The sequence below is a fragment of the Thiobacillus denitrificans DSM 12475 genome (assembly GCF_000376425.1).
GTDB lineage: Bacteria > Pseudomonadota > Gammaproteobacteria > Burkholderiales > Thiobacillaceae > Thiobacillus > Thiobacillus denitrificans.
The window spans coordinates 1-57671 of the sequence record NZ_AQWL01000013.1; the positions used below are offsets into that span (position 1 = coordinate 1).

Here is a 57671-nt window from a genome sequence, read left to right on the forward strand (position 1 = left end):
GATGGCCGGACACAAGCGCTTTACGTTGGCGACGGACATACAGGTCTATTTCTGTGACCCTCGGAGTCCTTGGCAGCGTGGAACCAATGAAAATACGAATGGGCTACTGCGACAGTATTTCCCCAAGGGAACCGATATTTCGACCTACTCGCAAGCCAAGCTCAATGCCATCGCGAGGAAATTGAATGAGCGCCCTAGGAAAACACTAAACTACGCAACACCCGCCGAACGATTTCACCAATCCGTTGCGTCGATCGGTTGAATCCGCCTTCGGTGACCTGTTCGATATCCACGCGAAGCTCCCCAGGTCTTTCAAGGTGCTCATGTCAGACGCGTCAGGAAACAACGAGCGGATGGCGTTCCTTTACGACAGCAAGAAGCTGAGCCTGCTGGAGGAAGTGGGCGAAATCGCTTTTTCGCCTTCCCGCTTCAAATCGATCAAGTTCCCCGGAGTCGACGCCCAATTCAACGCCTTCGACCGTACGCCGTATCTTGCGGCGTTTTCGGTTGGCAAGACGTCCATGATGTTCGTGAATGTTCACCTGTACTACGGGGACGAAAAGCCCGCATCGATTGCTCGCCGGTCACTGGAGACATTTGCCGTGGCCAAATGGGCAGATTTGCGAAAGAAGAGCCCTTACTCGTTCACCCGCGAACTGGTCGTCATGGGGGATTTCAATATGCCCAAATGCGAGCCAGGGGATCCGATCTACACAGCGTTGACCAAATTTGGCCTCGATCTTCCCGAGCACTCGACGCAAATCGGTTCAAGCATCAGCAGCGACGCGAGCTATGATCAGGTGGCTTTCCTGCCCGAGACGACGAAGAATCACTTTACGGGCAAAAAGGGCGTTTTCGACTTTGATGCCGTGCTCTTTCCGGAGCTATGGAAAGACGGCTCGAACGCGAAGAACTTCAAAGCCTACCTGCGTTACTACATCTCGGATCACCGGCCAATGTGGGTGGAATTGTCCTTCTAGACCACGCGCTTCAGAACCTACACAATTTGTAGGTTCTCAGAATTCGCGAGAAATTGCCTTCAAAGAAATCAAAGGCTTTCTCATCCAATCTGAGAAAGCTGGGCCATGACACTCTCAAATTACCCGAGAAATTCCTACGACCTTCCCGACAATCTGGAATCACCCATTAGCTAATGGCCCGCGCAGGGCAGAATGCGGCCACCGTTTGCGGAATGACATTGCATTGAGGATATTGCATTGCCGATTCGATTTGGCTATAAGCACAATAACCGAGCAAAAACATCAACTATTAAAAAGTAAAAGGAAGCGTATGTCGTGTCAACTGGGCCACTGTTGGCCAGCCCATTTGTGCCGTTGTTAACGGCGAGATTCACCGCGTATGAGACAAGCGTGCAATGACGCTGCGCACACGTCTCATGCTGCTTGTGCTGATCACTATGCTGCCCGCGCTGGCAGTAGTCGTGGACACCGCCGTTGAGCAGCATCGCCATCTGAAAGCGGACATCGAGCATTCGGTGCTTAGGTTTGCGCGTTTCGCAGTTAACCACCATGCAGCGCGGATCGCCGAAACAGAGCAGCTGTTTAACCTCATAGCGGATCTGCCGCAGGTGCGCACACTGGATACGCCCAATTGTGATGCGCTGCTGCAAAGCCTGCTGTATGGCAACCTCAACTATACGAATTTTGGCGTGATCCGTCCGGACGGATATGTAGCCTGCAGCGGCGTGAGCACAAGCGCACCGGTCTATCTCGGCGACCGCGCCTATTTCAAGACGGCCGCCGCGACCAAACGACTTAGCATTGGCGACTACCAGATAGGCCGACTCACTAACAAGCCCGTCCAGGTCATTGCGAAACCCGTTCTCGACGCCACGAGACAGGTCCAGAGCGTCGTGTACGCTGCGTTAAACCTTGAATGGCTTGTGCGGTTCATGCCCTTGACCGAGCTGCCTCCCGAATCGGCCATAATGGTCGTTGATCGACAAGGCGTCATTCTGGCACGCGCGCCGGACCCGGAAGGCAAGTGGACCGGCATCAACCTGACAAGCGATGTGCCGATCGCTAAGGCGTTCCTTGATAGCGGGCAATCGGAGGCGATCAGCGAAGGACACGGCGTCGACGGCATTCAGCGGATTTACGCCCTGGCGCGCATTGGCTCGGGCGAGGAACGCAATGGCCACATCCTGGTCGGCATCCCGTCCCAGGAGATCTATGCTGCGCTCAACGCGGATCTGCTGCCACGCGCAGCTTTTCTGGTGGCAACCTTCCTCGGCATCATGGTGCTCGCCTGGTTCGGCAGCGAGATATTGGTGATGCGACGCACGCGGCTGTTGTCGATAGCGGCCCGCCAAATGGCCGACGGCGACTTCTCCGCGCGCGCAGCAATCAAGGGACGCGACGAAATCGCCATGCTTGCAGGCGAGTTCAACCGAATGGGCGCTGCGCTACAACGGAATCATCAACAGATCCATCGACTCAACCGGATACATGAGGTGCTCAGCGGTATTAATGGCGCCATCCTCCGAATCCGCGTACAGGACGAATTACTCAAGGAGGCCTGTCGCATAGCTGTCGAACGGGGCAGGCTGCGATTTGCGTGGATTGGCATAGTAGAACCTGGTACGGGGCGGGTCATGAAGATGGCCAGTCATGGAGAGGGAAACGATTTCGTCGATCGCCACTGCCTGACTCCGCATGCACGGGCAGATGAGGATCTGTGCCCCTGTGCGGCGGCCATGCCCCAAGCTCATCCAGTCATCTGCAACGACCTCAGGATAGTCAATCAGCGCGACAAGTCCTGGCAATCGTTGGCGCGGTCGTACGGCTTTGAGGCACTGGCGGGCTTTCCGCTGAAACGGGAGGGGGAAGTCATAGGCGTACTTGGGCTCTACGCCGCCGAGGCTCATTTCTTCGAGGCGCCGGAGGTGGATCTCTTTCAGGAGCTAGCTGCAGATATTTCACTTGGTCTCGAGTATATCGACAAGGACCAGCGCATCGATCATTTGCTGTACCACGACGCACTGACCGGCTTGCCGAACAGAAAGCTTTGTGAAGACCGCCTGCAGCAGGAGATTCTGCGGGCGCGCCACCATGATCGCCACGTAAGCGTGGTCGTGCTCAACATCGCGGACTTTCATCGACTGGTCGGCGTGCATGGCCATCACGTCGCCGACGACGTCCTGAACATGCTCGCTACATATTTGTCGGCCCACGTCCGGGAAGGCGACACGGTTTCGCGACTGGGCGGCGACGAGTTCGCAATCGCCTACGTCGATATTGCGTCGACACAGGATGCCATCCATCTCGTCCAATCTCTCGTGGCGGGGCTGCCTACCGTTTTTCGGAACACCACGCGCGAAATCCACCTGAGCATACGGGGCGGCACCGCAATCTATCCTGACGATGGCGAGGATGCAGCGAGCCTGCTCGTGAATGCAACGCTTGCCTGCAGTGGCCAGACTGGCCGCAGCCACGCCGTGAACTTTTATTCTTCCACGATACAACGCGCCGCCAGTGAACGGGAGAAACTCGAACAGGCGTTCCGGCACGCCATCAAGGACGTTCTGGGGCTGGCCCTGTATTACCAACCGGTGGTGGATATCCATACCCACCGCATCGTGAGCCTCGAAGCGCTCGCACGTTGGAACAGCACGGAATTCGGGCCCGTGTCGCCGGCACGGTTCATCCCCGTCGCTGAGGAGACCGGCCTGATCGTCGAGTTGGGTGACTGGGTGTTGAACAGCGCATGCAGGCAAATCCAGGTCTGGCAGGATGCCGGATTGATGGAAATCCGCGTGGCGATCAACATCTCGTTTCATCAATTGCGGCAGGAAGACTTCGTTGAGCGCCTTGCAATGGCAGCCAGCGCCATCAATCGCAACCGCTCTAACCTGCTCGCTATTGAATTGACAGAATCTGAACTGATGGACGATGTCGAAACAACCATACGGCAGATCGATCTGCTGAAAAGTCACAACTTCACGATCTATATTGACGACTTCGGTACGGGCTACTCGTCATTAAGCTATCTGCAGCGTTTACCCGTGGATATACTCAAAATCGACCAGAGCTTCGTCAGTACGCTTGGACAATCTGAAAGCAGCGACGCCATCGTACGTACCATCATTGCACTAGCGCACGGCCTTAAGCTGAAGACCATTGCTGAAGGCGTGGAAACCGCCGAGCAACTCGCCCTTCTGAAAGAACTGGGCTGCGATTACGTCCAGGGATTTCTGTTCAGCAAGCCAAAGCCGGCCGAGGAGATCACCCGTTTGCTGAACAATGGGGGCAGCATCAGCCCTATGGACTAGAGGCTTAGGTGAGCAAAAATGCGATGGACTACTTCAGGCGGGTCGGCCAAAGGCGACGCTGGCATACTATGCCACCACGGTCGGCTATGCATCGCACGCCGTCCATTAGACTCAGCAGGTTTACGATAGCCTCGGGAGGTATCCAACAACACGGTGCGCGACAACTTCGCCGCCGAATACAGCGTGCTGGACACGATCGATCTGGAAAGCGCTGTCGCCCGATGCCATGGTTGGCCCCTTTGAAAAGGATTACAAATGGTCGTCGCAGGTTTACCAGTTGGTGCAGCCCTCCAGTGGCCACGGCAAGCTGATCTGGCATTCGCTCGGTCCAGGACGATTGAGCTTATTCATCAGAACATGCCTGTGGATGCAGTGCGCGATGATCTCGACACCTTGGTGCTGAATGCTGACCTCCTGGAGGCCGTGTTATCCAACCCGTAGCCAAAGAGAGCCAAGACCCCCATCATGGTCGAGCGCGTCGTCAATGAAATCGACGAAATCGTGCGCCTGGTGCGTTTTCCGGGCTGGCAGGGCACTTTGGCAGGCGAGCGAGAAGTGAAAAAGGCGCTGTTCAAATACAAGCTGCATACGGACGAGGAACTGTTCGAGAAGGCGTACAGCTATATCCGGCAGTACTACTAGTTGAAGCTTTGACTTTTCTTGATCGAGGCTGCCAGAGCTTCTGGTAAGAAGGCCAACCTCCTAGGTTGGCCTTCTTCAAATCCTCATGAATTCTAAAGATTTGAGAAAAATCTAGAATTCAACGAGATCCTACACAATCAGACATCCAGGTTGCGCACGCCCAGCGCATTCGTCTCGATGAAGTTACGCCGCGGTTCGACCTCGTCGCCCATCAGCGTGGTGAAAATCTGGTCGGACGAGATCGCATCCTCGATCTGCACTTTCATCAGCCGGCGCACCTTGGGATCCATGGTGGTTTCCCACAACTGGGCAGGATTCATTTCGCCTAGCCCCTTGTAGCGCTGGATGCTCATGCCGCGTTTGACTTCGGCGAGGAACCAGTCCATCGCCTCGCGGAAGCTCTGCACCGGGATTTCCTTCTCGCCGCGCTTGGCGCGGGCGCCGAGGCCGATGAGGTCGCGCAGCAAGTCGCCGACCTTGACCAGCTGATTGTAGTCGCCGGATTCGAGCAGATCCGCTTCGAGGAAACTGACGTGCGCGTTGCCGTGGGCATGGCGGATGATGCGCAGGCGATGGCTGTCGGACTCGCTGATGTATTCGGCGGCCACTTCGAATTTCTGCGCATCCAGTGCCGCGCCGAGGCTGGCTTCGCTCTGCATCGCGGCACCGCTGTCGGCCAGGCTCAAGCGCGGGATGCGCATCAGGGCCTGCAGCACGTCGTCCGGCAGCAAGCGGCTCAGGCGTTCGCTTACTGCTTCGGCCAGGAAATACTCGCGCGCCAGCGTTTCCAGCGCCTCGCCGGTGATCGGCATGGCGCCGTCCATCGGCGTCAGTTCGGCCTCCTTCATCGCTTCGGCCATGAGGTGTTCCTTGAGCGCGTGTTCGTCCTTGATGTAGCGTTCGGAGCGGCCATGCTTGACCTTGTAAAGCGGTGGCTGGGCGATGTAGATGTGGCCGCGCTCGACCAGCTCCGGCATCTGGCGGTAGAAGAAAGTGAGCAGCAGGGTACGGATGTGCGCGCCGTCGACGTCGGCATCGGTCATGATGATGATGCGGTGGTAGCGCAGTTTGTCCGGGTTGTAGTCGTCCTTGCCGATGCTGGTGCCGAGCGCGGTGATCAGGGTGGCGATTTCCTGACTGCTGATGACCTTGTCGAAGCGCGCGCGCTCGACGTTGAGTATCTTGCCTTTCAACGGCAGGATCGCCTGGAACTTGCGGTCGCGGCCCTGCTTGGCCGAGCCGCCGGCGGAATCGCCCTCGACCAGGTAGATTTCGCACAATGCGGGATCTTTTTCCTGGCAGTCGGCCAGTTTCCCGGGCAGGCCGAGGCCATCCATGACGCCTTTTCGACGTGTTATTTCACGTGCCTTGCGCGCCGCATCGCGAGCCCGCGCCGCTTCGACGATCTTGTTGCACAAGAGCTTGGCATCGCTGGGGTTTTCCAGCAGATATTCGGCCAGTTTCTGCCCGACCACTTCCTGCACCACCGGCTGTACTTCACTGGAAACCAGTTTGTCCTTGGTCTGCGAGGAAAATTTCGGCTCGGGTACCTTGACCGACAGCACGCAGGTCAGGCCCTCGCGCATATCGTCGCCGGTGGTTTCGACCTTGGCTTTTTTCGCCAGCTCGTTTTCTTCGATGTATTTGTTCAACACCCGTGTCATCGCCATGCGCAGGCCGGTGAGGTGAGTGCCGCCATCGCGTTGCGGAATGTTGTTGGTGAAGCACTGCACGGTCTCGGAATAGCTGTCGTTCCACTGCATCGCGACTTCGACGACCATTCCGTCCTTTTCGCCGACGGCATGGAAAATTTTCGGGTGCAGCACCGATTTGACACGGTTCACATACTCGACGAAGCCCTTGACGCCACCCGAGTGCGCGAAGTTTTCGCTCTTGCCATCGCGATGGTCGATCAGCTCGATCTTCACGCCGTTGTTGAGGAAGGAGAGTTCGCGGATGCGTTTGGCGAGGATGTCGAAATGAAACTCGACCTTGCCGAAGATCTCCTCGTCCGCGAGGAAATGGACTTCGGTACCGCGCCCTTCGGCTTCGCCGACCACCTGCATGGGGGAAACTTCCACGCCATTCTGGATTTCGATGGGGCGGTCGAGCACCTTGCCGCGGTGGAAGGTCATCATGTATTTCTTGCCGTCACGGCGCACGATCAGCTTCAGCCATTTCGACAGGCCGTTGACGCACGATACGCCAACGCCATGCAGACCGCCCGACACCTTGTAGCTGTTCTGGTTGAACTTGCCGCCGGCGTGCAGTACGGTCATGACGATTTCGGCCGCGCTGCGCTTCGGTTCGTGCTTGTCGTCGAGTTTCACGCCGACCGGAATGCCGCGCCCGTTGTCGGTAATCGAAATCGAGTTGTCGGGATGGATGATGACCTTGATGTCGTCGCACCAGCCCGCCAGCGCCTCGTCAATAGCGTTGTCCAGCACTTCAAACACCATATGGTGCAGGCCGGTGCCGTCGGATGTATCGCCGATGTACATGCCGGGACGCTTGCGTACCGCTTCCAGGCCTTCCAGCTGCTGGATGCTGTCTTCGTCGTAGCCTCCGTTCACGTCATCGGGCATCGCGTTGTCTGGCTTGTCGCTCATGGTGTTTATACCTCGTGGGGCATTGCTGCCGGTTGTTGCAAGGTGTGCGGAATCGATCTTCCGGCCTAGATGCGCATTGGCATCACGACGTACTTGAAACCGGCTTCGGCTTCGCTGGTCAGCAGCATGCTGCTGTTGGCGTCGCCCAGCGACAGCGTGATTTCCTCGGTATTGAGTGCGCCCAGGCCATCGAGCAGGTAGGTCACGTTGAAACCGACGTCGAGCGGATCGCCGTTGTAGCTGACTTCGATTTCGTCGGCGGCTTCTTCCTGTTCGTTGTTATTGCAGACGATGCCCAGCGTGTTCTCGCTCATCACCAGGCGCACGCCGCGGAATTTTTCATTCGACAGAATCGCTGCGCGCTGCAAAGCCTGCATCACGCTCTGACGGTTGGCCTTGAGGTGGCGCGGCTGGTTGGCTGGGATGACGCGCTGGTAGTCGGGGAATTTGCCATCCACCACCTTGGTCACCAGTTCGGTGCCGGGCAGGGTAATGGTGACCTGGTTGGCGCCGATGCGCAGCTCGACCGGATCGTCCACCTCACCCAATAGCTTGGACAGTTCGACCACGGTCTTGCGCGGGATGATGACTTCGCGTGCTTCGGCCGCGGATTCGAGCCGGGTTTCGGCATAGCTCAGCCGATGGCCGTCAGTGGCGACCACGCGCAGTTGCTCGCCGTCCAGAACCAGCAACATGCCGTTGAGATAGTAGCGGATATCCTGGCTGGCCATGGCGAATTGCACCAGTTGCAACAGGCGCTTCAGTGTTTTTTGCGGCAGACGGATCGCCTCGCCGAGTCCCGCGCCGGTTTCGACCCGCGGGAAATCCGCGGCAGGCAGGGTCTGCAAGGTAAAACGCGATTTGCCTGCGCTGACCACCACCTGGCTGTCCTTGGAGTCGAGCTTGACCTTGGCGGCGTCGGGCAGGGCACGCACGATGTCGAACAGCTTGCGCGCAGCGATGGTAATGGCGAAGTCTTCGCCAGCTTGCGCACTCTCCAGCTGGGTGCTGACCTGCAATTCCAAATCGGTGGCCAGCACGGTCAGCTTGCCGGCTTTTTTCTCCAGCAGCAGATTGGACAGGATGGGCAGGGTATGGCGCCGCTCGACTACCCCGACCACGGCGGAGAGAGAAGCAAGAAGGGCGCTGCGTTCGCTTTGTACTAATAGCATTTATATATTCCTGAGAATCATAATAAAGGCGGACCAAAACTGGGGATAAGATTTTTTTTTCAATTAAAACAATATGTTGTTGTTATTTTATGGGTGTGGGTAAAACCTTGGCAAGGTGGGAGGGGTGGGGATGGATTTTCCATTCCCAGCGCAGGATCCGCCTTATCCACATTTCATCCTCAGCCAGTCAGGCTTTGTAATAACACCAGATAGTCGCGTCCGATGTCGGCTTCGGTCTCGCGCAACTCGGCTACCTTGCGGCAGGCATGGATCACCGTGGTGTGGTCGCGCCCGCCGAACGATTCGCCGATCTCCGGCAGGCTCTGGTTGGTCAGCTCCTTGGCCAGCGCCATGGCGATCTGGCGGGGGCGTGCCAGGTTGCGGGTGCGTTTCTTGGAGAACATGTCGGCCACCTTGATCTTGTAGAAGTCGGCGACGGTTTTCTGGATGTTCTCGATCGAGACGATACGCGAGGTCGAAGCGATGAGGTCGCGCAGGGCTTCTTTCACCAGTTCCAGCGTGATCGGCTTTTCGTGGAAGCGCGAGAATGCGATCACCCGCTTCAAGGCGCCTTCGAGTTCGCGTACGTTGGAGCGTACCTGCTTGGCGATGAAAAAGGCGACGTTCTCGTCGAGCTTGATGTTTTCCGCCTGCGCCTTGGCCAGCAGGATGGCGACCCGCATTTCCAGTTCCGGCGGTTCGACGGCGACGGTCAATCCCCAGGCGAAGCGCGATTTCAGGCGATCGTCCAGCCCGCTGATCTCCTTGGGGAAGGTATCGCAGGTAATGACGATCTGTTTCTTGTTCTCGATCAGCGAGTTGAATACGTAGAAAAACTCTTCCTGGGTGCGGTCCTTCTTGGCCAGGAACTGGATGTCGTCGATCAGCAGCAGGTCCAGCGACATGTAACGTCGTTTCAGGTCATCGAACTGCTTGTTCAGATAGGCCTTGACCACGTCGTCCACGTAATCGTTGGCATGGATGTAGCTGATGCGCGCGTCCGGCGTGGCCTGGCGCACGGTATTGCCGATGGCCTGCAGCAGGTGCGTTTTGCCCAGTCCCACGCCGCCGTAGACAAACAGGGGGTTGTAGGCCACCCCCGGATTGTCGGCAATTTGCAGCGCGGCAGCACGTGCCAGCTGGTTGGCGCGGCCGGAAACGAAGTTATCGAAAGTGAATCCCGGATTGATGCGCAGGCCAAGCTGGACCGGTGCCGCGGCACCGGTCGGAAGGGCGGCGGATTGTGTGACCGTCGCCGGTGCGGAAGGTGTGCGCGGGATGCTGCTTTTTTTGCCGAGCGCGTAGGTAATGGCAACCGGGTGGGCGTAAAACTCCTGCGCCCAGACGTCGATGTGTTCGGCGAATTTCTCGCGCACCCAGTCCAACACGAAATGGTTGGGCGCCAGGATGCGCACCTCGCCGCCGGCGTCGTCAAATACCAGGGGCTTGATCCAAGTGCTGAATTGCTGCTGGGTCAGGTTGGCGCGAAAGCGCTCTTGGCAAAGGGCCCAGAAGGAATCCATAGTCGAGGGGGAGGAGGCGGAAAGCGGCATTGAGATTCAAATGTGGATCTTACTCCCCTTCGACAAGGTTATCCACAGGCGCAACCCGCCCGACGCGGCGCGGCGGGTTGCCACAAACTTGACATTGCCCCGGTGGTGGGCGTCTAATACGCGGTTTTTCAACAATTTTTTTATGTTTGGCCATCCTGCCTCGGCGGGGCCGGGCCAGCGCCAGCCAGAAAGGATATGTCATGAAACGCACTTATCAGCCTTCCACCGTCCGCCGCAAGCGTACCCACGGTTTCCGCGCCCGCATGAAAACCAAGGCTGGCCGTGCCGTGATCAATGCACGCCGCGCCAAGGGCCGCGCCCGTCTGGCCGTCTGATCCGCATCGACGCGCACCCAGACAAAGCGGGTGGCGTGCGCCTCCGCGATGCGCGCCTGGTTGACAAAGCCGATTTCGACCGGGTGTTTGCCGACAATCAGCGCGCCCGAACGGATTACGTGATGGTGATGGCGCGCCCCAACCAGGTGGGCCACCCGCGGCTGGGGATGGTGATTGCCAAACGCCTGCTTGCGCGTGCGGTGGATCGCAACCGCGTCAAGCGGTGCGTGCGCGAAAGCTTCCGGCAGGTCTTGCCGGAACTGCCTGCATGTGATTTCGTCGTGCGCCTGATTGCCAAGCCGGTTCCTGGAAATGAGGCTCGCGATCTGCCGCGCACCTTCCAGCGCGCCGGCCACCGGGCCATGGCAAAATGGCCGACCGCTCCGGCAGGCGAAGCAGCGCCGGAATTCTCTTCCAACTAAACGCGTCCCGTCTCATGGATAACCAGCGGCTGATTCTTTTCATCGTTTTTTCCTTCTCGCTGCTTTTGTTATGGGAGGCCTGGCAGGACAAACACGCGCCGGCTCCGGTCGCGCCATCCACGGTGAGTGCGCCCACTCCCAGTCAGGCGCTGAACGCGCCGGCTGCCGCAGCACCGGCGCAGGCCGGTTTTGCCAGGGGGCAGCGCGCGCAGGTGGAAACCGACGTGTTGCGCGCCACCATCGATGCCAACGGCGGCGACCTGCGCCAACTGCAGCTGCTGCCGTATCGCGAGACGGAAGACAAGAATCAGATCTTCACCCTGTTCGAGGACAACAGGACGCGGCCTTATCTGGCGCAAAGCGGCCTGGTGGGGAAAGATCTGCCGACGCACCGTAGCGTGTTTCAGCTCAATCCCGGTATTTATCGCCTCGTCGGCGGCGCGGCCCAACTGGAAGTGCCGCTGGTATGGAATGATCCGGCTACCGGCGTGCGCGTTGAAAAAACCTATGTTTTCAAGCGCGGAAGCTATCAGATCGCCGTCAGAACCCGGGTCATCAACAACGGGTCGCAGCCTGTCGAACTGACGCCGTATTACCAGTTCACCCGTCATGCCGAGGCGCCGCGCGGCTCGTCTTTTTTCCTGCACACCTACACCGGCCCGGCCTTCTATACGGACGCAAAGAAATTCCAGAAAGTCGCGTTCAATGACATTCAGGAAGGCAAGGCCGAATTCGAGAAAACCGCCAATAACGGCTGGGTGGGCATGGTGCAGCACCATTTCGTGTCGGCCTGGTTGCCCGAAGATAGCGTCAAGCGCGAGTACTACACCCGCGCGCTGGGCGACGGCCTGTATTCTGCCGGGGTGATTCTGGCCGAAGGGACGCTCGCGCCCGGCCAGCAAAAGACATTCACCGTGCCGCTGTATGCCGGACCGCAAATCCAGAGCGTACTGGAGAAAGCCGCCCCCGGCCTGGAGCATGCGCGCGATTACGGCTGGCTGACGCCGCTGGCTTACCCCATCTTCTGGGCGCTGGAAAAAATCGAGCGCCTGGTGGGCAACTGGGGCTGGGCCATCATCATTCTGACCATTCTTCTCAAGCTGGCGCTGTACCCGTTGTCGGCGGCAGGCTACAAGTCGATGGCCAAGATGAAGAAGCTGACGCCGCGCCTGCAGCAACTGAAGGAAACCTTTGGCGACGACCGTGCCAAGCTGCATCAGGCAATGGCGGAGATGTACAAGACCGAGAAGATCAACCCGCTCGGCGGCTGCCTGCCGATCCTGGTCCAGATCCCGGTGTTCATCGCGCTGTACTGGGTGCTGCTCGCCGCGGTCGAGATGCGCGGCGCGCCCTGGCTTGGCTGGATCACCGACCTGACCGTACCCGATCCCTGGTTCATCCTGCCGATCGTCATGGGCGTCACCTCGATCCTGCAGGTCAAGCTCAACCCACAGCCGATGGACCCGATGCAGGCCAAGATCATGATGATCATGCCGGTGGCGTTTACCGTGATGTTCGTGTTCTTCCCGGCGGGCCTGGTGCTGTACTGGGTCGTCAATAACATCCTGTCGATCGCGCAGCAGTGGGCGATCAACAAGCAGGTCGAGGGCGGTGGCAAAACGGTCCCCGGCAAAGCCTGACCTGATCGCCGCCATTGCCACCGCGCCCGGCCGCGGCGGAGTCGGGGTGGTGCGGGTGTCGGGGGCGGAGGTCGCCCCGCTTGCCACTGCGGTTCTCGGACGCGTGCCGGAAGCGCGGCACGCCACCTTCGCCCGTTTCGTCGACGGCGGCGGCGGGGTGATCGACGAGGGCATCGCGCTTTATTTTGCCGCCCCGCATTCGTTTACCGGCGAGCACGTGCTGGAGTTGCAGGGGCACGGCGGACCGGCGGTGCTCGATCTGATCCTGCAGCGCTGCATAGAACTCGGCGCGCGGCTGGCCGGGCCGGGCGAGTTCACCCGGCGCGCCTATCTCAACGGCAAGCTCGATCTGGCGCAAGCCGAAGCAGTGGCCGACCTGATCGATGCCGCCTCGGGTGAGGCGGCACGTTCGGCCGTACGTTCGCTTTCGGGCGCGTTTTCGGCGCGGATAGCCGAACTGGTCGAGGCGCTCACCCGCCTGCGCATGCTGGTGGAAGCCACGCTCGATTTTCCCGAAGAAGAAATCGATCTTCTGCAGCAGGCGGATGTTTTTGGCCGCCTCGACCGGATCGACGCCAGCCTCGCCGCGGTGCGCGCGCAGGCGAAACAGGGCGCGCTGCTGCGCGAAGGCGTGACGGTGGTGCTGATCGGCCAGCCGAATGTCGGCAAGTCGAGCCTGCTCAACCAACTGGCCGGATTCGAGGCGGCGATCGTCACCGAGATCGCCGGTACCACGCGCGATACCGTGCGCGAAGCGATCCAGATTCGCGGGGTGCCGCTGCACATCGTCGATACGGCGGGCCTGCGCGATACTGACGATCCGCTGGAACAGCTCGGCATTGCCCGTACCTGGGCCGCCGTGGGAAAAGCCGACGTGGCACTGCTGCTGGTGGATGCGGCGCATGGCCTGGGCGAACGCGAGGCGGCGATTCTGGCGCGCCTGCCCGAGGTGAGGCGGCTGACCATCCACAACAAGATCGACGTTACCGCCGAGGCGCCGCGCGCGGTAGGCGACGAGGTCTGGCTTTCCGCCAAAACCGGGGCCGGCGTCGAATTGCTGCGCGGCAAGCTGCTCGAGGCGGCGGGCTGGCAGTCGGCGGGCGAAGGCGCGTTCATGGCGCGCGCGCGGCATCTGGATGCGCTTGCCCGCGGCGCCGCGCACCTGGCGGCCGCGCGCCAGACGGCAACGCAGCTGGAGCTGTTGGCCGAAGAACTGCGGCTGGCGCAGGCCGCCCTGTCGGACATCACCGGCGAATTCACCGCCGACGATTTGCTGGGCGAAATCTTCAGCAAATTCTGCATCGGCAAGTAAGCGACACCCCGGGTCTTTTGCCGGGCTGCGCCAGCGCTTATGCTTGAAACGTGTTCCTTCCCTCAGGATTGCCCGTCATGCTGACCTGGCGAAGTATCGCCGACGAACTCAAAACCCACCGCGCGCGCCTGCTGCAGGGCAACCTCGCCGCCTTGCTGGCGGTGGCGGCGGCGGTGCCGGTGCCGCTGCTGCTGCCGTTGATGGTGGACGAAGTGCTGCTGCATCACCCGGGCAAGATGGTCGCCGTCATCGGCGCGTGGTTTCCGCCCGCCTGGCACGGGCCGCTGCTGTTCATCGGCATGGCGCTGCTGCTGACGGTGGGACTGCGGCTGATCTCGATCCTGCTCAACGTGTGGCAGGGGCGCACGTTTTCGCTGCTGGCCAAGGAAGTTGTCTACCGCATCCGGGTGCGGATGCTCTCCCGGCTGTCGCGCATTGCGCTGTCGGAATTCGAGACGGTGGGTGCCGGCCGGGTCACCTCGCATTTCGTGACCGATCTCAACGCCATCGACAGCTTTCTCGGTTCGTCGGTTTCGGGTCTGGTGGTGTCGGTGCTGACGCTGATAGGGGTGGCGGCCGTGCTGTTCTGGATGCACTGGCAGCTGGCGCTGTTCATTTTGCTGCTGAATCCGGTGGTGATCCTGTTTTCCACCCGCCTCGGCAAGCGGGTGAAGGATCTGAAAAAGCGCGAGAACCGCGCCTTCGAGATGTTTCAGGAGGCACTGTCCGAGACGCTCGATGCCTTGACGCAGATCCGCGCGATGAATCGCGAAAAGCATTATCTGGCGCGGGTGACCGCAAAGGCGGCCGACATCCGCCAGCACGCGGCGGCGTTTGCCTGGAAATCGGATGCGATGAGCCGGATTTCCTTCTTCGTTTTCCTTGCCGGCTTCGACGCCTTTCGTGCCGGCGCGATGTTGATGGTGGTGTTTTCCGATCTCTCCATCGGCGAGATGCTGGCGGTGTTCGGCTACCTGTGGTTCATGATGACCCCGGTGCAGGAGCTGGTGAACATGCAGTACGCGTGGTTTGCCGCCAATGCCGCGCTGGGGCGGATCAATGCCCTGCTCGGCCTGCACGGCGAACCGCAGCATCCCGCACTGCGCGATCCGTTCGCCGGCCAGCCCACCGTCGGCATTGCGCTCGACCATGTCAGCTTCGCCTATACGGACGGCGAGACGGTGCTGGACGACGTCAGCCTCACGGTGGCGGCGGGCGAGAAGGTGGCGCTGGTGGGGGCCTCCGGCGGCGGCAAGTCGACCCTGGTGCAGGCCTTGCTGGGACTGTATCCGGTGAAGGCGGGGCAGATTTTCTATGGTGGCGCGCCGGTGAGTGAGATCGGCTGGGAAACCGTGCGCGAGCATATCGGCGTGGTACTGCAGCACCCGGTGCTGTTCAACGACAGCGTGCGCGCCAATCTGACCCTGGGGCGCGAGGCCAGCGATGCCACGCTGTGGCAGGCGCTGGAGATCGCCCAGCTGAGGGATGCCATCGCTGCGCTGCCGCATGCGCTGGATACGGTGGTGGGGCGGCAGGGCGTGCGTTTGTCCGGCGGGCAGCGGCAGCGGCTGGCGATTGCGCGCATGATCGTTGCCCAACCGCGGATCGTCATCCTCGACGAAGCCACCTCTGCGCTCGACACCGATACCGAGCGGCGGCTGCACCAGGCGCTCGCCGGGTTTCTGAGCGGGCGCACCACCCTCATCATCGCCCATCGACTATCCGCCGTGCGGCAGGCCGACCGCATCCTGGTATTCGAAAACGGCCGGGTGGTGGAGGAGGGTGGCCACGATGAGTTGATCGGGCGCGGCGGGCTATATCACAAGCTTTACCATCACGCATAAAAAACGCTCGGGAAAATCAGCATTTTCTGATAGACTCTGTCGAGTTGTGCATACAGCAGTGGGCAGATCTGGCTTTTGCCGCCGTGCCTCGGGACTGTTCTCACAGCCCCATCGTCTTCGACCTCTCTTTTGTGCCGCCGGTTGGTTTCCGCAACCGGCAGTGACAAGTCTTGTGGTTGGCGCCGATGTGATCGACGCGACCCGTTGGGCGGTCAGGAATTCATCCATTCCAAACGCCGCTTGTTTCCGGTTCGTATTTTCTGACCTGTCTGGTTCCGAACCGGGCGCAGGTTTGTTTTGCGCGTTTGAGCGCACCGAAAAAGGTATTGCCATGAGCTTTTCCGAACTGGGGCTTGATCCCCTCATCCTCAAATCCGTGCTGGCCGCGGGCTACGAAAACGCCACCCCCGTCCAGACGCTGGCGATTCCCGCTGCGCTGACCGGCCGCGACCTGCTGGTGTCGTCGCATACCGGCAGCGGCAAGACGGCGGCGTTTCTGCTGCCGTCGATCCAGCGCCTGCAGGCCGAGCCGACGATCAAAAGCATGGGCCCGCGCGTGCTGGTGCTGACCCCCACGCGCGAACTCGCGCTGCAGGTCGAGAAATCCGCCATGACCTATGGCAAGGAGCTGCGCCGCTTCCGTACCGCCTGCCTGGTCGGCGGCGCGCCCTACGGCCTGCAACTGAAGCGCCTGTCGCAGCCGGTCGACGTGGTGGTGGCGACCCCCGGTCGCCTGATCGACCATCTGGAGCGCGGCAAGATCGACTTCTCGCGCCTGGAAGTGCTAGTGCTGGACGAAGCCGACCGTATGCTGGACATGGGCTTTGTCGACGACATCAAGGCCATTGCCGCGCGTTGCCCGGACGAACGCCAGACGCTGCTGTTCTCGGCCACGCTCGATGGCGTGGTCGGCAACCTGGCGCGCGAACTGACCCGCGACGCGCAGCGCATCGAGATCGAAGCGGTGCCCCAGAAGGAATCCAAGATCGAGCAGCGCCTCTTGTTTGCCGACAACATGGATCACAAGAACCGTCTGCTCGACGCACTGCTGCGCGATGTGGAGATGACACAGGCGATCGTGTTCGCCTCGACCAAGCGCAGCACCGAGGAAATTTCCGACCTGCTGGCCGACAGCGGTTTTGCTTCCGATGCGCTGCATGGCGACATGCAGCAGGGGCAGCGCAACCGCGCGCTGCAGCGTCTGCGCGAAGGCCGCACCAAGGTGCTGGTGGCCACCGACGTCGCCGCGCGCGGCATCGACGTGGCGGGTATCAGCCACGTCATCAATTTCGACCTGCCGCGTCAGGCCGAAGACTATGTCCACCGCATCGGCCGCACCGGCCGCGCCGGCCGCACCGGTATCGCAGTGAGCTTTGCCGGCATGCGCGAAGGCGGACTGGTGAAGAACATCGAGCGCTACACCGGCAACCGCATCGAGGTGCACACGTTGCCGGGGCTGGAGCCGACCCAGAAGCCAGCGTCCGGCCGCCCCGCAGCGGGCCGTCCGCGCAGCAACAATGGTCCGCGCGGCGGCTTCGGCGACAAGCGCAGCTTTGGCGATCGCAGCGAACCCCGCAGTTACGGCGATCGCCCGCCGCGTAGCGACAGCCGCGATAATCGCGACCGTGGCTACCGGGCCGATGCGCGTCCCGCTGGCGACCGGCCGGCCCGCGGCAACCGCTTTGAAAATGCCATGCACGGCCCGTCCGATGTGCCGCGCATGACCGGTGACCGTCCGCCACGCAGCGACGCTTATCGTGGCGCGGCAGTACCTGCGCCCAAGGCCGAAGTCAATGGCAACAGCGTTGAATACTGGGCAAAACGCGAACGCGAGGCGAAGGCCAAATCCGCCGGCGCCGGCCGCAGCTACGGTGATCGCGGCAACAGCGCGCGCCCCGGCCAGCCACGCAGCTTCGGCAATGACAACCGTGGCGGCGGCAATCGCAGCGGTGTGCGTGGACGTTTCAAGGACTGATCGCCAGTCCGATAACCGGTAATAGCCAGCAAGGGGGTTTCACGTGAAACCCCCTTTTTTATGTCCGTGGTCGGCCGAGGGTGGGGCCAGCAGGAGGGGTTCCGCCTTGTCTAAAACGAGCAGTGCGACCAGCGCGGGTTCAAGAATAAGTCGACGGGCTTGCGATAATGCTGGGTGGCGCGTTTAAATGCAGGGGTTGCCTGCCGCCTGTAGCGCATCGCACGGATCATTCGCCGGATTATGCAAAACGCCGAAATGAAATCTCCCGAAACAAAGCGGCAAACCGTTCAACCGGCCCCGGCGTGGCGCTGGCTGGGCGAGCGCGGGTTGCGGGTGGCGACGGGGGAGGCAACGCTGGCATGCTACACCATGCTGAGCGCCCAGAGTTTTGCTGAGCTAGAAGACGTGATTCCCTCGGACGACAGCTTGTTGCTGGTATTGCGGCGCGGCGCGACGGTTTCGTCGCGTCTGCGTGCGGCGCTGGCGGCACCCCTGTCGGGCACGCCGGCTGCAAGCGGAAAGCTGCATGAGATCGTGGTGGAGTATGGGGGGTCCGTCGGGCCGGATTTGTCGCGACTGGCGGGGCAGGCGGGGATGGATGTGGCCAGCTATATCCATACCCATGCGGCAGTGGAGTACACCGTCGCTTTCCTGGGTTTCCAACCGGGGTTTCCCTATTTGCGCGGGCTGCCCCCCGCCCTCCACGCACCGCGCCGGGCGTCGCCGCGGCTCCGGGTGGCGGCGGGCAGCGTGGCCATCGGCGGCGTGTACGCCGGCATTTATCCGGCCGGCGGCCCCGGCGGCTGGCAGATCATCGGCCGCACCATCGCCGTATTGTTCGACCCGCAGCGTCCTGCGCCCGCCTTGCTGATGCCGGGCGACCGCGTGCGTTTCGTGCCCAAATGATCGAAGTGCTACGCGCCGGTCGCTGCGACCTGGTGATGGATCTGGGCCGGCCCGGCTGGGGAGCGTTCGGCGTGCCCGCAGGCGGTGCGGCCGATCCGTCGGCGCTGGTGGCGGCCAACCGGATGGTAGGCAACGACGACGCTGCCGCCGGGCTGGAAATCCTATTGGCAGGGCCATCGTTGCGGTTTCCGCTGGGAGGCGTCGTGGCACTCGCCGGGGCGCGCTTCAGGGCGACGCGCAGCAAGGGGAAGGCGCCTGCGTGGAACGAAACCCTGCTGCTGGCGGCAGGCGAGATCCTGAACCTGGAGCAGGCAGAGACCGGTTGCCGCTGCTGGCTGGCGATGCGCGGCGGGCTGGCAGTGCCGCGCGTGCTGGGCAGCCGCAGCACGCTGTTGCCGGCCGGGTTTGGTGGGTACCAGGGGCGCGCGCTGCGACCGGGCGATACGCTGGCATGCGCTACTCCGGTGGGCGAAATGCATCTGCTGCGCGCCCATCCCCCCGCCCCCCCGCGGGACGCGCCGCTGCGGGTGGTGGCGGGACCGCAAGCCAGCCAGTTTGACGATGTCGGGCTGACGGCTTTTTTTTGTGGCCGCTATCGGGTGGGTGCCGCATCCGACCGACGCGGACTGCGCCTGACTGGGCCGGCGGTGACGCATGTCCGGGCTGAATTGCCGTCGCAGGGCGTGTTGCCCGGAACGGTGCAGGTTCCGCCCGACGGTCAACCGATCATTCTGGGCTGGGATGGCCCGGTGACCGGTGGCTACCCGGCCATTGCCACGGTGATCGCCGCCGACTGGCCTCGGCTGGCGCAATTGCGGCCGGGCGATGCAGTGCGGTTTGCAACCGTCGAAGTGGAGGCGGCGCGTACGTGGACGGCTGCACCATGGGTGATCGAGGCGCTGGCATGATCGAACTGAATGCCGATATTGGCGAAGGCTGCGACGACGTCAGCCTGATGCCCTATCTGGCGCGGGTGTCGATTGCCTGCGGCGGGCATGCCGGCGACGTTGCCAGCATGACGGCCGCGCTGCGCCTGGCGGCGGAATATGGCGTGGCGGTGGGCGCGCACCCGGCTTATCCCGACCCCGCCCGGTTTGGGCGCCGGGCACTGGCCGCGTCAGAGGAGGAAATTACGGCATGGGTGACGCAGCAACTGGAGGCGCTGGCCGAGCAGGCTGCGCGCCTGGGATTGCGGCTGGCGCACGTCAAACCGCACGGTGCGCTGTACAACACGGCGGCGCAGGATGAACGGGTGGCGCAGGCGATCGCTTGCGGGGTGGCAGCACTGGACCCGGCGCTGATGCTGGTGGGCTTGTCCAGCTCGCAACTGATTGCCGCCGGGCGGGCTGCGGGTTTGCCGGTGCTGAACGAGGCATTTGCCGACCGCCGCTACCGGGCCGACGGCCAGCTGGTTTCACGTGAAACCCCGGGTGCCTTGATCGTCTCGCCGGACATGGCGGCGCAGCAGGCGCATGCGCTTGCACATGGCGAACCGGTTTCCGCGTTCAGCGGCGCCACCATCCGGGTACGAGCGGACACGATCTGCTTACACAGCGACACCCCCGGCGCATTAAAAATTGCCCAAGCCGTCCATGCCGCGCTCAATCGCGGATAATTCCGCTCCTACGCTTGTTGATACCTGATCATGCCGCTCCTCACTTTTGACCGACTCGAACTGGCTTACGGTCACTGGCCGCTGCTCGACGGCGCTTCGCTGGTGATCGAGGCGGGCGAGCGTATCGGCCTGATCGGCCGCAACGGTACCGGCAAGTCGAGCCTGCTGAAAATCATCGCCGGCGAGAGCCAGGCGGATGCCGGCGAAGTCTGGCGTGCGCCGGGTCTGAAGCTGGCCTATGTGCCGCAGGAGCCGCAGTTCCAGCCCGGCCACAGCGTGTTCGAGGCCGTGGCGGAAGGCATCGGCGCGGCACAGACGCTGCTGGCCGAATACCACGCCGTGGCGCATGCCATGGCCGAAGGGGACGAGACGGTGTACGCCGATTTCGAACGCCTGTCGCATGAGCTGGAACTGGCCGATGCCTGGCGGCTCAACAGCCGGGTGGAAGAAACCCTGCAGCGCCTCAACCTGGATGCCGAGACGATGGTGGAAATGCTGTCCGGCGGCCTGAAAAAGCGCGTGGCGCTGGCGCGCGCACTGGTGGCCGAGCCCGAACTGCTACTGCTGGACGAGCCGACCAACCATCTGGACTTTTCCGCCATCGAATGGCTGGAAACCCTGCTCAACGACTATCGCGGCGCGCTGCTTTTCATCACCCACGACCGGCGTTTCCTGGACAACGTCGCTAACCGTATTGTCGAGCTCGATCGCGGCCAGTTGCGTGAATACCAAGGCAATTTCAGCGCCTATCAGGTCAAAAAGGCCGAGCAGCTTGAGGTGGAAGCGGTGCACAACCGCAAATTCGACAAGTTCTGGAAGCAGGAGGAAGCCTGGATCCGCAAGGGGGTCGAAGCGCGCCGCACCCGCAACGAAGGCCGGGTAAGACGGCTGGAGGCGCTGCGCCGTACCCGCGAGGCCCGCATCGCCCACGCCGGCCAGGTGGGATTCCAGCTCGACAGCGGCGATCGTTCTGGCAAGATGGTGGCCGAACTCGACCATGTCAGCTACGGTTACGACAGCCGCGCCCTCATCCGCGACTTTTCCGCCACCATCCTGCGCGGCGACAAGCTCGGCCTGCTCGGCCCCAATGGCGCCGGCAAGACCACGCTGATTCGCCTCGTCCTCGGCGAACTGAAGCCGCAATCCGGCTGGATCAAGCAGGGCACCAAGCTCGAGGTGGCCTACTTCGACCAGTTCCGCAACCAGTTGAACGACGAGGCGACGCTGATCGATACGATTGCGCCCGGCTCCGACTACGTGGAAATCGGCGGGCAGAAGAAGCACGTTATCAGCTACCTGGAAGATTTCCTGTTCCCCGCCGAACGGGCGCGCGCCAAGGTGTCGGCGCTGTCCGGCGGCGAGCGCAACCGGCTGCTGCTGGCGCGGCTGTTCGCGCGCCCGGCCAACCTCCTGGTGCTGGACGAGCCAACCAACGATCTCGACATCGATACCCTGGAGTTGCTGGAGCAGTTGCTGCAGGACTACAGCGGCACGGTGATCATCGTCTCGCACGACCGCGCCTTCCTGGACAACGTCGTCACCCAGTCCATCGTGTTCGAGGGCGAGGGCCGGCTGACCGAAATCGTCGGCGGCTATGCCGACTGGCAGGCGTGGAAACAACAGCAGCGCGTGTCCGAGCCCGTGCGGGCAGCAAGCCCCAAGGCCGCGGCTCAGCCTGCGCCGGCGAAGCCCACACCCAAGAGCAGGCTTAGCTACAAGGAGGCGCGCGAGCTCGATGCCTTGCCGGCGCAGATCGCCGAACTGGAAACCGAACAGGCGCAGATTGCCGAGCGGCTGGCTGACCCCGCTCTTTATCAGGCCCATCCTCAGGACGCCGCTTCCCTGCATACCCGCAGCGAGGCGATCGATGCCGAGTTGCTCGACGCGCTGGCGCGCTGGGAGGCGCTGGAGGCCAAGGCGGCTGCTAGCTGAGCGGCGGGGGGCGGCACCCGCGGGTTCGGGGTTTACGTGGCCCTGTTTCGCGTGGCCATGATGTTTCACGTGAAACGAGGCGACGTGAAACGGAACCCGGCAACGGGTAGAATGGCGCCCATGAAATTCCCCGAGTCCTTCGATGTCATCGTCGTCGGCGGCGGCCACGCCGGCACCGAGGCCGCGCTGGCGGCCGCGCGCATGGGCGTGAAGACCCTGCTGCTGACGCACAACATCGAGACGCTCGGCGCAATGTCGTGCAACCCGTCGATCGGCGGCATCGGCAAGGGGCATCTGGTCAAGGAGGTCGACGCGCTCGGCGGTGCAATGGCGCTCGCCACCGACGCGGCGGGGATCCAGTTCCGCACGCTCAACTCGTCCAAGGGGCCGGCGGTGCGTGCCACCCGCGCGCAGGCCGACCGCGTGCTGTACAAGGCGGCAATCCGCCAGCGCCTGGAAAACCAGCCCAATCTCACGCTGTTCCAGCAGGCGGTCGACGACCTGCTGCTGGAAGGCGACCGTGTCGCCGGCGTGAAAACCCAGCTCGGCATCGTGTTCGGCGGCCGCGCGGTGGTGCTGACTGCCGGCACCTTCCTCGCCGGCCTGGTGCACGTCGGGCTGGAAAACTTCCAGGCCGGACGCATGGGCGATCCACCCGCGGTATCGCTCGCCGCGCGGCTGCGCGAACTGAGCCTGCCGGTAGGGCGGCTGAAGACCGGCACGCCACCCCGCATCGACGGCCGCAGCATCGATTTCAGCCAGACGCAGGAGCAGCCCGGCGACGATCCGGCGCCGGCGTTCTCCTTCATGGGCGACGTGGCGATGCATCCCGCGCAGCGGCCGTGCTGGATCACTCACACCACGGCGGAAACGCACGCCATCATCCGCGGCGGGCTGGACCGCTCGCCGATGTATACCGGCGTCATCGAGGGGGTGGGGCCGCGCTACTGCCCGTCGATCGAGGACAAGATCACCCGCTTCGCCGACAAGGCCAGCCACCAGATCTTTCTCGAACCCGAGGGTCTGGCCACCCATGAGATCTACCCTAACGGCATCTCGACCTCATTGCCGTTCGACGTGCAGCTGGCTATCGTGCGCTCGATCCCGGGGCTGGAAAACGCGCATATCCTGCGCCCCGGCTACGCCATCGAATACGACTACTACGACCCGCGCAATCTCAAGGCCTCACTCGAGACCAAGTCGATCGCCGGCCTGTTTTTCGCCGGCCAGATCAACGGCACCACGGGCTATGAAGAAGCGGCGGCGCAAGGGCTGCTCGCCGGTATCAATGCCGCCTTGCAGACACAGGAGCGGGCCGCCTGGAGCCCGGGCCGCCACGAGGCCTATCTTGGCGTGCTGGTCGACGACCTTATTACCCGCGGCGTCTCCGAGCCCTACCGCATGTTCACCAGCCGCGCCGAATACCGGCTGCAGCTGCGCGAGGACAACGCCGATATGCGGCTGACCGCAATCGGCCGCGAGCTGAGCGTGGTCGACGACGCGCGCTGGGACGCCTTCAACCGCAAGCGCGATGCGGTGGCGCGCGAAACCGGGCGGCTGAAATCGACCTGGGTCAATCCGACCATCCTGCCGGCCGCGGCGGCCACCCGCCTGATCGGCCAGCCGATCGAACACGAATACAGCTTGTTTGAACTGCTGCGCCGCCCGAATTTGAACTACGCGCAGATACTGGCTTTGCCCGGTGGCGGGCCAGGGGAGGAGGACGCACGCGTCGCCGAGCAGGTCGAAATCGCCGCCAAATACCAGGGCTATATCGATCGCCAGAACGAGGAAGTCGACAAGCAGCGCGAACAGGAAAGCCTGCGCCTGCCCGCGGATCTCGACTATGGCCTGCTCACCGGGTTGTCGATGGAAGTGCGCCAACGCCTGCAGAAGGCTCGCCCCGAAACGCTCGGCCAGGCGTCCCGCTTGCAGGGCATCACGCCGGCGGCGATCTCGGTATTGCTGGTATATGCCAAACGCGGCTTCAAGCCCGACGAGCAGAAGAAAAGCGCATGACGCCTCAGGCACAACTCGCGGCGGGGATCGCCGCCCTTGGGTTGGCCTTGCCCGCCGGGGCTGAGGCAAGGCTGCTGGCGTATCTCGCGCTGCTGGACAAATGGAATCGCGTGTACAACCTCACCGCAGTACGCGACGCCGGGCGTATGGTCAGCCATCATCTGCTTGATTCGCTGGCGGCGGTACCTTTTTTCACGCGCGAACAGGTGCTCGACGTCGGTAGCGGTGGCGGCTTGCCGGGCATCCCGCTGGCGATCGTGCGGCCGGAATTGCGGGTGACGCTGATCGACAGCATTGCCAAGAAAACGGCTTTCCTGCTGCAGGCCAAGGCCGAATTGGGACTGGCCAATGTGCAGGTGATCACCGGCCGGGTGGAGGATTTTCGGCCCGAGGCCGGCTTTGACGTCATCACGTCGCGCGCGTTTTCCGACCTCAAGGCGTTCGTCACGCTGACCCGCCATCTGCTCAATCCGGGCGGCTGCTGGTTGGCGATGAAAGGCCTGTATCCGCACGAGGAGGTCGCCGGACTGCCATCTGGCGTGAGAGTGAGCGCTGACCACGCACTGGCCGTTCCGGGTCTGGATGTGACCCGTCACCTGATTGTTCTGGAGCCTGTTGAATGAGTCGAATTCTGGCAATTGCCAACCAGAAAGGCGGCGTCGGCAAGACGACGACGGCGGTGAATCTGGCCGCGAGCCTGGCCGAACTCGGGCAGCGCGTGCTGCTGGCCGACCTCGATCCGCAGGGCAACGCGACCATGGGCGCCGGCATCGAAAAGCGCACCGCGCTGCCGACCGTGTACCAGATCCTGCTCAATCAGGTGAGCGTGCGCGAGGCGCGCATGCGTTCGGAACCGGGGCATTTCGACGTCATCCCGGCCAACCGCGAACTGGCGGGCGCGGAGATCGATCTGGTGAATCTGGAGCAGCGCGACCTGCGCCTGAAGGTAGCGCTGGCGCAGGTCGCCGACGACTACGACTTCATCCTGATGGACTGCCCGCCGACCCTGAACCTGCTGACCGTCAATGCGTTCGCGGCGGCGGAGGCAGTGCTGATCCCGATGCAGTGCGAGTACTACGCGCTGGAAGGGCTGACCGACCTGGTCGCCACCATCAAGAAAGTGAAACAGCGGCTGAATCCGGATATCCGCATCGAGGGCCTGCTGCGCGTGATGTTCGACCCGCGCAGCACACTGGCGCAACAGGTGTCGGAGCAGATCAAGCAGCACTTCGGCGACAAGGTGTACGACACCGTGATTCCGCGCAACGTGCGGCTGGCCGAGGCGCCCAGCCACGGCTTGCCGGTGCTGGCCTACGACCGCCAGTGCAAGGGCGCGAAGGCGTATATGGAACTTGCCGAGGAGACGCTCAGGCGCGCCGGCATCACCGCAGGGGAGACAGCATAATGGCCAAACTCAAGGGACTCGGGCGCGGACTCGACGCGCTGCTGGGCGGCGAAGACAGCGCCGCGCCGCCGCAGGGCGACTTGCGCATGATGAACGTGGCGCACCTGGCGCCCGGCAAATACCAGCCGCGCACGCAGATGGACAGCGAATCGCTGCAGGAACTGGCCGATTCCATCCGCGCGCAGGGGCTGATGCAGCCGATCCTCGCCCGCGAGGTCGCGGGTGGCTACGAAATCATCGCCGGCGAGCGGCGCTGGCGCGCGGCGCAGCTGGCCGGATTAAGCGAAATCCCGGTGCTGCTGCGCGATGTCACCGACGATGCGGTGGCGGCGATGGCGCTGATCGAAAACATCCAGCGCGAGGACCTCAACGCCATCGACGAGGCGCACGGCCTGCAGCGCCTGATCCACGAATTCGGCATGACGCACGATGCCGTTGCGCAGGCGGTCGGCAAGTCGCGCGCGGCGGTGTCCAACCTGTTGCGCCTATTGCATCTGTCGCACCCGGTGCAGGACATGCTCGTCGCCGGACTGATCGAAATGGGCCATGCGCGTGCATTGCTGCCCCTGCAGGCAGGCGCGCAACGCGAACTGGCGCATGAAATCGAAACCCGTGGCCTGTCGGTGCGGGAAGTCGAACGCCGGGTGGCGCGGCTGAAGGACGCCACTGCCGCGCCGGCCAAACGGGCCGTGTCGCGCGACATCCTGCGACTGGAAGAGGCGCTGTCCGATGCGCTTGGCATGACCGCCCACGTGCAGACCGGCAGCAAGGGCCGCGGCAAGCTGACGCTGCATTTCGCCAGTGCGGACGAGCTTCAGGGCTTGTTGCAACGTCTGGGCATCCGGCTGTAAACCCGTGATAGCGGTGGACGAGCCATTCTCACCTTTACAACATCACTACATAGTGAAATTCATCATCAAGCTGCTTGATGATTGCATAGACCGCACTAATTCTAGTACCATAACTGGCTAATGTTCACCGGCACCCGCCGTATCGGCATATCGGGCACCCTGCGGGTAGCCCTGGTGCAAGCCGGACTCGCACCCGTAGCGGGGCTGCTCGGCAGCATAGTGGCGGGGGGCGATGCAGGGCTGGCCGTGCTGTATGGCGTGCTGGTGGCGCTGGCAGTCAACCTGGTCCTGGTGTGGCGCGAGCGGCAGTCGATGCGGCACCCCGAGTGGGACTCGCATCGGTTGTTCAAGCTGTTCCTGCGTACCGGGATCGAGCGATTGATGCTGCTGGTCGGGCTGCTGGCGTGCGGACTCGGGGTGTTGAAGCTGGCGCCTCTGCCATTGTTGCTCGGTCTGGTGCTGGCGCAGTTTGCCTGGCTGGCCGTGGCGGCGGGCCGCAAAAGAAATAACTAGTCTGTCCATCCGACGGGTTTGTCAAGGTTGGTTTTGAATGGGCGCATGCTGCGTCCCCATCCAAAACCCACTTTTTGAATTTGATCACTATGGCTTCGGAATACCATTCCTCTGGCGAATACATCAAGCACCACCTCCAGAACCTGACCTATGGACAACATGCCGACGGCACCTGGGGTATTGCCCACGGCGCCGAAGAGGCCAAGGCCATGGGCTTCTGGGCGATCAACGTCGACAGCATGCTGTTCTCGATCGGCCTCGGCCTGATCTTCCTGTTCCTCTTCCGCAAGGTGGCCAGGAAGGCCAGCACCGGGGTCCCCTCCGGCCTGCAGAACTTCGTCGAATGGGTCATCGAGTTCATCGACAACTCGGTGCGCGGCTCCTTCTCCCATCAGAATGCACTGGTTGCGCCGCTGGCGCTGACCGTGTTCATGTGGGTGTTCCTGATGAACCTGATGGATCTGCTCCCGGTCGATTGGCTGCCTTTCGTTGCAACGATGGCCGGCGTTCCCTACATGAAGATCGTGCCGTCGACCGACCCCAACGTGACTTTTGGCTTGTCGCTGGCGGTCTTCTTTCTGGTGCTGTACTACAGCTTCAAGATGAAAGGCGCAGGCGGCTTCTTCTCCGAACTGGCATTCCAGCCTTTCCCCAAGTTCCTGTTCCCAATCAACCTGCTGCTTGAGGGCGTGGGCCTGATTGCCAAGCCTCTTTCGCTCTCGCTGCGTCTGTTCGGCAACATGTATGCCGGTGAAATGATCTTCATCCTGATCGCGCTGATGTTCGGCGGCGGCTGGATTCTGGCTGTGTTCGGCGGTGCCCTGCAGTGGGCATGGGCGGTGTTCCACATCCTCATCATCACGCTGCAGGCATTCATCTTCATGACGCTGACCATTGTGTATCTGGACATGGCGCACGCCGAGCATCACTGATTTCCGTAGTACCGATTATCTGGTTTCCTGTTTTCAACTTTAATTTTTATTTTTAGGAGCAACAAATGGAAATGACTCAAGCCGTGCTGTTTATCGCTGGTGCCCTGATGATGGGTCTGGGCGCACTCGGTGCAGCCGTCGGTATCGGCATCCTCGGTGGCCGCTTCCTCGAAGGCGCCGCCCGTCAGCCCGAGCTGATCCCGATGCTGCGTACCCAGTTCTTCATCGTGATGGGTCTGGTCGACGCCGTGCCGATGATCGCCGTCGGTCTGGCCATGTACGTTCTGTTTGCCGTTGCCGGTTAATTCGCGGGTTGCTGCGAAACCAGTCGCCAACCCCCGTCTTTAACTCCCGTCATTAAAAGGTGCGGATATGAATTTCAACGCAACTTTGATCGGCCAGTCCATCACGTTCATCTTCTTCGTGTGGTTCTGCATGAAGTTCGTGTGGCCGCCGATCATGAACGCGCTCGAAACGCGCAAGAAGCAGATCGCCGACGGCCTGGCCGCGGCCGATCGCGGCAGGCACGAGCTGGAACTGGCCGCCAAGAAGGCCGGCGACAACATGCGCGACGCCAAGGCGCAGGCCGCCGAAGTGATCGCCCTGGCTGAAAAGCGTGCGGCGCAGATCATCGAAGAGGCGAAAACGGCCGCCAAGGAAGAGGGCGATCGCCAGCTCGCTGCTGCTCAGGCCAATATCGAGCAGGAAGCCAACCGCGCACGCGAAAGCCTGCGCGAACAGGTCGCCGCGCTGGCCGTGGCCGGCGCGGAGAAAATCCTGCGCCGCGAAGTCAACGCGCAAACGCACGCTGACCTCCTGGGCCAGCTGAAAGCCGAGCTGTAAACCATGAGCGAACTGTCTACCCTGGCACGCCCTTACGCCGAAGCGGTGTTCCGCCTGGCGCAGGGCGAAAACGACCTGACGGGCTGGTCGACACGCGTGCAGTCGCTGGCGCTCATCGTGGCGGACGCCCAGGTGGCGCGCCTGATTGCCGATCCCGCGGTGGCGTCCGAACGCGTGGCTGACCTGATCATCGAGGTGGCCGGAGCCGACCTCGGCGAGCACGGCGCCAATTTCATCAAGGTGCTGTCCGAAAACGACCGCCTGCCGCTGCTGCCCGAGATCAGCGGGCAGTTCGAAACCCTGAAGGCGAGTGCCGAAGGCACCCTCGAAGCCACTATCACCAGCGCCCAGGAACTGACCCAGGCGCAGATCGACGATCTGGTTGCCGGGCTCAAGGCCAAATTCAACCGCGCGGTGAACGTCCAGGTGGCGGTCAATGCCGAACTGATCGGCGGCGCGGTGATCGCGATTGGCGACCAGGTGATAGACGGCTCGGTGAAAGGGCGATTGCAGCGCATGTCTTTCGCGCTGCAAGGCTAATCCGCGCGGCAAGGCGAGTTAACAAGTACCTCACATTTATCGGAACCCGACGGTTCGGAGAACAGAAATGCAATTGAATCCAAGCGAAATCAGCGAACTGATTAAAGCCAAGATCGAAAACCTTGGTGCATCGAGCGAACTGCGCACCCAGGGCACGATCGTGTCCGTCACCGACGGCATCGTCCGCATTCATGGGCTGTCCGACGTGATGTCGGGTGAAATGATCGAAATGCCGGGCAACACCTTCGGCGTGGCGCTCAACCTCGAACGCGACTCGGTCGGCGCGGTGATCTTGGGCGACTACGAACACATCACCGAAGGTGACGTCGCCAAGTGTACCGGCCGCATTCTCGAAGTGCCGGTCGGCCGCGGGCTGCTCGGCCGCGTAGTGAACTCGCTGGGCCAGCCGATCGACGGCAAGGGCCCCATCGCCGCCGACACCACCATGCCGATCGAGCGCATCGCGCCCGGCGTGATCGAGCGTAAATCGGTCGACCAGCCGGTGCAGACCGGCTTGAAGTCGATCGACGCCATGGTGCCGGTCGGCCGCGGTCAGCGCGAACTGATCATCGGCGACCGCCAGACCGGCAAGACCGCGGTCGCGATCGACGCCATCATCAACCAGAAGGGCACCGGCGTGAAGTGTATCTACGTCGCCGTCGGCCAGAAGGCTTCGTCAGTGGCCAACGTGGTGCGCAAGCTGGAAGAGCACGGCGCCATGGACCACACCATCGTCGTCGCCGCCACGGCTGCCGACGCTGCCGCCATGCAGTACATCGCGCCGTACTCCGGCTGCACCATGGGCGAGTTCTTCCGCGACATCGGCGAAGACGCGCTGATCGTGTACGACGATCTGACCAAGCAGGCCTGGGCCTACCGCCAGGTTTCCCTGCTGCTGCGCCGGCCGCCGGGTCGCGAAGCCTATCCGGGCGACGTGTTCTACCTGCACTCGCGCCTGCTGGAGCGCGCCGCGCGCGTCAACGCCGAGTACGTGGAAAAGATCACCAATGGCGCCGTCAAGGGCCAGACCGGTTCGCTGACCGCATTGCCTATCATCGAAACGCAGGCCGGCGACGTCTCCGCCTTCGTGCCGACCAACGTGATCTCGATCACCGACGGCCAGATCTTTCTGGAAACCGACCTCTTCAACGCCGGTATCCGTCCCGCGATCAACGCCGGCCTGTCGGTGTCCCGCGTCGGCGGTGCCGCGCAGACCAAGGTGATCAAGAAGCTCGGCGGCGGTATCCGTCTGGCGCTGGCGCAGTACCGCGAACTCGCGGCCTTCGCCCAGTTCGCCTCCGATCTGGACGAAGCAACCCGCAAGCAGCTCGAGCGTGGCCGTCGCGTCACCGAGCTGATGAAGCAGGCGCAATACTCGCCGATGTCGGTGTCGCAGATGGCGCTGTCCCTGTTCGCGGTCAACAAGGGCTACATGGACGACGTCGAGGTCAACAAGATTCTGCCGTTCGAATCCGCGCTGCTGGCGTTCATGAAGTCGAAGCATGCCGGCATCATGGATACCATCGAAGCCAGCGGCAACCTGGATGAGGCCAGCGAGACGGCACTCACCGCCGCGGTGGAAGAGTTCAAGAAAACCGGCGTCTATTGATAGACCGCGCTGATTTGCAGCCGCTGGTTTAAGGAGGCTGGTTTAAGGAGCAAGTATGGCAGCCGGAAAAGAGATACGGACCAAGATCAAGAGCGTGGAAAACACGCGCAAGATCACCAAGGCCATGGAAATGGTGGCGGCGTCTAAAATGCGCAAGGCGCAGGAACGGATGAAGGCCGCGCGCCCGTACGCCGAAAAAATTGCCCGCGTAGCCACCCATCTGGCCTACGCCCACACGGAATACAAGCACCCGTTCGTGATCGCGCGCGACAACGTCAAGCGCGTTGGCATCGTCCTCATCAGCTCCGACAAGGGCTTGTGCGGCGGTCTCAACACCAATGCCTTCCGCGTGGTGGTGAACCAGATGAAACAGTGGGAAGCTGCCGGCGTCGGCATCGACGTCACCGCGATCGGCAACAAGGGGCTGGGTTTCATGCAGCGTCTCGGCGTCAATGTGGTATCGCAGCTCACCGGCCTGGGCGACACCCCGCACATGGACAAGCTGATCGGCCCGGTCAATGTCATGCTGAATGCCTACATGGAAGGCAGGATCGATGCCCTCTACATCGTCTACAACCGCTTCATCAATACGATGAAGCAGGAACCGACGCTGACCCAGCTGCTTCCGCTGGCGCAGATGGAAGACGCTGAAGAGGCCAGCCTGAAAACGCACTGGGACTATATCTACGAGCCCGATGCCAAACCGGTGGTCGACGGCATGCTGATGCGCTACATCGAATCGCTGGTATATCAGGGCGTGGCCGAGAACATCGCGTGCGAACAGTCGGCGCGGATGGTGGCGATGAAGGCCGCCTCCGACAATGCCAAGGACGTGATCGGCGAGCTGAAGCTGATCTACAACAAAACTCGCCAGGCCGCGATCACCAAGGAACTGTCCGAGATCGTCGCTGGTGCTGCCGCGGTTTAAGGTCAACAGAATTCAATTGATTAGGCCAAGATTTAATTTGATTAGGAAGGCAACATGAGCAACGGAAAAATTGTTCAGATCATCGGCGCCGTGGTGGACGTGGAGTTTTCACGTGACGCCATGCCCAGGGTCTTCGAAGCACTGAAAATGCAGTCCCCGGAGCTGACGCTGGAAGTCCAGCAGCAGTTGGGTGACGGCGTGGTGCGCGCCATTGCAATGGGCTCCACCGACGGCTTGCGCCGCGGCATGGAAGTGCTCTCCACAGGCAACCCGATCCTGGTGCCGGTCGGGCAGGCGACCCTGGGCCGCATCATGAACGTGCTCGGCACGCCCATCGATGAAATGGGCCCGGTGAATACCGACACCCACATGCCGATCCACCGCAAGCCGCCGGCGTACGCCGACCAGGCCGCCACGGTGGAAATTCTCGAAACCGGGATCAAGGTGATCGACCTCATCATGCCGATCGCCAAGGGTGGCAAGGTCGGCCTGTTCGGCGGCGCCGGCGTGGGCAAGACCGTGACCCTGATGGAGCTGATCCGCAATATTGCCGTGGCCCACTCGGGCTTCTCGGTGTTCGCCGGCGTCGGCGAACGCACCCGCGAAGGTAACGACTTCTATCACGAGATGAAGGAAGGCGGCGTGCTGGACAAGGTCGCCCTGGTCTACGGCCAGATGAACGAGCCGCCCGGCAACCGCCTGCGCGTGGCGCTGACCGGCCTGACCATGGCCGAATACTTCCGCGACGAAGGCCGCGACGTGTTGCTGTTCGTCGACAACATCTACCGCTACACCCTGGCCGGCACCGAAGTGTCCGCGCTCTTGGGCCGGATGCCGTCCGCGGTGGGCTACCAGCCGACGCTGGCCGACGAGATGGGCCGCCTGCAGGAGCGTATCACCTCCACCCGCACCGGCTCGATCACCTCGTTCCAGGCCGTTTACGTGCCGGCGGATGACTTGACCGACCCGTCGCCTGCCACCACCTTCGCCCACCTCGATGCGACGCTGGTGCTCTCCCGCCAGATCGCCGAGCTGGGTATCTATCCTGCGGTGGATCCGCTCGATTCGACTTCGCGTATTCTGGATCCGCAGGTCGTCGGCGAAGAGCATTACAACGTCGCCCGCGCGGTTCAGGGCACGCTGCAGAAGTACAAGGAACTGCGCGACATCATCGCGATTCTGGGCATGGACGAACTGTCGCCCGAAGACAAGCTGGCGGTGGCCCGCGCGCGCAAGATCCAGCGCTTCCTGTCGCAGCCTTTCTTCGTCGCCGAAGTGTTCACCGGCGCGCCGGGCAAGTACGTCACGCTGAAAGAAACCATCGCCGGCTTCAAGGCGATCGTCGACGGCGAATACGACCATCTTCCCGAGCAGGCCTTCTACATGGTCGGCCCGATCGAGGAAGCGGTCGAAAAGGCGAAGACGATTCAGTAATGATGAGGGGATAGGAGCCAGGAATCAGGGGAGGCGGTGCGCTGCGCGCCTTTTCCTAGCCTTTAAACCCTGGTTCCTAGACCCTGCATACGAGGTTAAAAAATGGCCATGACACTACACGTCGATATCGTCAGCGCAGAAAAATCACTCTACTCCGGCACCGCCGAAGTGGTGATTGCCCCCGGCACGCGCGGCGAACTCGGCATCTACCCGCGCCACACCCCGTTGTTGACCACGCTGAAGCCCGGTTCGGTACGCATCAAGGTGCCCAACCAGGCCGAAGAAGAACTGGTCTACGTATCCGGCGGCATCCTCGAGGTACAGCCCAATGTCGTTACGATCCTGTCCGACTCTGCAGTTCGCGGCGCCGACCTTGACGAGGCCAAGATTCTCGAAGCTAAACGCGCCGCCGAAGAAGCGATGAAAAACAAGGCGGCCACGATCGATTATGCGCAAGCCCAGGCTGAACTCGCCCAAGCCGTGGCGCAACTGGCTGCAATCAAGAAATTGCGCAAGTTGACCTGATCGACCATCCACTGACAGCCTGAAAAAAGCAACCCGCAGGTTGCTTTTTTTTATGGTGCAAATTATGGTGAAGACATCGAAGCTTGTTTGGTCCGCAAGAAACACAAAGCCCAGAGGGATGAAAAAGCGGATGGAAATACAATGCATGCCTGGTCATACCGTGATCAGCCCAGCAATCATGATTGACCGGAATGAAAGCCGAACATGGTTATTTAATGGGCCAGGCCGCGTGCGGATTAAGCACAAACTGTAAAAACTTGATAAAAAAGCGGGGAGAACCAATTTTCGAGCCATGAATGGGTTTACATTTCGGGCATCGTTGACGAAATTCCGTTTCGCTGGCCCTTAGATATCAATTTATGGACATGGACGGAGGTATGCACTGCATAACTTCCTCAAGACACATCAGAGTTTGTTGAAATTCATCACAGGAGCTTAAACATGCGAGTAACCCCCTTTCTTTTCAGTGTTCTTGGTGCAACTTTGATTTCTGCCGGAGTTGTCAGCGCACAAGCGGCCGAAGGCACTTTTTACGACCCGACCAATGCGGCCAGTCCGACTGGAAAAACCATTGGCTACGAGCTTTTCAGAACTATCGGCTGCCCTGGCAAGGGGCTTCTCGATACGCCTTGCAAGGATATTGACAGCGACGGCGACGGCGTGTTCGATAGCAAGGACAAATGCCCCGGCACGCCGGCTGGCCGCAAGGTCAATGCCGACGGTTGCGAACTGGACAGCGACGGCGACGGCATTGTGGATGGCGAGGACAAATGCCCCACGGTGTACGCCAAAACGGCTGACGGCTGCCCGCCACCTGTCGCCGCAGTCGCGCCGGTAGCGGAACCCGCTCCCGCGCCGGTAGCGGAACCTGCACCTGCACCTGCGCCGGTCGCCGCGCCTGCCCCGAAGGTCCTGAAGCTGGAAGGCGTTAATTTTGATTACGACCAGGCTGTTGTGCGTCAGGAAGACTTCGCTGTCCTCGACCAGGCCGCCGCGACGCTGAAGGAATGGGGTGAAGTGAAGGTGGAAGTTGCGGGTCATACCGATAGCCGGGGCACTGACGACTACAATATGCGCCTGTCCCAGCGCCGCGCCGACGCCGTTCGCAACTACATGGTCGACAAAGGTGTTGCAGCCGACCGCCTGACGGCCAAGGGTTACGGCGAATCCCAGCCGGTTGCCGATAACGGGACTGAGGACGGTCGCTTTCAGAACCGCCGTGTCGAACTGGTGCCGCAACAATAATTGCGCTTTCGTCCAGCACGGACAATTGAATACGGGGGCTTCGGCCCCCGTTTTTTTTTAGCGTCACGCTGGCGCCATCCCGGCTGGCTTAATTATTCGGGCGGACACGCTCAGGCTTTATACTTGGCGCGGGTTTTGCTGCCCCATTTATTTTGCTGACGCGATACATTCCACACGACACGAATGCATTCCATGCTTGAAATCCTGATTCTCGCAGCGGGCAAGGGCACCCGCATGCGCTCCGATCTGCCCAAGGTGCTGCATAAGCTGGCGGGCAAATCCCTGCTCGGGCATGTGGTGGATACGGCCCATGACCTCGGCGCGGCGCAGACCTGCGTAGTGTATGGCTTCGGTGGCGAGGCGGTACCGCAGGCGATGGCTGACGACAAGCTGACGTTTGTGCTTCAGGCCGAACAGCACGGCACGGGGCATGCAGTGAAGCAGGCGCTGCCGCGACTTTCGGACACCAGCGTGACGCTGGTGCTGTATGGCGACGTTCCGCTGATCCATGCCGCCACCTTGCAACCGCTGGTGGCGGCGGCGCAGGCCGGCCGGCTGGGCCTGCTGACGGTCGACCTGGCGCAGCCCGACGGTTATGGCCGCATCGTGCGCGAGAACGGCAGGGTGGTGCGCATCGTCGAGCACAAGGACGCGACGCCGGCCGAGCGCGCGATTCAGGAAGTCAACACCGGCATCCTTGCGGTGGCGACGCGTCGCCTCAAACAATGGATAAACGAACTGAAGAATGAAAATGCGCAGGGTGAGTACTATCTCACCGACATCATCGCGCTGGCGGTGCGCGACGGGGTGGCAGTCGACACCCACCAGCCGGCATTCGAGTGGGAAGTGCTGGGGGTGAACAGCAAGGCGCAGCTGGCCGGGCTCGAACGCATCCACCAGGACGAGATCGCACAGGCGCTGCTCGAGGAGGGCGTGACGCTGATGGACCCGGCACGGCTCGACGTGCGCGGCACCCTGAAGTGCGGGCGCGACGTGGTGATCGATGTCAATTGTGTGTTTGAAGGACGCGTGGAACTGGGCGATGACGTGCAAGTGGGCGCTAACTGCGTGTTGCGCAACACCCGTGTCGCCAACGGGACGCGGATCGACGCCTTTACCCTGGTCGACGATGCCGTCATCGGCGAAGCCAACCGGCTGGGACCGTTTTCACGCATCCGTCCCGGTACCCGGCTTGCGCGCGACGTGCACGTCGGCAACTTTGTCGAGATCAAGAACAGCCAGATCGACGACGGTTCCAAGATCAACCACCTGTCCTACGTCGGTGACACCACCATGGGGAAAAAGGTCAACATCGGCGCCGGCACCATCACCTGCAATTACGACGGCGCGAACAAGCATCGCACGGTAATCGGGGATGAAGTGTTCGTGGGCTCGGACACGCAGCTGGTGGCACCCGTTACGGTCGGCAAGGGGGCGACGCTGGGCGCCGGCACTACGCTGACCAAGGACGCGCCTGCCGGCGAACTCACCTTGTCGCGGGCGAAGCAGTTCACCATCGGCGGCTGGAAACGCCCGGCCAAACAGAAAAAGGAAGGCTAATCATGTGCGGTATAGTCGGCGCGGTGGCGCAGCGCAACGTCGTTCCTATCCTGCTCGAAGGCCTGCGGCGGCTGGAATACCGCGGCTACGACTCGGCGGGCCTGGTCACCGTCAACGGCGGCCTCAAGCGGGTGCGCAGCGTGGGCCGCGTAGCCGCGCTGGCGGACGACTGCGCGGCGCAGCAGATACACGGCCATCTTGGCATCGCGCATACGCGCTGGGCGACGCACGGCGCGCCGTCGGAAGCCAATGCGCATCCGCATGTCAGCGGTAGCCTGGCGGTAGTGCATAACGGCATTATCGAGAACCATGAAGCCCTGCGTACCCGGCTCAAGTCCGCCGGGTTTGCCTTTTCCTCGGAAACCGACACCGAGGTCATCGCGCATCTGGTCAATCTGTATTACCACCAGTCGAAAGACCTGCTCGCGGCCGTGCGTGCCGCGGTAGCCGAGCTTGAGGGCGCCTATGCCATCGGCGTCGTGAGCGAAGACGCGCCCCATCGGCTGATCTGCGCGCGCAGGGGCAGCCCGCTGCTGATCGGGCTGGGTATCGAGGAAAATTTCATTGCTTCCGACGTCTCGGCGCTGCTGCCGGTGACTCAGCGGGTGATGTATCTGGATGAAGGCGATGTCGCCGACATCGGGCTGCTGGCGGTGACGGTGTACGACGCCGCGGGCAACCGGACCGACCGCAGCGTGCACATCTCCGAGTTGTCGGCCGACATGGCCGAACTTGGCAACTACCGTCATTTCATGCAGAAGGAAATCCACGAGCAGCCGCGCGCGCTGACCGATACCCTGCTGACCGCGGTGGCACAGGATCATATCCAGCCCGAATGGTTCGGCTTCGACGCCGCCGAGGTGCTGGCCAGGGTAAACGCGGTGACTTTCCTCGCCTGTGGCACCAGCTTCCATGCGGCGAAAGTGGCCACGTACTGGCTGGAAGAGATCGCGGGGATTCCGGCGCATGCGGAAATCGCCAGCGAATACCGTTATCGCACGTCGGTGCCCAATCCCGATGCGCTCGTCGTCACCATCTCGCAGTCGGGCGAAACCGCCGACACGCTGGCGGCGCTGAACCACGCCAGGGAACTGGGCCAGGACAAGACGCTGACCATCTGCAACGTGCCCGAATCGGCGCTTACCCGCGCATCGCGGCTGAAATTCCTCACCCGTGCCGGCCCGGAGATCGGCGTTGCCTCGACCAAGGCCTTCACCACCCAACTCGCCGCTCTGTTCCTGCTGACCCTGGTGCTGGCCAAGCTGCGCGGCCGCCTCACCGCGCAGCAGGAAGCCGCACACCTGGCGGCGCTGCGCAGCCTGCCGAATAAGGTGCAGCAGGTGCTGGCGCTGGAGCCGCAGGTCGAAGCCTGGTCGCAGCGCTTCGCCAACAAGCAGCACGCGCTGTTCCTCGGCCGCGGCGTGCATTATCCGATCGCCCTTGAAGGCGCGCTGAAGCTGAAGGAGATTTCCTACATCCACGCCGAAGCCTACCCGGCGGGTGAGTTGAAACACGGCCCGCTGGCGCTGGTGGACGAGGACATGCCGGTGATCGCCATCGCCCCCAACGACCAGCTGATCGAAAAGCTGAAGTCGAATCTGCAGGAAGTGCGCGCGCGCGGCGGTGAACTGTATGTGTTCGCCGACGGCGACGTGCACATTGAGGAGTCGGCCTTCGTGCACGTCATCAAACTGCCCGGTGGCCGCAACGGCGCCCTGTCGCCAATTCTGCATACCGTGACGCTGCAGATGCTGTCGTATCACGCCGCCCTGCAAAAAGGCACTGACGTGGACAAGCCGCGCAACCTGGCGAAATCGGTAACCGTGGAGTGAGGCCGGAGATCCGCGGCGCATCCGTGCTGCGGAATCGAATGGTGCGGCTCAGTGCCGCTTGTGGTCTTCCTTCAGCGCCAGAGTGGCGACCTGGACCCGGTTGCGCAAGCCGAGTTTTTCCATGATGTTGCGCAGGTGATTGCGCACGGTGTTTTCGGACAGGGTCATCTTGTAGGCGATGGCTTTGTTCGACAGTCCTTCCTTCACGTGGTCGACGATTTCCATTTCGCGCGCGGTCAGCGCGGACAGCGCGCTGTTATTGAGTTCGCCGCGCGCCATCTTCTGCATGATGTTGAGCGGGAAGCTGCTCTGGCCGTCGCATACGCTGCGAAGCGCTGCCAACACCTGGTCGGGTTCGCTGGATTTGATGACGTAGCCATCGACGCCGGACGAGATGGCTTCGGAGATTTCCTCGTCGGAATCGGCAATGGTGAGCATGATGACCTTGATGCCGAGGTCGCGCAGGTCGGAGACGAGATCCAGACCGTCCGCATCGGGCAGCGACCGGTCGAGCAGCGCGGCATCGGCCCGGTTGCCTGCCGCCAGCCAAGCGCGCAGTTCAGCGGCGTTGGCCAGCTGCGCGGTCAGGGTCAGGTCCGGTTCCTGCTGGATATAGCCCGCCACGCCCATACGCAGGAGCGGGTGGTCGTCGATGAGGATGATGTTCAAAGGGGCTGGCATCGGTGTTCCGCGGAGGGTGTGTGGCTGCCGTCAGGCAGGCGCTTCGCCATTATGTCGGCAAGCCGCGCGGCTTGCGCGGGGCTTTCTCGAATATTAAATCATAGACCGGGTTCGGTAGCCATTTCATCGCGCGCGCAGCCCACGCCATCTGCCAGGGAATGACAGTGTAGGAACGCCGCCGCGCAATGCAGTGCGCCACCCTGGCCGCCGCCGTCCGTGCGTCCATCTTGAACGGCATGGCATAGGAATTGACGCGCGTCATCGGGGTGTCGATGTAGCCGGGCGCAACGGTGACGACGGCGATGCCGCGCGCTTTCAGTTCCAGCCGCAGCGCTTCGAGGTAGACGGTGGCGGCGGCTTTCGATGCCGAGTAGGCGCCGCCGCCCGGCAGGCCGCGCACCCCGGCCACGCTAGAAATCGCGCACAGCACGCCGCCGTTCGATTGCATGGCGGCGATGAAGGGCTGGAAGGTGTGCACCAGCCCCAGCACGTTGGCGTCCATCACGGCACGGAACACCGGCGCGTCAGCAGCTTCCTCGGTGAGGGTGCCGATGCTGATGCCCGCTGCGGCAATCACGATGTCGGGTACGCCGATATCGTTCAAGAAAGTCCCGGCCGCGTTCTGCATGGTGGCGGCATCGCAGACGTCGGCCTGATACAGCCGCGCGTCCAGCCCGGCGGCGGTGTCCTGCAAGCCAGCCAGGCGGCGCCCGGCCAGTCCCAGCTGCGCGCCTGACGCACCGTAGTGCCGGGCCAGCGCTGCGCCCAGGCCGGAACTGGCGCCGGTGATGAAAACCCGCAACGGGGAGCTCACGCTGGCGAAGGGTTTAGCTCAAACCCGCGGCGGCCGCACGCATCAGGCACTGCGCTATCTGGCGGCTTTCTTGCCGCTGCGCTCGGCGCGCGCCTTGACGATGAGCTGGTCGAGCACTTCGAACAGGCGCGGTTCGCTGCCGGCCATCGACTGCGAGGTGGTGTATTTGCCATCGATGATGAAAGCCGGCACGCCGTTGATGCCGTAGGTGGCAGCAAGCCGCGCGCCCTGCGTAGCCTTGGATTGCGTGGAGAAGGAGTTGTAGATCGCCTCGAATTTCTTGCGGTCGACGCCCTGTTTGGCGATCCAGCCGCCCAGCACCGCCGGGTCGTTGAGATTGATTTCTTCCACATGGTAGGCGTCGAACACCTTGTTGTGCAGCTTGCCAAGAAGGTTCATCTGCTCCAGCGTGTAGTAGAGCTTGGCGCCGGGCATCCAGTCGTCCCGGAATACCGCCGGCACGCGGCGAACCTGCGCATCCCTGGGCAGCGTCTTCAGCCAGGCGGTGAGGCCGGGCTCCAGCTGGAAGCAGTGCGGGCAGCGGTACCAGAAGAACTCCAGCACTTCGACCTTGTTGCCGGTGGTGACCGGCTGCGCGTTGCTCAAGCGGGTGTAATCGCGGCCTTCGACAGCGGCATTCGGGGCGGCAAAAGCGGACAAGGACAATACGGCGGCGGCCAGCATGGCCAATGCGCGGGTGAACATCAAGGCGTCTCCTGTGGGGTGGGAACTTCTTTGACCAGTGTGGCCGGGATATTGTTCTGCGTCAGCAGGCTGCGGGTGCGGTTGACTTCGTCCATGGCCCGGAAGGGGCCGACACGCACCCGGTGGAATACGCCCTTGTCGCCGAGGTCGCTGGTCTGGATGGCGGTTTCGATGCCGAGCAGGGCCAGTTGCGCTTTCAGATTGTCGGCATCGGCCGGGTTCTGGAACGCGCCGGCCTGCAGGTAATACAGGGGCGAGGCCGCTGCGCTATCCGCTGCGGGCGGCAGTGGGCCGGGGGACGCATCGCCGGGCAGCACTTTGTAGAAGTCGAAGCTGGGCGCGGCCTCCGGCGTGGCGGGTACGGCAGGCGCGGCGGGCGTTGACTTGGCCGGCGCCGATTCCGGCGCGGCGAACCTGAAAGGGTTGTTGCCGGTGATCCACAGCGCCACGCCCACGGCAAGCACCGCGCCGACGATGAGGCCGATCAGCACGCCGGTGAAAATGGAACTGCCGCCGGAGCGGCCGGACTTGCGGGATGCGGGTTTTGCCATACTTACATTTTCTCCGGGGCGGATACGCCGAGCAAGGCCAGGCCGTTGACGATCGCAATGCGGGTGGCGTCGGCCAGCGCGAGGCGGGCGAGTTTCGTCGTCACCTCGTCGACCAGGAATTTCTCGGCGTTGTACCAGGCGTGGAAATCGCCCGCCAGCGTTTGCAGGTAATGCACCAGCAGGTGCGGCGCCAGTTCGCGTGCGGCGGTGGCGACGACTTCCGGGTATTCGGCCAGGCGCTGCAGCAGCACGAGTTCATGCGACGCGGTCAGCGGCGCGAGGTCGGCGCTGTCGAGCGCGGCGGCCTGCCCGCCCCATTCTTCGAACACCCGGCAAATCCGGGCATGGGCATACTGCACGTAGTACACCGGGTTGTCGTTGTTCCTGGCGAGCGCGAGATCGACGTCGAACACATATTCGGTGTCGGCCTTGCGCGACAGCAGGAAGAAGCGCACCGCGTCCTTGCTGGTCCATTCGATGAGGTCGCGCAGGGTGACGTAGCTGCCGGCGCGCTTGGAGATCTTCACTTCCTCGCCGCCGCGCATGACGCGCACCATGGTGTGCAGCAGATAGTCCGGATAGCCTTCGGGGATGCCGACGTTGGCTGCCTGCAGGCCGGCGCGCACCCGCGCGATGGTGCCGTGGTGGTCGGTGCCCTGGATATTGATCGCGCGCTCGAAACCGCGCTCCCACTTGGCGATGTGATAGGCGACGTCGGGCACGAAATAGGTGTAGGTGCCGTCGGACTTCTTCATCACGCGGTCCTTGTCGTCGCCGTAGTCGGTGGTTCTGAGCCACAGCGCGCCGTCCTGCTCGTAGGTCTTGCCGGCGTCGACGAGCTTGCCCACCGTCGCTTCGACGCGGCCGTCGATATACAGGCTCGATTCCAGGTAGTAGTGGTCGAAGCGCACCGCGAAGGCCTTGAGGTCGAGGTCCTGCTCGTGGCGCAGGTAGGCGACGGCGAACTGACGGATCGAGTCGAGGTCGTCGGCGTCGCCCGACGCGGTGAATGTGCGGTCGTCCGACTTCACCGTCTTTCCGGCCAGGAAGTCGGCCGCGATGTCGGCGATGTAGTCACCGTTGTAGGCCGCTTCCAGCCATTCGGCGTCACCCGGCTTCAGGCCCTTCGCCCGCGCCTGCACGCTGTTGGCGAGCGTGGCGATCTGCACCCCGGCGTCGTTGTAGTAGAACTCGCGATGCACGTCCCAGCCCTGCGCCGCGTACAGGTTGCAGATGGCGTCACCGAGCGCGCCCTGGCGGCCATGGCCGACGTGCAGCGGACCGGTCGGGTTGGCGGAAACGAACTCGACCAGCATCCTGTGACCGATACCCGCATCGCCGCGGCCGAATTGCGCGCCGGCCGCACGGATCTGCGGCACGAGGCCGTGCCAGGCGGCGGGCGCGAGATGGAAGTTGATGAAGCCAGCGCCGGCGATTTCCGCCCTGGCGATCAGTGGCGATTTCGGCAGTTCGGTGAGGAGCAGCTGCGCCAGTTCGCGCGGGTTCTTCTTCAGCGGACGCGCCAGCTGCATCGCCGCGTTGCTGGAAAAATCGCCGTGGGCGGGGTTTTTCGGACGTTCGATCTCGAGGCTGACCGCGGCGTCGGGCGCCACCGTTTCGAGGGCTTCGCCGATCAGCAGGGCGATCTGTTCTTTAAGCGGATGGGTGTCGGACATGATTACAAAGAGGAGGGAGCAAGCCGCGCATCCTCAGTGTTCGGAAATGGGTAGTCGGCGATTATAAGCGCCGCGCGCGAGGCATCAAAACACCAGGGGATCGATATCGAGCGACCAGCGCGCCACGCGTGGCCGGATGTCGTCGAGTCGAGGCCGCCAGTCGCGTACGAAGGCCTGCAGTGCCTGACGCGAGGCCGACTGCACCAGCAGCTGCGCACGTTCCAGGTTGGCCACGCGCGCCATCGGCGCCGGGATGGCGCTGAACACGCTGACGCCGGCGCTTTCGGGCGCCAGCGTCGCGGCGCGCTGCAGGAAGGCCAGCGCCGTGTCCATGGCGGTGGCCTCGGCGCGCAACAGTACTTGTCGGGTGACGGGCGGCAGTTCGAGTTGGCGGCGCTCGGCCAGCAGTTCGCGCGCATAGCCGGGATAGTCGTGGCGCTGCAGGTAGCGGAACAGCGGATGGTCCGGGAAGGCGGTCTGGATCAGCACGCGGCCGGGCTTGTCGGCGCGCCCGGCACGTCCCGCCACCTGCATCAGCTGGGCGAACAGGCGTTCGGTGGCGCGGAAGTCGGGGCTATAGAGCGCACCGTCGGTGTCGAGGATCAGCGCCAGCGTCATGTCGGGAAAGTCGTGGCCCTTCGCCAGCATCTGCGTGCCGACCAGAATGTCGACCTCGCGTGCCCGCACCGATTCGCCGAGCGCTGTCCAGGCGCGCGGCCGCATGGTGTCACGGTCGATGCGGCGGATGCGCGCGGCGGGCAGCAGGGCGGCGAGCGTTTCCTCCAGCCGCTGGGTGCCTTGGCCGAGCGGCTTGAGATCAGGATTGCCGCAGCCTGGACACTCGGCCGGGATGCGCGTCTCGAATCCGCAGTGGTGGCACTTCAGGCGGTGCGCAGTACGGTGCAGCACCAGCCGTGCCGAGCAGCGCGGGCAGGGCGACACCCAGGCGCAGCTCGGGCAGTATAGCGCCGGCGCGTAGCCGCGCCGGTTGAGGAAGACCAGGCTCTGCTCGCCGCGCGCCAGCGTGTCGGCCAGCGCCTGCAAGGCGGGGCGGGTGAGGCCGTTGTCGAGCGGGATGTGTTTCAGGTCGACCAGCTCGATGTCCGGCAGCCGGGCCTGGCTGATGGCGCGCTGCTTCAGTTCGATTAGTTGATAGCGCCCATTCAGGGCCTGGGCGTAGCTTTCCAGCGACGGCGTGGCCGAGCCGAGCACCACGGGGACATCGGCCTGCTTGCCGCGCGCGATGGCGACGTCGCGCGCCGAATAGCGCAGTCCATCCTGCTGTTTGAACGAGCCGTCGTGCTCCTCGTCCACTACGATCAGCCCCAGCCGTGGCAAGGGCGCGAATACCGACAGCCGGGTGCCGAGCAGCAGATCGCAGCCGGGCGCGGCGAGCCAGTTTTCGGTGCGCGCGGTTTCGCCGAGGCCGCTGTGCAGGGCGGCGATAGGGCGTCCGGGAAAGCGGCGGCGGAAATGCCGCTCCAGTTGCGGGGTGAGGGCAATTTCGGGAATCAGCACCAATGCCTGTTTATTCGCCGCCAGTACCGCGTCGATCAGGCGCATATACAGCTCGGTCTTACCGCTGCCGGTGACACCGTGGACCAGGTGCACGCCGAACTGCGCGAGCGCAGGCAGTAGGCGGTCGAGCGCTGCCTGCTGCTCGGCGGTCGCGGCAGGTGCCGGGGAAGGGTCGCTGCGCAGCAGCGGATCGTCCGCCGCGCTGCCCGTCGCCTGCGGCGGCAGCCGCGCCCATGCGGCCCAGCCGGCGGCGACCAGCGCGGCCGCGTGGCGGCCCTGCTTCTGCGCACGCAAGCGGTCGCGCGTCTGCGGCGCCGCGCGCAAGGCGTCGAGCAGCGCGCGTTGTGCCCTGGCGCGTGCGGCGGGTTGCGCCGCCCGCCCGGCTTCGGTCAGCAGCAGCCAGGGGGTTCCGGCAACGAACGGCGTGGCGTTGCGCAGGCGCGGCGGCAGCGTGGCCAGCAGGATCGCGCCCAGCGGGTAGTGGTAATAATCGGCGCAAAACTGCGCCAGGCGGAGGATGTCGGGAGACAGCGCGGGGCGATCGTCCAGCACGCGGATCAGATGGCGCAGCTTGCCGGCCTCGACGGCGCTGTCTGCGGCCGTGCCTAGCGCGACGCCGACCTGGCGGGTGCGGCCGAACGGGACTTCGACCAGGCTGCCTGGCGGCACCGCAGCAAGACCGTCCGGCAGGCGGTAATCGAACAACCGGTGGAGCGGCGTATCGAGCGCGACCTGAAGGATGGACAGCATCAGTTAGTGGCGAATCTTGGTTGAGTGTTCGTAAAAATCAACTAGGTAGCTGTTATAAAAGACGTATTTGATATTTTCCACGCAGGCTGTGGATAATTGTGTGGGTGATTCGTGTCAATCGCTCCCAAACGCCCGTATTCAGGCGGGTCGGCGTCGCCGGCTAAAAAGTAGGCAATTCGGTAAGTTTTTAATTTTCATGGACTTACAAACGAGGCTTGGCTGTCAAGCGTTTAACGCAAAAAAATCTCGTCAACGCCAAAACTGTGCATAAGTAATACTGCTTTTAGCTAAAAGTCGCCCCTTGCGCACCGTGCTGATGCGCAAGGCCTTGTTTACTCTAATTTTGTTGCTGAATGCCGGCAATCACCCAGCCGCCCTGACCGCTGGCGGGTTTGCTGAGGTGCCAGACTTCGTCGAGCGGCATGGCGCCCTGGTCGGCGGATTCGCGAATGAGGCCGGTGAAGCGCACGCTGACAAGATGGCGGTTGTTTTCGTCGACGGCTTCCAGCACCTCGGCATTGAGTGTCATCACGTCGGTCGTTTGCGCGGCGTCGCCGCGCTCGGCCAGCTGCATCGACAGTTCGGCAAATATTTCAGGCGAGGTGAAAGCGCGCAGGTCATCCAGGTTGCCGGCGTCGAAGGCGGCTTGCAGGCGAATGAAGTTGAGCTTGGCTTCGCGCGCGAAGGCGTCGGCGTCGAATCCGGGCGGGAAGGAATGCGCGGCTGCGCTGCCGCTCAGCGCGGCGGGGCTGGCGTCGAATGCCGCGGCCGCACCAGGATTCGTCGCGCCGGCCGGCATGCCGGCGTACTGCATCGCGGGTGCGCGGGCCGGCGCATTGCGGCGCATGAAGAAGCGGAACAGCATGAAAGCGGCCAGTGCCAGCAGTGCCAGCATCAGGAAATTGGCCATTTCTTCACCCATTCCCAGGTGCGAGAACAGCGCGGCCAAGCCCAAACCTGCGGCGAGGCCGGCAATGGGGCCCATCCAGGAATTTTTCTTCGGTGCGGCCGTCGGTGCAGCACCGGGCTGCTGGCGCTGTGGCGCGGGCGCGACATTCTGTTTGGCCGGGGCAGTGCGCTGCATGCCGAAGGATTTGCCGCCGCCCATGCGCCGGGCTTCGGCGTCGTGCACGACGAAGCCGAAGCTGATGAAAAGAGCAAACAGGCTGATCAAGATGCGTTTCATGGTAGGTCCCGATAAAGGTAAAGCTGGAATTAAGGCGCTGCAGGGTGAAAAAGTTCGCTCCGGCGCTATGCAGAAGCGGGCGCGGCGCGGACGGCGCGGCTGCGGCTGTGCACGGCCTCGACCAGCACACTGACGTTGTCCGGGTTGGTGAACTGTGAAATGCCGTGGCCGAGGTTGAACACGTGGCCGGGGTGGTTGCCGTAGCTGTCGACGATGCGATGGGCCTCGGCGCGGATGCTGTCGGGTGTGCCGTGCAGGGCGCAGGGGTCGAGGTTGCCCTGCAGCGCCACCTTGTCGCCGACCCGGCGGCGTGCCTCGCCGATGTCGACGGTCCAGTCCAGCCCCACCGCATCGGCACCGATGCCGGCCATGGCTTCCAGCCAGTTGCCGCCGCCCTTGGTGAAGATGATGCTGGGGACGCGGCGGCCTTCGCGTTCCTTGATCAGGGCGGCGACGATGCGCTCCATGTAGTCGAGCGAGAATTCCTTGTAGGCGTGGGGGGTGAGGCTGCCGCCCCAGGAATCGAAAATCATCACCGCCTGGGCGCCGGCTTCGATCTGCGCGTTGAGGTAGTCGATCACCGCCCGGGTGTTCACTTCCAGGATGCGGTGCAGCAGGTCGGGGCGGCTGTACAGCATGGTCTTGATGTGGCGGTAGTCGTCCGAGCTGCCGCCTTCGACCATGTAGCAGGCCAGCGTGTAGGGGCTGCCGGAAAAGCCGATCAGCGGCACCGAGCCGTCGAGCGCGCGGCGGATGCTTCTGACCGCGTCCATCACGTAGCCGAGCTTGTCGGTCGGATCGGGGGCGGAGAGGTCGCGGATCTCCCACTCGTCGCGCAACGGGCGCTCGAAGCGCGGGCCCTCGCCCTGCGCGAAGTACAGGCCGAGGCCCATGGCGTCGGGCACGGTGAGGATGTCGGAAAACAGAATCGCGGCGTCGAGCGGATAGCGCGCCAGCGGCTGCAGCGTCACCTCGGTTGCCAGGTCGGGCGTCTTGCACAGGGTCAGGAAATCGCCGGCGCGCGCGCGGGTGGCGTTGTATTCCGGCAGATAGCGCCCGGCCTGGCGCATCAGCCAGAGCGGGGTGTGGTCGGTGGGCAGGCGCTGCAGCGCGCGCAGAAAAGTTTCGTTTTTGAGAGCGGGCATGGCAGTAGCCACAAAATAGGGCCGGGATGCAAAGCCGGCATTCTAGCAGGCTTGGCATCCCGGCCTTGAGACGCGGGCGGTCAGCTGCGGCGGAAGTGCCATTCGCCGCGCCCGGACGGGCACGCCAGCACGTCGTGCGGCGCGCGGCCGTTGACGGCAAGTGTGGCGTAGCGGCAGCCGTCGCGTGCGTCGCCGCGCGGCGTGAAGCGGTAGTCGTGGCCATCGCGGTGCCATGCCACCGGGACGCCCGGGCGACCGAGTTCCAGCGCGTGGCCCATGCAGGCGCGGTCGCGCTCGTCCATGCTGTCGCCGACGGCGTGTCCCAGCACCGCGCCGAGCACGCCGCCGACCACCATGCCGACTACGCGATCGTCGCGGCCGGCCACCTGGCTGCCGATGACGGCGCCGGTGACCCCGCCGATCACTGCCCCGATCTCATCGCGGTTGCAGCGGCCTGACGAAATGCCGTAATCGTGGGCATACGCCACCCCGCTTTTGCCCTGGTAATGCCGGGCTTTTTTATGATGCTTGCGGTCATGGTCGTGATCGTAGTGCTTTTTGTAATAGCCGTGCGCGGGCGCATGGCCGGGCGGGTTGGCCAGCGCCGGGCCGGCGGCCACCAGTGCGGCCAGGGCCAGAGTGACGGATGCCTTCATGGGATGCTCCTTGCTTGTCGCGATTGAGGTTTAACGGCGAAACGCGGTTGTGCTGTAGCGGCAGGCGCCAACCCGCGCGCCGTGCCGGCCCTAATTGAAGCGGGACGGATGGCCGTGGGCATAACGCGCCTGGCGGTCATGTTTTTCAGCCTTGATGTTGTGGCTGGCAAGGTCCAGGGCATGGTTCAGACGCTTGAATTCACGCGCATCGATCATGCCATCTGCACGGAAACGCTGTTCCATGGCACGGATTCTGTGCTGTTCGCCCATCAGTTCGCGGAATTCAGTGCGGCTCAGATGCCTGCCATGCATGCCGCTCTGGATGCGTTCCATCTGCTGTGCCTGGCGTGCATCGATCTGTTGGCTGTATGCCCGGGTTTGCTGATGGGCCTGCCTGTGTCCGTCGCCGCCGTGCGTCCAGCCGGCCTGCGCGCCGGTTGCCGTCAGGCCCAGTGCCAGAATGCCGAGGGCGGTTGTCATCAGGGTGTTTTTCATGGTGCGACTCCTTTTGGTTGAGTGATGCCGCTGCCGGGGTGTTTCGTCAGCGGACAACTGCACTGTAAGGAGGCCGTGTAAGCGGGATGTTTGGGGCTGGTAACGGGGTGTAACGCAATGTAACGCAGGGAGGGGTCATGTTTTGCGGCATCGTGCCGATATACCCTGCCGTACAGGGCGATCTTCGCGTCTGGCTTTACCCGTCCCCGTTCCACGCATGAAAATCGACCGGCCGCACTGCGGCCGAATATGTAATTAAGTTAGAATTTTCGACTTTTCTAAAAATTAACAAGCAGAATCCCCAGGAGAACCCCGATGCAACTGAATAAACTCGCGGCCACGCTTGCCGCGCTGGGCACGGTTGTGCCCGGCTTGGCCATGGCTACCAACGGCATGCTCATGGAAGGCTACGGCCCCATCGCTGCAGGCATGGGCGGCGCGTCCATGGCCTATGACAACGGCACCGCAGCGATGGCCAACAACCCCGCGACGCTGGCGATGATGGCCGAAGGCAGCCGCCTCGACGTGATGGTGGGTTTCGTCGGTCCCGACGTCGCAACCCCGGGCGTGGGCAAATCCAGCGCCGACGCCTTCTACATGCCGGCGATCGGCTATGTGAAGAAGCAGGACAAGCTGACCTGGGGTGCCGGTATCTACGGCCAGGGTGGCATGGGCACCGAGTACGCCGGTGGCGACATGGCGCAGGTGGGTGTCGGCCGCGTGATTTTCCCGCTGGCCTATGCCGTCAACGACCGCTTCAACATCGGCGGCAGCGTCGACGTCGTGTGGGCCGGGATGGACATGGTGGTCACGAATTTCGGCATCGACTTCAAGGACGACAGCGACTTCAGCGGCGCGGCGAAGGGCTACAGCGTCGCGGCCAAACTCGGCTTCACCTACAAGCTCAGCGGCGCGCTGACCGTCGGCGGCGTCTACCAGACCGCCGGCAACCTGCCCGATCTCAAGGGCGACGGCTACCGGGTCGAAGGCTTCGACATGCCGGCGATAGTCGGTCTCGGCGTGAGTTGGCAGGCGAACGACCGGCTGATGGTCGCGGCCGACGTCAAGGACGTGCTGTGGGGCGACAGCATGAATACTGTGACCATCCATTATCCGGGGGGGGCTGGAACGGCGCCGTTCACGCAGAACTGGGACGACCAGATCGCGGTGTCGCTGGGCCTGTCCTACAAGTTCACCGACGCATTCACCGGCCGCGTGGGCTACAACCATGGCAAGAACCCCATCCCCGATCAGCACGTGAGCTACCTGTGGCCGGCGATCGTCGAGGACCACTACACCGTCGGCTTCGGCTACGCCATCGGCTCGCAGTCCGAGTTCAACTTCGCTCTCAGCTATGTGCCGGAGGTTTCGGTGACGGGGACGAACGTGGTCACGCCGCCTTTCGGCAACGGCGGCGTGACCACCGAGCACAGCCAGCTGAACTGGCAACTGATGTACAGCTACACATTCTGATCGACGAGTCGAGCGGCAAACAGGCCGGGTAGCCGGCGTGTTTGCCGCGCTACTCGGTTTTTATGCCGGTCTGCCCCCCGGCATCGTCCAGCGGGCGCCCGCTTTCTTCCGCCGGCGCCGGGGCCTCGTTAATCTGCGGCTGCGGCTCTTCCCTGAGCGTCTGTGCGGCCTGGTCGACCTGCTCGCCCGCCCGTTCGGCCGTGTCGGTGTTGTCGCAGCCGTTCAGGATCAGCAGGCTGGTCAGTAGCGCCAGCACGCTATAAGAGGCATGCCAGGGATGGGTGCGTTTGGATCTTGGCGGGATGGCGGAGGTGATCCCGGCCCCGTTCCATTCATATAGCTGCATGTGTTCGTCGTTGAGGTGTTGCATGGTCGTGCGCATGTCGGTTCTCCTGGTTCTATCGGATAAGCGGCGGCGGGCGTACCCCGCCGCCGGCCTGATCCCGCAGTCGTCGGTCAACGCTTGACCTGCAGGTCGTTCTTGATGCCTTTCACGCCCTCGACACTGCGCGTGATTTTTTCGGCCTGGGCAATCTGCGATTCGTCTTTCACCCAGCCGGACAGCTGGACCGTGCCCTTGCTGGTTTCCACGTTGACGTCCAGACCCTTCACGCCTTCGTCCTTCAGCAGCAGCGCCTTGACCTTGGCGGTGATCCAGGCGTCGTCGACATATTTGCCGGCCTTGTTGCGGTCATTGTTGGCATTGGCGAGGGTGAATTCGTCGCTGCTCAGGCGGTTGTCGCGGTTGGCGTCGCCTGCGCGAAAAGCCTGTTCCTGACCGCCTTGCGCCTGGAATTCTTCCAGGCTGACGGTGCCGTCGCCATTGCTGTCATACGCCTTGAAATCGGACGCTGCGGGAGCGGCCAGGGCCGGTGCTGCGACGCAGACGCTCAGCACGCCGGCAAGGGTGAAATCAAGGAAGCGCGGATCAAAGGATTTCATGTCTATCTCCTGTAAAGAGTCGATCTGAATGCAGGTGCACTCGAACCGCTATCCAGCGACAACCGTGCCAGCCGAATTTTAATCAATGAAATCATACGGATAGAAATCCATGCTGGAACGGGCGAACGGGCTGTCCGGGAGAAGGCGGGCTGATTTGTCTCCTGTCGGCGACAGATAGGGGTGCTCTTTCTCAAGCGATTGTTTTTATTTGGCTATTTTGTATGAGCCCAGCGACATCCGGGAAGGATGGGGGAACGACGCATAAAAAAGGGAGCCAGGCTCCCGGGTCATGCGATGCAGCGGTTTTACAGCGTAGGCGGCCTGCGGCCTGCGGCCAGTAATGCCAGAAACATCACCAGACCGACGGCGAACAGGACTTTGGCGATCCAGGCTGCAGTACCGGCCACGCCGGCAAAGCCAAAAACTCCGGCGATGATGGCGACGATCAAAAACGTAATGGCCCATCCGAACATGACACTCTCCTTTCCGGTTGATGAAGGCGCACAAAGGCGATACCCGATCCACGCAGAAGATGTGCCAGATAAATAATCTGTTTTTGAATCAGATGCCTGCGCAGCTGTCATGGTGCCGTGGCGGCATCCGCGCAAATCCACTGTCGCCTGCGCCCGACGTTCAGCCGGTTTCGTCGCGATCCTGGAACAACGCGGGAGTGAGGCCGTGACGCTGCAGCAGCCGATAGACCTCGGTGCGGTTGCGGCCGGCCAGCCGCGCCACTTCGCTGACCTGGCCTTGCGTGAGCTTCAGCAGCGTGATGAGGTAATCGCGCTCGAAGGCCGTGCGCGCCACGGCCAGCGGCTGAATCTCGGCTGGCTTGTCGCGCAGCGCCCGTGCCACCAGGCTGGCGGGGATGGTGGCGGTGGTGCATAGCGCGCAGCATTGTTCCAGCACGTTGTGCAGTTGGCGGATATTGCCCGGCCAGTCGGCCGCCACCAGCATTTCCAGCGCGTCGGGGGCAAGGCCGTGAATGCGGCGGCGATATTTTTCTGTCAGCACAGTCAGAAAATGCTGCGCCAGCAACGGAATATCCTCGCGCCGTTCGCGCAGCGGCGGCAACGTCAGACTGACCACGTTGAGGCGGTAATACAGGTCTTCGCGAAACTCGCCGCTGGTAATGGCTTCTTCCAGGTCGCGGTGGGTGGCCGACAGAATGCGGACATCGACCGCGCGCGTTTCGGTGGTGCCGACCGGCCGCACCTCGCCTTCCTGCAGCACACGCAGGAGCTTGACCTGCAGCGGCGCGGGCATGTCGCCGATCTCGTCGAGGAATACGGTGCCGCCCTGCGCGCTGAGGAACAGCCCGGGATGGTCGCGCCCGGCCCCGGTGAAGGCGCCTTTGACATGGCCGAACAGTTCCGATTCGAGCAGTTCGGCCGGAATCGCGCCGCAGTTGATCGCGACGAACGGCTTGGCGTGGCGCGGGCTGGCGTGGTGGATGGCGCGCGCCAGCAGTTCCTTGCCAGTGCCCGATTCGCCGCGGATCAGCAAGGAGGCCTCGCTCTGCGCGGCCAGCCGGGCCTCGGCCAGCAGTGTGTCCAGTGCCGGGCTGGCGGCAATGATCTCGCTGCGCCATTCGTCGTCGTCCGCATCAACGCGGCTGCCGGTCAGCCGGGTGGCGCGCTTCAGCAGGTCGATCAGGGTGGGGGCGTCGTAGGGCTTGGTCAGGTAACCGAACAGCCCCTGCTGGGTGGCGGCCACCGCGTCGGGGATGGTGCCGTGCGCGGTCAGCACGATCACTGGCAGCGCCGGGTCGCGTGCATGGATGGCGCGAAACAGCGCCATGCCGTCCATGCCGGCCATCTGCATGTCAGTCAGCACGGCGTCGGGCCGGGCCAGCGCCAGCTGCGCCAGTGCCGCCTCGCCGCTGTCGACCGCTTCGACCCTGAAGCCATTGGCTTCCAGCCGCAGGGTGATCAGTTCACGCAGCGCGGCGTCGTCGTCCACCAGCAGAATACCCGGTCTTTTCATGGCGTTTTGGCGGGAATGGTGCGCTGTTGCAGGGATTTTTCCAGCGCCTTGATCTGTTCCAGCTTGTCCTGCAATTCCTGCGCGCGCGCAGTCTGCTGCCTGAGTTCAATGCGCGCCTTGAGCGACCTTTTCATCAGATCGAGCAGCGTCTGCGCGCGCGGATCGGCTTCGGTGAACGCACCGAGGATTTTGAGGCTGCGTTCGAGCGCCTCCACGCCGTCCTCGCGTTCCAGCAGGGCGGCCAGCTGAAAGCGCCGGGCGTCGTCGAGGCGGCGTTCGCCTTCCAGTTCGGCCAGTTCGCGCCGCCGCTGCTCGGCGGGCAGCGCCGCCACCCGTGCCAGTTCGCCCAGTAGCGCGGTTCCGCCCGGTACCGTCTGGCTGGTGCGGACGGCCGGACGCTCGGGGGCGGGCGGGGCGACACAGGCGTTCAATGTCAGCAGCAGGCCGGCAAGAAGAACAGGTTTAAGCGTCATCGCGGAGCAAAGGCCAGGTTAATTTAAAGCAGGTCGACCATGGCGGACAATCGATCATCTCGATGCCGCCACCGGCGGCCAGCAGGTATTCGCGCACGATCGACAGCCCCAGTCCGCTGCCCTTGATCGTGCTGGCGGGCTGGCGCGCGCCCTGGAAAAACGGCTCGAAAATACGCGGGCGCTCGGCCTGCGGGATGCCGTCTCCCTGGTCGCACACCCAGACTGAGACCGCACCTTCGGCAGGCGCGCTTTTCACCAGGATGCACCCGCCCTCGGGACTGAATTTGATCGCATTGGACAACAGATTGTCGAGTACGGTTTCCAGTTGATTGCGATCAGCGTGCACCGTGGCTGCGGTTAGCTGCGTCTCGATCCGAACCCCGCGCGCGTCGAGTGCCAGCCGCTGCCGCGCCAGCACGCTGGCGAGCGCATCGGCCAGCGCTTGCGGGGCGGCGGGCGGCAGGGTGGCGTCGCGCACCATGTCACCGTAGCGGATCAGGTCTTCGATGCGCTTCTGCAACTCGCGGCTGCCACTGTCCATGATACCGACGATGCTGCGCTGGCGCGCGTTGAGGCTGCCTGCGAGTTCGTCGTCCAGCAGCGCCACGCCCTCGCGCAACGAGGCAAGTGGGGTTTTCAGTTCGTGCGACACGTGGCGCAGGAAGCGTAGTTTCTGCTCTTCCAGCGCCTGCAGGCGCTGGCGCAGCCAGTCGACCTCGCGCCCCAGCTCGACGATGTCCTGCGGCCCGCTGATCGCCGGTAACGGGCGCAGATCGGCGCGGCCGAGCTGCTGGATCGAGGCCTTGAGCTGCTTGATCGGGCGGTTGATCATCCAGGAAAACACCGCAGCCAGCAGCAGCGTCAACGGAATCAGCGCCAGCGCCAGCAGGATCAGCCGCTGCCGGGTCATTTGCACCGTCGTTTCCAGCGCCTGCAGTTCGCGCTGCACTGCGGCATCGGCTTGGAGAAGCAGCGTCCGGGTGTTGGCATGCAGCGTATCGAAAGCGGGGTCGAGCGTATGGAAGCGGGTGCTATCGAGAAACGCTCCCGGTTGCAACTGGCGATACAGCGTTCGGCTGCGCGTTCGCAACGCGGCCAGTGTGGCGCGCGACGCGGTGTCGACGAGCTGCGTATCGAGCTGCGCCAACTGGACTTGCAGTTCGTTGAAGCGTGTCCGCAGGGCGGGGCCGAATTCGGCGTCCTGCAGCAGATGGTATTGCCCGGCAGCGCGCTGCAGCTGGCTGACCGATTCGACGATCTGCCGCACGTCACGCGTGATGGCGAGGCTGTTGCGGGTGAACTGGCGCTGGGTGTCGACCACGCCCTGCAACACGTGCACCGCGTTGATCAGGCCGCTCGCCAGCGGCACGATCAGCACGCCCATGGCGACGATGACCAGGATGGTGAACGAGCGGGGGTAATAAGGGCCAGGAAGCATCCGGATGGAGAGTGGCGGCAAAGCTGCAGCATACCCCGATTGCGCATGCGTGCTGGCGAAGCGGCCGCCAGCACGCACGTGCGCGGCGTTACAGCAGGTCGAGATAGCCGAGGATGCCCTTGGCCGCTTCGCGGCCTTCCCACACGGCGGTGACCACCAGGTCGGAGCCGCGCACCATGTCGCCGCCGGCGAAGATTTTCGGATTGGCGGTCTGGAAGGCATACTGCTGGCCCTGGGCGATGACGCGGCCGCCCGGGTCGGTTGCGATGGCGTGGTCGGCAAACCACGGCTGCGGGTTGGGGCGGAAGCCGAAGGCGACGATGACGCGGTCGGCCGGCACGATTTCCTCCGAGCCGGGGATCACCACCGGGGTGCGGCGGCCGCGCGCATCCGCCGGGCCGAGTTCGGTGGTGACGAGCTTGACGCCTTCGACGCAGCCGTTGCCGACGATCTCGACCGGCTGACGATTCCACAGGAATTGCACGCCTTCTTCCCTGGCATTGACGACTTCGCGCTTGGAGCCGGGCATGTTCTTCTCGTCGCGGCGGTAGGCGCAGGTGACCGAGGCCGCGCCCTGGCGGATGCTGGTGCGGTTGCAGTCCATCGCGGTATCGCCGCCGCCGAGCACGACCACGCGCAGGCCTTTCATGTCGCGATATTTTTCGTTGGGGTCGGCAGTCTCGTCGGGATTGGCCAGATCGAGGCACTTGCGCACGTTGGAGACCAGGAAAGGCAGCGCTTCCAGCACCCCGGGCAGATCCTCGCCGGGAAAGCCGCCCTTCATGTAGGTGTAGGTGCCCATGCCCATGAACACGGCATCGTATTCGTCGAGCAGGCTTTGCATCGACACGTCGCGGCCGATGTCGGTGTTGAGGCGGAACTCGACACCCATGCCTTCGAACACCTCGCGGCGGCGCGTCATCACCCATTTTTCCATCTTGAATTCGGGGATGCCGAAGGTGAGCAGGCCGCCGATCTCGTCATAGCGGTCGTACACCACCGGCGTGACGCCGTTGCGCGCCAGCACGTCGGCGCAGCCCAGCCCGGCTGGCCCGGCGCCGATCACCGCGACTTTTTTGCCGGTCGCCACCACGTTCGACATATCGGGGCGCCAGCCGGCCTTGAACGCTTCCTCGGAGATGTAGCGTTCGACCTGGCCGATGGTCACCGCGCCGAAGCCGCCGCTGTTCGGACCGCCGCCCACGGCTTCGCCGAAGCCGTCGGTATTGAGGGTGCAGGCGCCCTCGCACAACCTGTCCTGCGGGCACACGCGGCCGCACACCTCGGGCAGCGAATTGGTCTGGTGGCTCAATTCGGCCGCCTCGAACAGGCGGCCCTCGGTTACCAGCTTCAACCAGTTGGGAATGTAGTTGTGCACCGGGCACTTCCATTCGCAATAGGGATTGCCGCAGCCGAGGCAGCGGTCGGCCTGCTCCTGTGCCTGCGCCGAGTCCAGCAGCGCGTAGATTTCACGGAACTCGTGCTTGCGCACGTCGGCCGGGGTCTTCGCGCCGTCGCGCCGCGCCTGTTTCAGGAACTGGAATACGTCACCCATCATGCTTCCAATACTTCACGTTGCTGGCCGGGCAGGTCCTCGACCAGGTCTTCAATCGAAATGCGCTTCGGCTTGACCAGCCACACCTTCGCCAGCGTGGCGTCGAAGTCGGCCAGGAGCGCCTTCGCGCGCGTGCTGCCGGTCAGCGCCAGGTGACGCTCGACTTGCGCCTCGAGAAAGTCGCGGTAGGGCTCGGTCTCGACGCTGGTGATGCGGGTCAGCTCGACCATTTCCTTGTTCGCCCTGGACACGAAGTCGCCGGCGTCGTCGACCACGAAGGCCATGCCGCCCGACATGCCGGCGCCGAAGTTGAGGCCGGTGTCGCCGAGCACGATCACGGTGCCGCCGGTCATGTACTCGCAGCCGTGGTCGCCGATGCCCTCCACCACCGCCAGCGCGCCGGAGTTGCGCACGCCGAAGCGTTCGCCGCCCATGCCCGCGGCGTAGAGTTCGCCGCCGGTGGCGCCATACAGGCAGGTGTTGCCGATCAAGGTGTTGCGGTGAGCGTCGAAGGTCGCGGCCTTCGGCGGGAAGATCACCAGGCGGCCGCCGCCCATGCCCTTGCCGACGTAGTCGTTGGCGTCACCTTCCAGCGTGATCGTCAGGCCTCTGTGGTTCCACACGCCGAGGCTCTGGCCGGCCGAGCCGGTGAGCCGGATGCGAAGGGTGTCGTCCGGCAGCCCCTGACTGCCGTGCGCCCTGGCGATTTCGCCGGACAGGCGGGCGCCGATCGAGCGGTTGACGTTGTGCACCTCATAGCTGAGTTCGATCGGGGTGCCGGCCTTGATCGCGGCCAGCGCGTCGGCCACCATCCGCTCGGCCAGTTCGCCCTTGTCGAACGAAGGGTTGCGTTCCTGCTGTGCGAAGCGTGGCGCGTCGGCCGGGATGCCGCCCTGCGAGAGCAGCGCGTCGAGCTTGAGCCGGCCCTGGCGCGGCGTGTCGCCTGCGCTCACATCGAGCAGGTCGGTGCGGCCGATGAGGTCGGTCAGCTTCCTGATGCCCAGCGATGCCATCAGTTCGCGTGTTTCCTCGGCGACGAACTTGAAGTAGTTGACCACCATCTCGGGCAGGCCGATGAAATGATCGCGGCGCAGCGTGTCGTTTTGGGTGGCGATGCCGGTGGGGCAGTTGTTCAGATGGCAG

The 57671-nt window shown here is 63.2% G+C and carries 53 protein-coding genes (1 of these 53 running past the window's edge); 32 read left to right on the plus strand and 21 right to left on the minus strand.

Annotated elements, in window-relative coordinates; translation table 11 throughout:
- The 5 genes from B059_RS20490 to B059_RS21275 all read left to right on the plus strand — a co-directional run.
- A partial coding sequence (locus B059_RS20490; RefSeq protein ID WP_157273760.1) for an IS30 family transposase occupies window positions 1-262 on the plus strand: 262 nt, incomplete at its 5' end.
- A gap of 61 nt (window positions 263-323) precedes the next feature.
- Window positions 324-980 (plus strand): exonuclease/endonuclease/phosphatase family protein, encoded by a 657-nt coding sequence (locus B059_RS0115725; RefSeq protein ID WP_157273761.1) that lies wholly within the window; start codon window positions 324-326, stop codon window positions 978-980.
- Between the two features lie 395 nt (window positions 981-1375).
- Window positions 1376-4291, plus strand: coding sequence for a bifunctional diguanylate cyclase/phosphodiesterase (locus B059_RS0115730; RefSeq protein ID WP_018079211.1), 2916 nt, complete (start codon window positions 1376-1378; stop codon window positions 4289-4291).
- Window positions 4292-4546: 255 nt separating this feature from the next.
- Entirely contained in the window at window positions 4547-4732 is a 186-nt protein-coding gene (locus B059_RS21270) for a hypothetical protein (RefSeq protein ID WP_026177588.1), read from the plus strand.
- A gap of 24 nt (window positions 4733-4756) precedes the next feature.
- Complete coding sequence (locus B059_RS21275; protein ID WP_211206929.1) at window positions 4757-4933, plus strand: hypothetical protein; 177 nt, start codon at window positions 4757-4759, stop codon at window positions 4931-4933.
- A 137-nt stretch (window positions 4934-5070) separates the two neighbouring features.
- Here the strand turns inward: B059_RS21275 and gyrB are convergent, their stop codons facing one another.
- From gyrB to dnaA, 3 genes are all read right to left on the minus strand, one after another.
- Window positions 5071-7542: a DNA topoisomerase (ATP-hydrolyzing) subunit B gene (gene gyrB / locus B059_RS0115745; protein ID WP_018079212.1), complete on the minus strand. Its 2472-nt coding sequence runs from the start codon at window positions 7540-7542 to the stop codon at window positions 5071-5073.
- Between the two features lie 65 nt (window positions 7543-7607).
- On the minus strand, window positions 7608-8714 hold the full coding sequence (gene dnaN, locus B059_RS0115750) for a DNA polymerase III subunit beta (RefSeq protein ID WP_018079213.1): 1107 nt from the start codon (window positions 8712-8714) through the stop codon (window positions 7608-7610).
- Between the two features lie 179 nt (window positions 8715-8893).
- Window positions 8894-10237, minus strand: coding sequence for a chromosomal replication initiator protein DnaA (dnaA, locus tag B059_RS0115755; protein ID WP_018079214.1), 1344 nt, complete (start codon window positions 10235-10237; stop codon window positions 8894-8896).
- A 230-nt stretch (window positions 10238-10467) separates the two neighbouring features.
- Between dnaA and rpmH the strand changes: the two genes are divergently transcribed.
- The 26 genes from rpmH (at window position 10468) to glmS (ending at window position 38484) form a co-directional block, all read left to right on the plus strand.
- A complete protein-coding gene (rpmH, locus tag B059_RS0115760) occupies window positions 10468-10602 on the plus strand; it encodes a 50S ribosomal protein L34 (protein WP_011313339.1) in 135 nt (44 codons plus the stop codon).
- A 35-nt stretch (window positions 10603-10637) separates the two neighbouring features.
- A complete protein-coding gene (rnpA, locus tag B059_RS19425) occupies window positions 10638-11024 on the plus strand; it encodes a ribonuclease P protein component (protein ID WP_018079215.1) in 387 nt (128 codons plus the stop codon).
- A gap of 14 nt (window positions 11025-11038) precedes the next feature.
- A complete protein-coding gene (yidC, locus tag B059_RS0115770; RefSeq protein WP_018079216.1) occupies window positions 11039-12664 on the plus strand; it encodes a membrane protein insertase YidC in 1626 nt (541 codons plus the stop codon).
- Window positions 12636-13976 (plus strand): tRNA uridine-5-carboxymethylaminomethyl(34) synthesis GTPase MnmE, encoded by a 1341-nt coding sequence (gene mnmE, locus B059_RS0115775; RefSeq protein WP_018079217.1) that lies wholly within the window; start codon window positions 12636-12638, stop codon window positions 13974-13976. Before yidC ends, mnmE begins: the two co-directional genes overlap by 29 nt.
- Before the next feature lie 77 nt (window positions 13977-14053).
- Window positions 14054-15820 carry an ABC transporter ATP-binding protein gene (locus tag B059_RS0115780; protein WP_018079218.1) on the plus strand — a complete coding sequence of 589 codons (1767 nt, stop codon included), beginning with the start codon at window positions 14054-14056 and terminating at the stop codon, window positions 15818-15820.
- 331 nt (window positions 15821-16151) lie between these two features.
- Window positions 16152-17795, plus strand: coding sequence for a DEAD/DEAH box helicase (locus tag B059_RS0115785; RefSeq protein WP_018079219.1), 1644 nt, complete (start codon window positions 16152-16154; stop codon window positions 17793-17795).
- A 255-nt stretch (window positions 17796-18050) separates the two neighbouring features.
- Window positions 18051-18701 (plus strand): 5-oxoprolinase subunit PxpB, encoded by a 651-nt coding sequence (gene pxpB / locus B059_RS19430; RefSeq protein WP_157273762.1) that lies wholly within the window; start codon window positions 18051-18053, stop codon window positions 18699-18701.
- Complete coding sequence (locus tag B059_RS0115795; protein WP_018079221.1) at window positions 18698-19609, plus strand: 5-oxoprolinase subunit C family protein; 912 nt, start codon at window positions 18698-18700, stop codon at window positions 19607-19609. The genes pxpB and B059_RS0115795 overlap by 4 nt, the downstream gene beginning before the upstream one ends.
- Complete coding sequence (gene pxpA, locus B059_RS0115800) at window positions 19606-20316, plus strand: 5-oxoprolinase subunit PxpA (RefSeq protein ID WP_018079222.1); 711 nt, start codon at window positions 19606-19608, stop codon at window positions 20314-20316. The genes B059_RS0115795 and pxpA overlap by 4 nt, the downstream gene beginning before the upstream one ends.
- Before the next feature lie 30 nt (window positions 20317-20346).
- On the plus strand, window positions 20347-22248 hold the full coding sequence (locus B059_RS0115805; protein ID WP_018079223.1) for an ATP-binding cassette domain-containing protein: 1902 nt from the start codon (window positions 20347-20349) through the stop codon (window positions 22246-22248).
- A gap of 120 nt (window positions 22249-22368) precedes the next feature.
- On the plus strand, window positions 22369-24267 hold the full coding sequence (gene mnmG / locus B059_RS0115810; protein WP_018079224.1) for a tRNA uridine-5-carboxymethylaminomethyl(34) synthesis enzyme MnmG: 1899 nt from the start codon (window positions 22369-22371) through the stop codon (window positions 24265-24267).
- On the plus strand, window positions 24264-24890 hold the full coding sequence (gene rsmG, locus B059_RS0115815) for a 16S rRNA (guanine(527)-N(7))-methyltransferase RsmG (RefSeq protein WP_026177590.1): 627 nt from the start codon (window positions 24264-24266) through the stop codon (window positions 24888-24890). The genes mnmG and rsmG overlap by 4 nt, the downstream gene beginning before the upstream one ends.
- On the plus strand, window positions 24887-25672 hold the full coding sequence (locus B059_RS0115820; protein ID WP_018079226.1) for a ParA family protein: 786 nt from the start codon (window positions 24887-24889) through the stop codon (window positions 25670-25672). The genes rsmG and B059_RS0115820 overlap by 4 nt, the downstream gene beginning before the upstream one ends.
- Window positions 25672-26523 carry a ParB/RepB/Spo0J family partition protein gene (locus tag B059_RS0115825; RefSeq protein ID WP_018079227.1) on the plus strand — a complete coding sequence of 284 codons (852 nt, stop codon included), beginning with the start codon at window positions 25672-25674 and terminating at the stop codon, window positions 26521-26523. The genes B059_RS0115820 and B059_RS0115825 overlap by 1 nt, the downstream gene beginning before the upstream one ends.
- A 120-nt stretch (window positions 26524-26643) precedes the next feature.
- Window positions 26644-27036, plus strand: a complete 393-nt coding sequence (locus B059_RS0115830; RefSeq protein WP_018079228.1) for an ATP synthase subunit I — start codon at window positions 26644-26646, stop codon at window positions 27034-27036.
- 89 nt (window positions 27037-27125) lie between these two features.
- Window positions 27126-27968, plus strand: a complete 843-nt coding sequence (gene atpB / locus B059_RS0115835; protein ID WP_018079229.1) for a F0F1 ATP synthase subunit A — start codon at window positions 27126-27128, stop codon at window positions 27966-27968.
- Window positions 27969-28033: 65 nt separating this feature from the next.
- The gene (gene atpE, locus B059_RS0115840) at window positions 28034-28273 is read left to right on the plus strand and encodes a F0F1 ATP synthase subunit C (protein ID WP_018079230.1); all 240 of its coding nucleotides are present in this window, start codon (window positions 28034-28036) and stop codon (window positions 28271-28273) included.
- Window positions 28274-28340: 67 nt separating this feature from the next.
- Entirely contained in the window at window positions 28341-28811 is a 471-nt protein-coding gene (locus B059_RS0115845) for a F0F1 ATP synthase subunit B (RefSeq protein ID WP_018079231.1), read from the plus strand.
- A 3-nt stretch (window positions 28812-28814) separates the two neighbouring features.
- On the plus strand, window positions 28815-29351 hold the full coding sequence (locus tag B059_RS0115850) for a F0F1 ATP synthase subunit delta (RefSeq protein ID WP_018079232.1): 537 nt from the start codon (window positions 28815-28817) through the stop codon (window positions 29349-29351).
- Between the two features lie 67 nt (window positions 29352-29418).
- On the plus strand, window positions 29419-30960 hold the full coding sequence (gene atpA, locus B059_RS0115855; protein WP_018079233.1) for a F0F1 ATP synthase subunit alpha: 1542 nt from the start codon (window positions 29419-29421) through the stop codon (window positions 30958-30960).
- Window positions 30961-31015: 55 nt separating this feature from the next.
- Window positions 31016-31888: a F0F1 ATP synthase subunit gamma gene (atpG, locus tag B059_RS0115860; protein WP_018079234.1), complete on the plus strand. Its 873-nt coding sequence runs from the start codon at window positions 31016-31018 to the stop codon at window positions 31886-31888.
- 54 nt (window positions 31889-31942) lie between these two features.
- Window positions 31943-33322: a F0F1 ATP synthase subunit beta gene (gene atpD, locus B059_RS0115865; protein ID WP_018079235.1), complete on the plus strand. Its 1380-nt coding sequence runs from the start codon at window positions 31943-31945 to the stop codon at window positions 33320-33322.
- Window positions 33323-33424: 102 nt separating this feature from the next.
- On the plus strand, window positions 33425-33847 hold the full coding sequence (locus tag B059_RS0115870; protein ID WP_018079236.1) for a F0F1 ATP synthase subunit epsilon: 423 nt from the start codon (window positions 33425-33427) through the stop codon (window positions 33845-33847).
- Window positions 33848-34288: 441 nt separating this feature from the next.
- A complete protein-coding gene (locus B059_RS0115875; protein ID WP_026177592.1) occupies window positions 34289-35092 on the plus strand; it encodes an OmpA family protein in 804 nt (267 codons plus the stop codon).
- Window positions 35093-35275: 183 nt separating this feature from the next.
- Complete coding sequence (gene glmU / locus B059_RS0115880; RefSeq protein ID WP_018079238.1) at window positions 35276-36652, plus strand: bifunctional UDP-N-acetylglucosamine diphosphorylase/glucosamine-1-phosphate N-acetyltransferase GlmU; 1377 nt, start codon at window positions 35276-35278, stop codon at window positions 36650-36652.
- Between the two features lie 2 nt (window positions 36653-36654).
- The gene (glmS, locus tag B059_RS0115885) at window positions 36655-38484 is read left to right on the plus strand and encodes a glutamine--fructose-6-phosphate transaminase (isomerizing) (protein ID WP_018079239.1); all 1830 of its coding nucleotides are present in this window, start codon (window positions 36655-36657) and stop codon (window positions 38482-38484) included.
- A gap of 48 nt (window positions 38485-38532) precedes the next feature.
- On the opposite strand, the gene B059_RS0115890 is transcribed toward glmS, so the two are convergent.
- The 10 genes from B059_RS0115890 to B059_RS0115935 form a co-directional block, all read right to left on the minus strand.
- A complete protein-coding gene (locus B059_RS0115890; protein WP_026177593.1) occupies window positions 38533-39165 on the minus strand; it encodes a LuxR C-terminal-related transcriptional regulator in 633 nt (210 codons plus the stop codon).
- A gap of 49 nt (window positions 39166-39214) precedes the next feature.
- Window positions 39215-39967, minus strand: a complete 753-nt coding sequence (locus tag B059_RS0115895) for an SDR family oxidoreductase (RefSeq protein ID WP_018079241.1) — start codon at window positions 39965-39967, stop codon at window positions 39215-39217.
- A 66-nt stretch (window positions 39968-40033) separates the two neighbouring features.
- Complete coding sequence (locus tag B059_RS0115900) at window positions 40034-40684, minus strand: thiol:disulfide interchange protein DsbA/DsbL (protein WP_018079242.1); 651 nt, start codon at window positions 40682-40684, stop codon at window positions 40034-40036.
- Window positions 40684-41235, minus strand: a complete 552-nt coding sequence (locus B059_RS0115905; RefSeq protein ID WP_018079243.1) for an SPOR domain-containing protein — start codon at window positions 41233-41235, stop codon at window positions 40684-40686. Before B059_RS0115905 ends, B059_RS0115900 begins: the two co-directional genes overlap by 1 nt.
- Window positions 41236-41237: 2 nt before the next feature.
- Window positions 41238-42911 (minus strand): arginine--tRNA ligase, encoded by a 1674-nt coding sequence (gene argS, locus B059_RS0115910; protein ID WP_018079244.1) that lies wholly within the window; start codon window positions 42909-42911, stop codon window positions 41238-41240.
- An 84-nt stretch (window positions 42912-42995) separates the two neighbouring features.
- Window positions 42996-45179, minus strand: a complete 2184-nt coding sequence (locus tag B059_RS0115915; protein WP_018079245.1) for a primosomal protein N' — start codon at window positions 45177-45179, stop codon at window positions 42996-42998.
- 337 nt (window positions 45180-45516) lie between these two features.
- Window positions 45517-46365, minus strand: a complete 849-nt coding sequence (locus tag B059_RS0115920; RefSeq protein WP_026177594.1) for a Tim44 domain-containing protein — start codon at window positions 46363-46365, stop codon at window positions 45517-45519.
- 65 nt (window positions 46366-46430) lie between these two features.
- Entirely contained in the window at window positions 46431-47510 is a 1080-nt protein-coding gene (gene hemE, locus B059_RS0115925; protein ID WP_018079247.1) for a uroporphyrinogen decarboxylase, read from the minus strand.
- A gap of 80 nt (window positions 47511-47590) precedes the next feature.
- Window positions 47591-48166, minus strand: coding sequence for a glycine zipper 2TM domain-containing protein (locus B059_RS0115930; RefSeq protein ID WP_018079248.1), 576 nt, complete (start codon window positions 48164-48166; stop codon window positions 47591-47593).
- Window positions 48167-48256: 90 nt separating this feature from the next.
- Window positions 48257-48661 carry a hypothetical protein gene (locus tag B059_RS0115935; protein WP_018079249.1) on the minus strand — a complete coding sequence of 135 codons (405 nt, stop codon included), beginning with the start codon at window positions 48659-48661 and terminating at the stop codon, window positions 48257-48259.
- A 315-nt stretch (window positions 48662-48976) separates the two neighbouring features.
- Between B059_RS0115935 and B059_RS0115940 the strand changes: the two genes are divergently transcribed.
- Entirely contained in the window at window positions 48977-50134 is a 1158-nt protein-coding gene (locus B059_RS0115940; RefSeq protein WP_018079250.1) for an OmpP1/FadL family transporter, read from the plus strand.
- Between the two features lie 49 nt (window positions 50135-50183).
- On the opposite strand, the gene B059_RS0115945 is transcribed toward B059_RS0115940, so the two are convergent.
- From B059_RS0115945 to gltB, 8 genes are all read right to left on the minus strand, one after another.
- Window positions 50184-50516: a hypothetical protein gene (locus B059_RS0115945; RefSeq protein ID WP_018079251.1), complete on the minus strand. Its 333-nt coding sequence runs from the start codon at window positions 50514-50516 to the stop codon at window positions 50184-50186.
- A gap of 74 nt (window positions 50517-50590) precedes the next feature.
- Window positions 50591-51076: a BON domain-containing protein gene (locus B059_RS0115950; protein WP_018079252.1), complete on the minus strand. Its 486-nt coding sequence runs from the start codon at window positions 51074-51076 to the stop codon at window positions 50591-50593.
- 305 nt (window positions 51077-51381) lie between these two features.
- A complete protein-coding gene (locus B059_RS20500) occupies window positions 51382-51549 on the minus strand; it encodes a DUF1328 domain-containing protein (protein WP_018079253.1) in 168 nt (55 codons plus the stop codon).
- Window positions 51550-51709: 160 nt separating this feature from the next.
- Window positions 51710-53062 (minus strand): sigma 54-interacting transcriptional regulator, encoded by a 1353-nt coding sequence (locus tag B059_RS0115960; protein ID WP_018079254.1) that lies wholly within the window; start codon window positions 53060-53062, stop codon window positions 51710-51712.
- Entirely contained in the window at window positions 53059-53535 is a 477-nt protein-coding gene (locus B059_RS0115965; RefSeq protein ID WP_018079255.1) for a hypothetical protein, read from the minus strand. Before B059_RS0115965 ends, B059_RS0115960 begins: the two co-directional genes overlap by 4 nt.
- Window positions 53525-54973 (minus strand): sensor histidine kinase, encoded by a 1449-nt coding sequence (locus B059_RS0115970; protein WP_018079256.1) that lies wholly within the window; start codon window positions 54971-54973, stop codon window positions 53525-53527. The genes B059_RS0115965 and B059_RS0115970 overlap by 11 nt, the downstream gene beginning before the upstream one ends.
- A gap of 88 nt (window positions 54974-55061) precedes the next feature.
- Window positions 55062-56531, minus strand: a complete 1470-nt coding sequence (locus B059_RS0115975) for an FAD-dependent oxidoreductase (RefSeq protein ID WP_211206930.1) — start codon at window positions 56529-56531, stop codon at window positions 55062-55064.
- Window positions 56528-57671 carry the 3' end of a glutamate synthase large subunit gene (gene gltB, locus B059_RS0115980; RefSeq protein WP_018079258.1) on the minus strand. It continues 3356 nt past the right edge of the window, so only the last 1144 of its 4500 coding nucleotides appear in the window; its start codon lies off the right edge, out of view; it ends in the stop codon at window positions 56528-56530. The genes B059_RS0115975 and gltB overlap by 4 nt, the downstream gene beginning before the upstream one ends.

Coding starts and splice junctions, on each gene's coding strand:
- B059_RS0115725 (WP_157273761.1), top strand. CDS start 324: ATGTCAGACGCGTCAGGAAACAACGAGCGGATGGCGTTCCTTTACGAC.
- B059_RS0115730 (WP_018079211.1), top strand. CDS start 1,376: ATGACGCTGCGCACACGTCTCATGCTGCTTGTGCTGATCACTATGCTG.
- B059_RS21270 (WP_026177588.1), top strand. CDS start 4,547: ATGGTCGTCGCAGGTTTACCAGTTGGTGCAGCCCTCCAGTGGCCACGG.
- B059_RS21275 (WP_211206929.1), top strand. CDS start 4,757: ATGGTCGAGCGCGTCGTCAATGAAATCGACGAAATCGTGCGCCTGGTG.
- gyrB (WP_018079212.1), bottom strand. CDS start 7,542: ATGAGCGACAAGCCAGACAACGCGATGCCCGATGACGTGAACGGAGGC.
- dnaN (WP_018079213.1), bottom strand. CDS start 8,714: ATGCTATTAGTACAAAGCGAACGCAGCGCCCTTCTTGCTTCTCTCTCC.
- dnaA (WP_018079214.1), bottom strand. CDS start 10,237: ATGGATTCCTTCTGGGCCCTTTGCCAAGAGCGCTTTCGCGCCAACCTG.
- rpmH (WP_011313339.1), top strand. CDS start 10,468: ATGAAACGCACTTATCAGCCTTCCACCGTCCGCCGCAAGCGTACCCAC.
- yidC (WP_018079216.1), top strand. CDS start 11,039: ATGGATAACCAGCGGCTGATTCTTTTCATCGTTTTTTCCTTCTCGCTG.
- B059_RS0115780 (WP_018079218.1), top strand. CDS start 14,054: ATGCTGACCTGGCGAAGTATCGCCGACGAACTCAAAACCCACCGCGCG.
- B059_RS0115785 (WP_018079219.1), top strand. CDS start 16,152: ATGAGCTTTTCCGAACTGGGGCTTGATCCCCTCATCCTCAAATCCGTG.
- pxpB (WP_157273762.1), top strand. CDS start 18,051: ATGAAATCTCCCGAAACAAAGCGGCAAACCGTTCAACCGGCCCCGGCG.
- B059_RS0115795 (WP_018079221.1), top strand. CDS start 18,698: ATGATCGAAGTGCTACGCGCCGGTCGCTGCGACCTGGTGATGGATCTG.
- pxpA (WP_018079222.1), top strand. CDS start 19,606: ATGATCGAACTGAATGCCGATATTGGCGAAGGCTGCGACGACGTCAGC.
- B059_RS0115805 (WP_018079223.1), top strand. CDS start 20,347: ATGCCGCTCCTCACTTTTGACCGACTCGAACTGGCTTACGGTCACTGG.
- mnmG (WP_018079224.1), top strand. CDS start 22,369: ATGAAATTCCCCGAGTCCTTCGATGTCATCGTCGTCGGCGGCGGCCAC.
- rsmG (WP_026177590.1), top strand. CDS start 24,264: ATGACGCCTCAGGCACAACTCGCGGCGGGGATCGCCGCCCTTGGGTTG.
- B059_RS0115820 (WP_018079226.1), top strand. CDS start 24,887: ATGAGTCGAATTCTGGCAATTGCCAACCAGAAAGGCGGCGTCGGCAAG.
- B059_RS0115825 (WP_018079227.1), top strand. CDS start 25,672: ATGGCCAAACTCAAGGGACTCGGGCGCGGACTCGACGCGCTGCTGGGC.
- B059_RS0115830 (WP_018079228.1), top strand. CDS start 26,644: ATGTTCACCGGCACCCGCCGTATCGGCATATCGGGCACCCTGCGGGTA.
- atpB (WP_018079229.1), top strand. CDS start 27,126: ATGGCTTCGGAATACCATTCCTCTGGCGAATACATCAAGCACCACCTC.
- atpE (WP_018079230.1), top strand. CDS start 28,034: ATGGAAATGACTCAAGCCGTGCTGTTTATCGCTGGTGCCCTGATGATG.
- B059_RS0115845 (WP_018079231.1), top strand. CDS start 28,341: ATGAATTTCAACGCAACTTTGATCGGCCAGTCCATCACGTTCATCTTC.
- B059_RS0115850 (WP_018079232.1), top strand. CDS start 28,815: ATGAGCGAACTGTCTACCCTGGCACGCCCTTACGCCGAAGCGGTGTTC.
- atpA (WP_018079233.1), top strand. CDS start 29,419: ATGCAATTGAATCCAAGCGAAATCAGCGAACTGATTAAAGCCAAGATC.
- atpG (WP_018079234.1), top strand. CDS start 31,016: ATGGCAGCCGGAAAAGAGATACGGACCAAGATCAAGAGCGTGGAAAAC.
- atpD (WP_018079235.1), top strand. CDS start 31,943: ATGAGCAACGGAAAAATTGTTCAGATCATCGGCGCCGTGGTGGACGTG.
- B059_RS0115870 (WP_018079236.1), top strand. CDS start 33,425: ATGGCCATGACACTACACGTCGATATCGTCAGCGCAGAAAAATCACTC.
- B059_RS0115875 (WP_026177592.1), top strand. CDS start 34,289: ATGCGAGTAACCCCCTTTCTTTTCAGTGTTCTTGGTGCAACTTTGATT.
- glmU (WP_018079238.1), top strand. CDS start 35,276: ATGCATTCCATGCTTGAAATCCTGATTCTCGCAGCGGGCAAGGGCACC.
- glmS (WP_018079239.1), top strand. CDS start 36,655: ATGTGCGGTATAGTCGGCGCGGTGGCGCAGCGCAACGTCGTTCCTATC.
- B059_RS0115890 (WP_026177593.1), bottom strand. CDS start 39,165: ATGCCAGCCCCTTTGAACATCATCCTCATCGACGACCACCCGCTCCTG.
- B059_RS0115900 (WP_018079242.1), bottom strand. CDS start 40,684: ATGTTCACCCGCGCATTGGCCATGCTGGCCGCCGCCGTATTGTCCTTG.
- B059_RS0115905 (WP_018079243.1), bottom strand. CDS start 41,235: ATGGCAAAACCCGCATCCCGCAAGTCCGGCCGCTCCGGCGGCAGTTCC.
- argS (WP_018079244.1), bottom strand. CDS start 42,911: ATGTCCGACACCCATCCGCTTAAAGAACAGATCGCCCTGCTGATCGGC.
- B059_RS0115915 (WP_018079245.1), bottom strand. CDS start 45,179: ATGCTGTCCATCCTTCAGGTCGCGCTCGATACGCCGCTCCACCGGTTG.
- B059_RS0115920 (WP_026177594.1), bottom strand. CDS start 46,365: ATGAAACGCATCTTGATCAGCCTGTTTGCTCTTTTCATCAGCTTCGGC.
- hemE (WP_018079247.1), bottom strand. CDS start 47,510: ATGCCCGCTCTCAAAAACGAAACTTTTCTGCGCGCGCTGCAGCGCCTG.
- B059_RS0115930 (WP_018079248.1), bottom strand. CDS start 48,166: ATGAAGGCATCCGTCACTCTGGCCCTGGCCGCACTGGTGGCCGCCGGC.
- B059_RS0115935 (WP_018079249.1), bottom strand. CDS start 48,661: ATGAAAAACACCCTGATGACAACCGCCCTCGGCATTCTGGCACTGGGC.
- B059_RS0115940 (WP_018079250.1), top strand. CDS start 48,977: ATGCAACTGAATAAACTCGCGGCCACGCTTGCCGCGCTGGGCACGGTT.
- B059_RS0115945 (WP_018079251.1), bottom strand. CDS start 50,516: ATGCGCACGACCATGCAACACCTCAACGACGAACACATGCAGCTATAT.
- B059_RS0115950 (WP_018079252.1), bottom strand. CDS start 51,076: ATGAAATCCTTTGATCCGCGCTTCCTTGATTTCACCCTTGCCGGCGTG.
- B059_RS20500 (WP_018079253.1), bottom strand. CDS start 51,549: ATGTTCGGATGGGCCATTACGTTTTTGATCGTCGCCATCATCGCCGGA.
- B059_RS0115960 (WP_018079254.1), bottom strand. CDS start 53,062: ATGAAAAGACCGGGTATTCTGCTGGTGGACGACGACGCCGCGCTGCGT.
- B059_RS0115965 (WP_018079255.1), bottom strand. CDS start 53,535: ATGACGCTTAAACCTGTTCTTCTTGCCGGCCTGCTGCTGACATTGAAC.
- B059_RS0115970 (WP_018079256.1), bottom strand. CDS start 54,973: ATGCTTCCTGGCCCTTATTACCCCCGCTCGTTCACCATCCTGGTCATC.
- B059_RS0115975 (WP_211206930.1), bottom strand. CDS start 56,531: ATGATGGGTGACGTATTCCAGTTCCTGAAACAGGCGCGGCGCGACGGC.